Origin of the sequence: Pseudothauera nasutitermitis, from assembly GCF_004801295.1 — a bacterium.
Classification (GTDB): Bacteria; Pseudomonadota; Gammaproteobacteria; order Burkholderiales; family Rhodocyclaceae; genus Pseudothauera; species Pseudothauera nasutitermitis.
In genome coordinates, this window is record NZ_SSOC01000003.1 from 228225 (window position 1) to 284485 (window position 56261).

General features: G+C 64.3%; 55 protein-coding genes and 2 tRNA genes (2 of these 57 cut by a window edge). 27 read left to right on the forward strand and 30 right to left on the reverse strand.

Annotation, left to right across the window (positions count from 1 at the left end; translation table 11 throughout):
• From E6C76_RS08355 to E6C76_RS08365, 3 genes are all read left to right on the forward strand, one after another.
• On the forward strand, positions 1-63 hold the final stretch of the coding sequence (locus E6C76_RS08355) for a nitric oxide reductase activation protein NorD (RefSeq protein ID WP_136347786.1). 1800 nt of this gene lie to the left of the window's left edge; 63 of the gene's 1863 nt are visible here — the last part of the coding sequence; its start codon lies off the left edge, out of view; its stop codon occupies positions 61-63.
• Between the two features lie 4 nt (positions 64-67).
• The gene (locus tag E6C76_RS08360; RefSeq protein ID WP_136347787.1) at positions 68-850 is read left to right on the forward strand and encodes a Crp/Fnr family transcriptional regulator; all 783 of its coding nucleotides are present in this window, start codon (positions 68-70) and stop codon (positions 848-850) included.
• A gap of 67 nt (positions 851-917) precedes the next feature.
• Positions 918-1118 (forward strand): hypothetical protein, encoded by a 201-nt coding sequence (locus E6C76_RS08365; RefSeq protein ID WP_136347788.1) that lies wholly within the window; start codon positions 918-920, stop codon positions 1116-1118.
• 47 nt (positions 1119-1165) lie between these two features.
• Here the strand turns inward: E6C76_RS08365 and E6C76_RS08370 are convergent, their stop codons facing one another.
• The 3 genes from E6C76_RS08370 to E6C76_RS08380 form a co-directional block, all read right to left on the reverse strand.
• Positions 1166-1462, reverse strand: a complete 297-nt coding sequence (locus E6C76_RS08370; RefSeq protein ID WP_136347789.1) for a BrnA antitoxin family protein — start codon at positions 1460-1462, stop codon at positions 1166-1168.
• Positions 1422-1712: a BrnT family toxin gene (locus E6C76_RS08375; RefSeq protein ID WP_211090164.1), complete on the reverse strand. Its 291-nt coding sequence runs from the start codon at positions 1710-1712 to the stop codon at positions 1422-1424. The genes E6C76_RS08370 and E6C76_RS08375 overlap by 41 nt, the downstream gene beginning before the upstream one ends.
• A 125-nt stretch (positions 1713-1837) precedes the next feature.
• Positions 1838-2905 carry an AraC family transcriptional regulator gene (locus E6C76_RS08380; RefSeq protein WP_230976227.1) on the reverse strand — a complete coding sequence of 356 codons (1068 nt, stop codon included), beginning with the start codon at positions 2903-2905 and terminating at the stop codon, positions 1838-1840.
• Here E6C76_RS08380 and E6C76_RS08385 point away from each other — a divergent pair.
• The 9 genes from E6C76_RS08385 (at position 2889) to E6C76_RS08425 (ending at position 13628) form a co-directional block, all read left to right on the forward strand.
• Positions 2889-3821 carry an alpha/beta hydrolase gene (locus tag E6C76_RS08385; RefSeq protein WP_136347791.1) on the forward strand — a complete coding sequence of 311 codons (933 nt, stop codon included), beginning with the start codon at positions 2889-2891 and terminating at the stop codon, positions 3819-3821. The two genes, E6C76_RS08380 and E6C76_RS08385, sit on opposite strands and share 17 nt — an antisense overlap.
• A gap of 71 nt (positions 3822-3892) precedes the next feature.
• Positions 3893-5047 carry an MBL fold metallo-hydrolase gene (locus E6C76_RS08390; protein WP_230976200.1) on the forward strand — a complete coding sequence of 385 codons (1155 nt, stop codon included), beginning with the start codon at positions 3893-3895 and terminating at the stop codon, positions 5045-5047.
• Positions 5020-5886 (forward strand): oxidoreductase, encoded by an 867-nt coding sequence (locus E6C76_RS08395; RefSeq protein ID WP_136347792.1) that lies wholly within the window; start codon positions 5020-5022, stop codon positions 5884-5886. Before E6C76_RS08390 ends, E6C76_RS08395 begins: the two co-directional genes overlap by 28 nt.
• 190 nt (positions 5887-6076) lie before the next feature.
• The gene (locus E6C76_RS08400; protein WP_136347793.1) at positions 6077-7132 is read left to right on the forward strand and encodes an NAD(P)-dependent alcohol dehydrogenase; all 1056 of its coding nucleotides are present in this window, start codon (positions 6077-6079) and stop codon (positions 7130-7132) included.
• 314 nt (positions 7133-7446) lie between these two features.
• A complete protein-coding gene (locus tag E6C76_RS08405) occupies positions 7447-7965 on the forward strand; it encodes a sigma-70 family RNA polymerase sigma factor (RefSeq protein ID WP_136347794.1) in 519 nt (172 codons plus the stop codon).
• A 14-nt stretch (positions 7966-7979) separates the two neighbouring features.
• Positions 7980-9005: a FecR family protein gene (locus E6C76_RS08410; RefSeq protein ID WP_136347795.1), complete on the forward strand. Its 1026-nt coding sequence runs from the start codon at positions 7980-7982 to the stop codon at positions 9003-9005.
• A gap of 188 nt (positions 9006-9193) precedes the next feature.
• Positions 9194-11632: a TonB-dependent siderophore receptor gene (locus E6C76_RS08415; RefSeq protein ID WP_136347796.1), complete on the forward strand. Its 2439-nt coding sequence runs from the start codon at positions 9194-9196 to the stop codon at positions 11630-11632.
• Between the two features lie 251 nt (positions 11633-11883).
• Positions 11884-13095 carry a RidA family protein gene (locus E6C76_RS08420; RefSeq protein WP_136347797.1) on the forward strand — a complete coding sequence of 404 codons (1212 nt, stop codon included), beginning with the start codon at positions 11884-11886 and terminating at the stop codon, positions 13093-13095.
• A 50-nt stretch (positions 13096-13145) separates the two neighbouring features.
• The gene (locus E6C76_RS08425; RefSeq protein WP_136347798.1) at positions 13146-13628 is read left to right on the forward strand and encodes a CoA biosynthesis protein CoaBC; all 483 of its coding nucleotides are present in this window, start codon (positions 13146-13148) and stop codon (positions 13626-13628) included.
• A 21-nt stretch (positions 13629-13649) separates the two neighbouring features.
• Here E6C76_RS08425 and E6C76_RS08430 read toward each other — a convergent pair whose 3' ends face one another.
• From E6C76_RS08430 to E6C76_RS08500, 16 genes are all read right to left on the reverse strand, one after another.
• Complete coding sequence (locus E6C76_RS08430; protein WP_136348164.1) at positions 13650-15155, reverse strand: cytochrome D1 domain-containing protein; 1506 nt, start codon at positions 15153-15155, stop codon at positions 13650-13652.
• A 203-nt stretch (positions 15156-15358) separates the two neighbouring features.
• Positions 15359-16585, reverse strand: a complete 1227-nt coding sequence (gene nirJ / locus E6C76_RS08435; RefSeq protein ID WP_136347799.1) for a heme d1 biosynthesis radical SAM protein NirJ — start codon at positions 16583-16585, stop codon at positions 15359-15361.
• 70 nt (positions 16586-16655) lie between these two features.
• Positions 16656-17186, reverse strand: coding sequence for a siroheme decarboxylase subunit beta (gene ahbB / locus E6C76_RS08440; protein ID WP_136347800.1), 531 nt, complete (start codon positions 17184-17186; stop codon positions 16656-16658).
• A complete protein-coding gene (locus E6C76_RS08445; protein WP_136347801.1) occupies positions 17183-17665 on the reverse strand; it encodes an Lrp/AsnC family transcriptional regulator in 483 nt (160 codons plus the stop codon). Before E6C76_RS08445 ends, ahbB (E6C76_RS08440) begins: the two co-directional genes overlap by 4 nt.
• Positions 17658-18659 (reverse strand): siroheme decarboxylase subunit beta, encoded by a 1002-nt coding sequence (ahbB, locus tag E6C76_RS08450; RefSeq protein WP_136347802.1) that lies wholly within the window; start codon positions 18657-18659, stop codon positions 17658-17660. The genes E6C76_RS08445 and ahbB (E6C76_RS08450) overlap by 8 nt, the downstream gene beginning before the upstream one ends.
• Before the next feature lie 5 nt (positions 18660-18664).
• The gene (locus E6C76_RS08455; protein ID WP_136347803.1) at positions 18665-19843 is read right to left on the reverse strand and encodes a cytochrome D1 domain-containing protein; all 1179 of its coding nucleotides are present in this window, start codon (positions 19841-19843) and stop codon (positions 18665-18667) included.
• Entirely contained in the window at positions 19840-20193 is a 354-nt protein-coding gene (locus tag E6C76_RS08460; RefSeq protein ID WP_136347804.1) for a c-type cytochrome, read from the reverse strand. The genes E6C76_RS08455 and E6C76_RS08460 overlap by 4 nt, the downstream gene beginning before the upstream one ends.
• Positions 20194-20335: 142 nt before the next feature.
• Positions 20336-21196, reverse strand: a complete 861-nt coding sequence (locus tag E6C76_RS08465) for a transporter (protein ID WP_230976201.1) — start codon at positions 21194-21196, stop codon at positions 20336-20338.
• 257 nt (positions 21197-21453) lie between these two features.
• Positions 21454-22287, reverse strand: coding sequence for a cupin domain-containing protein (locus E6C76_RS08470; protein WP_136347805.1), 834 nt, complete (start codon positions 22285-22287; stop codon positions 21454-21456).
• A gap of 144 nt (positions 22288-22431) precedes the next feature.
• Positions 22432-22752 carry a c-type cytochrome gene (locus E6C76_RS08475; protein WP_211090166.1) on the reverse strand — a complete coding sequence of 107 codons (321 nt, stop codon included), beginning with the start codon at positions 22750-22752 and terminating at the stop codon, positions 22432-22434.
• A gap of 377 nt (positions 22753-23129) precedes the next feature.
• Positions 23130-24659 (reverse strand): MocR-like pyridoxine biosynthesis transcription factor PdxR, encoded by a 1530-nt coding sequence (gene pdxR, locus E6C76_RS08480; protein WP_168734288.1) that lies wholly within the window; start codon positions 24657-24659, stop codon positions 23130-23132.
• A 103-nt stretch (positions 24660-24762) separates the two neighbouring features.
• The gene (gene cobA, locus E6C76_RS22370; protein WP_230976202.1) at positions 24763-25569 is read right to left on the reverse strand and encodes a uroporphyrinogen-III C-methyltransferase; all 807 of its coding nucleotides are present in this window, start codon (positions 25567-25569) and stop codon (positions 24763-24765) included.
• Positions 25566-25892, reverse strand: coding sequence for a c-type cytochrome (locus E6C76_RS22375; protein WP_230976203.1), 327 nt, complete (start codon positions 25890-25892; stop codon positions 25566-25568). The genes cobA (E6C76_RS22370) and E6C76_RS22375 overlap by 4 nt, the downstream gene beginning before the upstream one ends.
• A gap of 65 nt (positions 25893-25957) precedes the next feature.
• Positions 25958-27571: a nitrite reductase gene (locus E6C76_RS08490; RefSeq protein ID WP_168734289.1), complete on the reverse strand. Its 1614-nt coding sequence runs from the start codon at positions 27569-27571 to the stop codon at positions 25958-25960.
• A 259-nt stretch (positions 27572-27830) separates the two neighbouring features.
• Positions 27831-28151 carry a c-type cytochrome gene (locus E6C76_RS08495; protein WP_136347809.1) on the reverse strand — a complete coding sequence of 107 codons (321 nt, stop codon included), beginning with the start codon at positions 28149-28151 and terminating at the stop codon, positions 27831-27833.
• 13 nt (positions 28152-28164) lie between these two features.
• Positions 28165-29733, reverse strand: a complete 1569-nt coding sequence (locus tag E6C76_RS08500; protein ID WP_136347810.1) for a cytochrome D1 domain-containing protein — start codon at positions 29731-29733, stop codon at positions 28165-28167.
• Between the two features lie 187 nt (positions 29734-29920).
• Here E6C76_RS08500 and pdxR (E6C76_RS08505) point away from each other — a divergent pair, with 187 nt between their 5' ends.
• Positions 29921-31390, forward strand: a complete 1470-nt coding sequence (gene pdxR / locus E6C76_RS08505) for a MocR-like pyridoxine biosynthesis transcription factor PdxR (RefSeq protein WP_136347811.1) — start codon at positions 29921-29923, stop codon at positions 31388-31390.
• Positions 31391-31427: 37 nt separating this feature from the next.
• On the opposite strand, the gene E6C76_RS08510 is transcribed toward pdxR (E6C76_RS08505), so the two are convergent.
• From E6C76_RS08510 to E6C76_RS08525, 4 genes are all read right to left on the reverse strand, one after another.
• Positions 31428-31784, reverse strand: a complete 357-nt coding sequence (locus E6C76_RS08510) for a plastocyanin/azurin family copper-binding protein (protein ID WP_136347812.1) — start codon at positions 31782-31784, stop codon at positions 31428-31430.
• 8 nt (positions 31785-31792) lie between these two features.
• Positions 31793-32656, reverse strand: a complete 864-nt coding sequence (locus E6C76_RS08515; protein ID WP_136347813.1) for an ethylbenzene dehydrogenase-related protein — start codon at positions 32654-32656, stop codon at positions 31793-31795.
• 56 nt (positions 32657-32712) lie between these two features.
• Complete coding sequence (locus tag E6C76_RS08520; RefSeq protein WP_136347814.1) at positions 32713-33324, reverse strand: NapC/NirT family cytochrome c; 612 nt, start codon at positions 33322-33324, stop codon at positions 32713-32715.
• Between the two features lie 90 nt (positions 33325-33414).
• Complete coding sequence (locus E6C76_RS08525; RefSeq protein WP_168734290.1) at positions 33415-35091, reverse strand: cytochrome D1 domain-containing protein; 1677 nt, start codon at positions 35089-35091, stop codon at positions 33415-33417.
• A 201-nt stretch (positions 35092-35292) separates the two neighbouring features.
• Between E6C76_RS08525 and cobA (E6C76_RS08530) the strand changes: the two genes are divergently transcribed.
• The 7 genes from cobA (E6C76_RS08530) to E6C76_RS08560 all read left to right on the forward strand — a co-directional run bounded on the left by cobA (E6C76_RS08530) (position 35293) and on the right by E6C76_RS08560 (position 41350).
• The gene (gene cobA / locus E6C76_RS08530) at positions 35293-36243 is read left to right on the forward strand and encodes a uroporphyrinogen-III C-methyltransferase (RefSeq protein ID WP_230976204.1); all 951 of its coding nucleotides are present in this window, start codon (positions 35293-35295) and stop codon (positions 36241-36243) included.
• A 27-nt stretch (positions 36244-36270) separates the two neighbouring features.
• Positions 36271-36346 (forward strand) — tRNA-Thr (locus E6C76_RS08535).
• Positions 36347-36408: 62 nt separating this feature from the next.
• Positions 36409-36485 (forward strand) — tRNA-Met (locus E6C76_RS08540).
• Positions 36486-36725: 240 nt separating this feature from the next.
• Positions 36726-37757, forward strand: a complete 1032-nt coding sequence (locus E6C76_RS08545) for a tyrosine-type recombinase/integrase (RefSeq protein ID WP_136347816.1) — start codon at positions 36726-36728, stop codon at positions 37755-37757.
• 256 nt (positions 37758-38013) lie between these two features.
• Complete coding sequence (locus tag E6C76_RS08550; protein WP_136347817.1) at positions 38014-39045, forward strand: tyrosine-type recombinase/integrase; 1032 nt, start codon at positions 38014-38016, stop codon at positions 39043-39045.
• Between the two features lie 320 nt (positions 39046-39365).
• Entirely contained in the window at positions 39366-40445 is a 1080-nt protein-coding gene (locus tag E6C76_RS08555; protein ID WP_136347818.1) for a type IV toxin-antitoxin system AbiEi family antitoxin, read from the forward strand.
• On the forward strand, positions 40445-41350 hold the full coding sequence (locus E6C76_RS08560; protein ID WP_136347819.1) for an antitoxin: 906 nt from the start codon (positions 40445-40447) through the stop codon (positions 41348-41350). Before E6C76_RS08555 ends, E6C76_RS08560 begins: the two co-directional genes overlap by 1 nt.
• A gap of 370 nt (positions 41351-41720) precedes the next feature.
• On the opposite strand, the gene E6C76_RS08570 is transcribed toward E6C76_RS08560, so the two are convergent.
• The 3 genes from E6C76_RS08570 to E6C76_RS08580 are packed head-to-tail and all read right to left on the reverse strand — an operon-like array spanning position 41721 to position 44364.
• Positions 41721-42581, reverse strand: a complete 861-nt coding sequence (locus E6C76_RS08570; protein WP_136347820.1) for a DNA adenine methylase — start codon at positions 42579-42581, stop codon at positions 41721-41723.
• A 38-nt stretch (positions 42582-42619) separates the two neighbouring features.
• On the reverse strand, positions 42620-43984 hold the full coding sequence (locus tag E6C76_RS08575; protein WP_136347821.1) for a hypothetical protein: 1365 nt from the start codon (positions 43982-43984) through the stop codon (positions 42620-42622).
• A 26-nt stretch (positions 43985-44010) separates the two neighbouring features.
• Positions 44011-44364, reverse strand: a complete 354-nt coding sequence (locus tag E6C76_RS08580; RefSeq protein WP_136347822.1) for a helix-turn-helix domain-containing protein — start codon at positions 44362-44364, stop codon at positions 44011-44013.
• 467 nt (positions 44365-44831) lie between these two features.
• Here E6C76_RS08580 and E6C76_RS08585 point away from each other — a divergent pair, with 467 nt between their 5' ends.
• Positions 44832-45929, forward strand: coding sequence for a DUF928 domain-containing protein (locus E6C76_RS08585; protein WP_136347823.1), 1098 nt, complete (start codon positions 44832-44834; stop codon positions 45927-45929).
• A 2-nt stretch (positions 45930-45931) separates the two neighbouring features.
• Complete coding sequence (locus E6C76_RS08590) at positions 45932-47314, forward strand: caspase family protein (RefSeq protein ID WP_230976228.1); 1383 nt, start codon at positions 45932-45934, stop codon at positions 47312-47314.
• Positions 47315-47334: 20 nt separating this feature from the next.
• Here the strand turns inward: E6C76_RS08590 and E6C76_RS08595 are convergent, their stop codons facing one another.
• Positions 47335-47760, reverse strand: a complete 426-nt coding sequence (locus E6C76_RS08595) for an ATP-binding protein (RefSeq protein ID WP_136347825.1) — start codon at positions 47758-47760, stop codon at positions 47335-47337.
• A 268-nt stretch (positions 47761-48028) separates the two neighbouring features.
• Between E6C76_RS08595 and E6C76_RS08600 the strand changes: the two genes are divergently transcribed.
• Genes E6C76_RS08600 through E6C76_RS08615 form a run of 4 tightly spaced genes read left to right on the forward strand, consistent with a single transcriptional unit; the run spans position 48029 to position 52324 of the window.
• Positions 48029-48223: a hypothetical protein gene (locus E6C76_RS08600; protein ID WP_136347826.1), complete on the forward strand. Its 195-nt coding sequence runs from the start codon at positions 48029-48031 to the stop codon at positions 48221-48223.
• Positions 48224-48276: 53 nt separating this feature from the next.
• A complete protein-coding gene (locus E6C76_RS08605) occupies positions 48277-49692 on the forward strand; it encodes a serine/threonine protein kinase (protein ID WP_136347827.1) in 1416 nt (471 codons plus the stop codon).
• 17 nt (positions 49693-49709) lie between these two features.
• The gene (locus tag E6C76_RS08610) at positions 49710-50870 is read left to right on the forward strand and encodes a UvrD-helicase domain-containing protein (RefSeq protein WP_136347828.1); all 1161 of its coding nucleotides are present in this window, start codon (positions 49710-49712) and stop codon (positions 50868-50870) included.
• Positions 50867-52324 (forward strand): hypothetical protein, encoded by a 1458-nt coding sequence (locus tag E6C76_RS08615; RefSeq protein ID WP_136347829.1) that lies wholly within the window; start codon positions 50867-50869, stop codon positions 52322-52324. The genes E6C76_RS08610 and E6C76_RS08615 overlap by 4 nt, the downstream gene beginning before the upstream one ends.
• 301 nt (positions 52325-52625) lie before the next feature.
• Here E6C76_RS08615 and E6C76_RS08620 read toward each other — a convergent pair whose 3' ends face one another.
• Positions 52626-54290 carry an ATP-binding protein gene (locus tag E6C76_RS08620; protein WP_136347830.1) on the reverse strand — a complete coding sequence of 555 codons (1665 nt, stop codon included), beginning with the start codon at positions 54288-54290 and terminating at the stop codon, positions 52626-52628.
• 28 nt (positions 54291-54318) lie between these two features.
• Between E6C76_RS08620 and E6C76_RS08625 the strand changes: the two genes are divergently transcribed.
• Positions 54319-54942, forward strand: a complete 624-nt coding sequence (locus tag E6C76_RS08625) for a response regulator transcription factor (RefSeq protein WP_168734291.1) — start codon at positions 54319-54321, stop codon at positions 54940-54942.
• On the opposite strand, the gene E6C76_RS22620 is transcribed toward E6C76_RS08625, so the two are convergent.
• The gene (locus tag E6C76_RS22620; RefSeq protein ID WP_136347832.1) at positions 54870-55181 is read right to left on the reverse strand and encodes a type II toxin-antitoxin system RelE/ParE family toxin; all 312 of its coding nucleotides are present in this window, start codon (positions 55179-55181) and stop codon (positions 54870-54872) included. The two genes, E6C76_RS08625 and E6C76_RS22620, sit on opposite strands and share 73 nt — an antisense overlap.
• Positions 55182-55361: 180 nt before the next feature.
• Positions 55362-56261: the 3' end of a reverse transcriptase domain-containing protein gene (locus tag E6C76_RS08635; RefSeq protein WP_136347833.1), read on the reverse strand. The gene runs 3072 nt beyond the window's last position; the window shows 900 of its 3972 coding nt (coding positions 3073-3972); its start codon lies beyond the right edge, outside the window — the gene reads right to left on this strand; the stop codon is at positions 55362-55364.

Below are 56261 nucleotides of genomic sequence, written 5' to 3' on the forward strand. Positions count from 1 at the left end.
ATCCGCAAGCCCGAGGAACTGCCCGCCCGCCTGCCCCTGTTCTACGCCCAACTGACGAGGTGAAGCGATGATCCGGCCCGCCCATCCCCCCTGTGCCCCGCTGTTCGTCCCCGAACGCCCCAACTGCTGTACGGACGAACGCCCGCCCCAGCCCCAGTCGGAGGCCGAGCGCATCGCCGCCCTGCTCGGCCAGGCCCCCCTGTTCAACGGCCTGGCCCCCGGCGAAGTGGCGCGCTTCGCGCGCGGCGTGCGCGAACAGCGCGCGGAAAAAGGCAGCGTGCTGTTCCACAAGGGCGACCCCTGTCATGGCTTCCATCTGGTGCTCAGCGGCCAGATCAAGCTCGCCTTCATCTCCGCCGACGGCCACGAGAAGGTCATCGAAATCATCCGCGCCGGGCAGACCTTCGGCGAAGCGGTGATGTTCATGGACAAGCCCTACGTGGTCATGGCCCAGGCACTCACCGACTGCACGCTGCTGCACATCGCCAAGCAGGTGGTATTCGACGAAATGGCCCGCGACCCCTGCTTCTGCCGCAAGATCATCGCCGGCCTGTCGCAGCGCCTGCACCACCTGATCGCCGACGTGGAAACCTACTCGCTGCGCTCCGGGCGCGAGCGCATCATCGGCTACCTGCTGCGCGAGGACGAAATGGACGGCGAAGGCCACGCCGCCGGCGCCGTGTCGGTGCGCCTGCCCACCAGCAAAGGCACCATCGCCTCGCGCCTCAACCTCACCCAGGAACACTTCTCGCGCATCCTGCACGAACTCACCGACGCCGGCCTGATCGCCGTGGAAGGCCGCACCATCCACATCCCCGACATCGGCCGGCTGCGCAAGAGCCTGAACTGAGCGTCGGCGGGCGCATCCGGCGTGTATCATCGCCCCCAACCCCAAGGATGCCCGCCCCACCGACGCCGTGAGCGCCCAGCCCCCCGAGCGCAAGCCCAACTGCAACGCCTGCGCGCACTTCTACATCACCCACGACCCGGCCTTTCCCTACGCCTGCCGGCGGCTGGGCTTCAGGAGCAAGCGGCTGCCTGCGCGGGATGTGGAGGAGTCTTCAGGAATGGCTTGCCTGGTGTTCGAGGCGAAGGAGAAGGGGCGCAGCGCGGGGTAGGCAGCCCGAAGAACGACCGGCTTCACCGGCACGCAACGCCCCTTCAATCAAGTATGCGCATCGCCGCGCTTTTCCTGCGTGGAGGGGTGCCTTTCAAGCCAGTCCTTCAAGGCCGCGTTCATGCGGGTCTGCCAGCCTTTGCCGGTAGCCTTGAAGGCTTCCACCACATCGGCGTCGTAGCGCACCGTCAGGGCGACTTTCGGCCTGACGGCCCTCGGACGCCCACGCCGCACCAGCTTGTCGCCAAGGTATTCATCCGCCCGTTCGAAGAACTCATCGGTCAACTCCGGTGCGTCATCGGTGTCAATCCACTCGGTGGGCGTAGCGTGCCTGTTCGCGTTCATTTGCTTTCCTCATGCTGATGATCCGGCGTGCCTTGCTGCGCGGGGTCCAGACCATGACCACCATCCGGCCGTCGAGTTTGCCGACGGTGATGTAGCGCGGCTCGCTGTATTCCTCGCGCAGATCCTTCGCAGTGAAATGTCGGCCCGCAAAGACTTCATTGGCACGGGCGAAATCCAACCCCCGCTCGACGAGAGTCTTGTCGCGCTTGTCAGGATCGAACTCTGCGAGCATGGAACCGAGTGTAGTCACAACAATTCCAGCATCCAAGATTTTTTTGTAACTACGCAATGGTCCAGGTGCAAACCAACTCGTTGCGGATCACCGGTCAATGCACAGGAGGTACGCAGCGGGAAAACTCACAACGGCGTGCCGGATCAATGGCCCTGCACGCCAAGCTGCTGGCGGCGGTATTGCGTGGGCGAGCGGCCCATCGTCCGCTTGAACGCGGCGCTGAACGCGCTTTCGGACTCGTACCCCAGCGAGAACGCGATCGCCGCCACGCCGTCCTTGCCGTCGCGCAGGCGATCGGCGGCGATCAGCATGCGCCAGCGGGCGAGATAGTCCATCGCGGTGGTGCCGACCAGGGCCTTGAAGCGTTGCGCGAACACGGTGCGCGAAACCCCGGCGATGCGCGCTAGCGATTCCAGCGTCCAGGCGCGGGCCGGCTCCGCATGCATGGCGCCGATCGCGGCACCGATCCGCTTGTCGGTCAGGGCGAGGAACCATCCTTTCGGCAGTTCGCTGGAGGACGCCAGGAACAGCCGCAATACCTGGACCAGCATCAGGTGAACGAGGTGGGTGGACAGCAATGCGCTGCCCGGTTGCGGATGGTGCAGTTCGCTGGTCAATTGATCGAGCGACCAGCGCAGGATCTCGGCCTGGCTCGATGCCTTGGGGATGTTGATGATGGGCGGCAGCGCATCGAACAGAACGGCGGCATGGTTGCCGGAAAAGTCGAAGCGCCCGCTGATGAGGAACACCTCCCCGCCGCCGTTATGGACGGCGATCCCGTCGCGGCCGGCAGCGTCCAGGATGTGTCCGGCGTCTTCCGGGGGCAGCGCCGGATCGGATGACAGCACGAAGCGGCGCCTGCTGTTGAGCAGGAAACAGTCCCCCTCGTCGAAGCGGACCGGGTGTTCGAGGTCATCCGTCCTGCCCCAGCAGGCGCCGCGCATCACCGCCGTGAACTTGATGCCTTCATGGGGCGGAAAGTCGAACGACCAGGCCCCGGCGGCATCGAAGCCCGCATAGAACTGGCTGCGGGGCTTGAGCAAGGAGAGCACATCGGAAAGCGGGTCCATGAAGATCCGTACGATTGCGATGGAAATACGTACTTTACTGCATGGTTCATTCGAATCATGCCCATTAAAGTCGCTGCTCAAGGCATTCGACCGCTGCCGCCCAGCCCTTATGGAGTCTCCCCAAATGAACTCATCCGTCACCTTCAAGCACGGCGCCTGGGACGTGGCCGCCACGCTGCGCCTGCCCGCAGGCTTCGATGCCGGCAAGAAATACGCCGCCATCGTCTGCGCCCACCCCATCAGCAGCTGCAAGGAGCAGACCTCCGGTGCCATCTATGGCGAGGCGCTGACCAGGGCCGGCTTCATCACCCTGGCCTTCGACGCCTCCACCCAGGGCGCCAGCGGCGGCGAACCGCGCTTCAGCGAAGACCCGGGCACGCGCGTCGAGGATTTCCGCTGCGCCGTGGACTACCTGGTCACCCTGCCCTACGTGGATGAAGAAAGGGTCGGCGTGCTGGGCGTATGCGGCGGCGGCGGGTATGCCGTCAGCGCCGCAATGACCGAGCGCCGCTTCAAGGCCGTGGCCACCGTCGTTGGCGCCAACTACGGCCGTCTGATGCGCGAGGGCGACATGACGCCCGATGCCGCGCTCAAGACGCTGGACGCCATCGCCAGGCAGCGCACCGCCGAGGCGCGCGGCGCCGAGCCACTGATCGTGGGCTATATCCCGAACGCCGAAGAGGCGCGTGCGAAGGCGGGTCTGGACGACATCGACATCGTCGAAGCCGTGCAGTACTACACCACGCCCCGCGGCCGGCAGCCGGGCTCACCCAACAAGCTGCGCTTCACCAGCACTGCCGCGGCCGTGGGCTGGGACGCCTTCCACCTCGCCGAAGTGCTGCTGACCCAGCCGCTGCACATCGTCATCGGCGGCGTGCCGGGTGGCTTCGGCTCCTACCGCGACGGACTGGAACTCTACGGCCGCGCGCGTTCGAGCCAGAAGAGCATCCAGATCGTCGAAGGTGCGAGCCACTACGATCTGTACGACAAGCCCGAGGCCACCGGCAAGGCGCTGGAGCAACTGGTGCCCTTCTACAAGAAACACCTGGGCGCTTGAAGCCACCAGCCCCGCTGGCGCTGTGCATATCGGCGCAACCGCATATTTCCTGGTTCCGCCCCCTTTCCCCCATGACCCTCTTTCGTTGCCGTGCGGGCACCGCCGCCTTCATTGCACTCACCACCTGGAGCGCCTGCGCCATGTTGCAGCCCGAGATTGGCGACTACTCATCGTCGCCCCAGTCGCGCGACGGACGCTTTCACAACCCGCGCCCGCCTGGCCCCGGCGACCTGCCCGAATCCACGCTGCGCGTGTGGTGGAACTTTCTCTTCAACAAGCCTGCAGGCACGGTGCCCGCGTCGCCCGTGCCCATCCACCGCCTGACCCGTGCCGAACTGGACGCCGCACCCGAGCGCAGCCTGTACCGCCTGGGCCACTCCACGGTGCTGGTGAAACTGCGCGGCCAATGGTGGCTGACCGACCCGGTGTTCTCCGAGCGCGCCGCGCCCGTGCAGTTCTTTGGCCCCAGGCGCTTCCACGCGCCGCCCATCGCCATTGAGGACTTGCCGCCCATCCGCGCCGTGATCCTGTCGCACGACCACTACGACCACCTCGACCATGCCGCCATCCGGGCGCTGAACGGCAAGGCGCAACTGTTTCTCACCCCGCTGGGCGTCGGCGACCGGCTGGTCGACTGGGGCATCGCACAGGACAAGATCCGCCAGTTCGACTGGTGGCAGGGCACCGAAGTGGACGGCCTGCACCTGACGGCCACGCCCGCACAGCATTTCTCGGGGCGCGGCTTCACCGACGGCAACCGCACGCTGTGGGCCTCGTGGGTGATCGAGGACAAAGGCGACGAGGGCGGCGGCCTGCGCGTCTTCTTCAGCGGAGACAGCGGCTACTTCGACGGTTTCGCCGAAATCGGCGAGCGCTTCGGCCCCTTCGACCTGACGCTGATGGAAACCGGTGCCTACGACGCGCAGTGGCCCTATGTGCACATGCACCCGCCGCATACCGTGCAGGCCCACCAGGACTTGCGCGGACGCTGGCTGCTGCCCATCCACAACAGCACCTTCGATCTGGGCATGCACGCCTGGGAAGACCCCTTCGACCAAGTGCTGCGTTTCGCCGCCGAGCGTGGCGTACCCGTGGCTACGCCGATGATGGGCGAGCGCATCGACATCAACGCGCCCCATGAAGGCAGCCGCTGGTGGCGCGCATTGCAAACACAACCGGAAGACAAGGAAAGACCGCTATGGGCAACGCAAAGAAAGTCTGGCTGATCACCGGCGCATCCTCGGGCTTCGGCAAGGCTCTGGCCGAGGCCGCCATCGCCAACGGCGATTGCGCGGCCCTCACCGCCCGCCGCCTGGACCGCCTGCAGGCCATCGCGCAAGGCCATGAAGACCGCGTGCTGCCGCTGGCCGTGGACGTGACCGACGCCGCCGCGCGCGACAAGGCCGTGGCCGACACCCTGGCACGCTTCGGCCGCATCGACGTGCTGGCCAACGTGGCCGGGCGCGGCGTGGCCGGCGCCTGCGAGGAATTCAGTCTCGACCAACTGCGCGAGCAGATGGAGCTGAACTTCTTCGCCGCCGCCGAAATGACCCGCGCCGTGCTGCCGCAAATGCGTAGGCAGGGCTCGGGCCACATCCTCACCGTAAGCAGCATCGCCGGGCTGGTGGCGATGAATGCCGCCGGTCCCTACTGCGCCGCCAAGTTCGCCATCGAAGGCTGGACCGAATCCCTGGCCATCGAAGCCAGGCCGCTGGGCATCCACGTCACGCTGGTCGAACCTGGCGCGTTCCGCACCGAGTTCGCCGGCGACGTCAACATGCGCCCGGCGCGGTGCATCGACGCCTACCGGCCGATGGTCGAGCCGTTCGAGACCTACCTGGCAACCTCCGCCGGCAAGCAAATGGGCGACCCGGCCAGGGCCGCCCGGCGCATGCTGGAAGTGGTGGCCAGCAACGCGCCGCCGGTACGCCTGATGCTGGGCCGCGATGCGTACTCGATCTGGGACGCCACCATCGCCAGGCGGATCGAAGACATCAACGCTTGGCGCCCACACGGCGAGGACACGGCCTTCGACGGTGCCGAGGTGGTGGAAATCAAGCTGTGATGCGTACGGGCGCCGGGGCCATGAAGCCGGCCCGCCCTGCTCACGAGGAAACCATCATGCAAGACCAAGACCCACAGACTCCCCTGCGCCTCGGTGCGCGCAGCACGGCCACCGGCGCGCGGGCCGGCATCACGGGCGTCCAAATCGCCCGGACCGTTCCGGCATCCACCTCTTTATGGAGAGTTCAACCATGAAAACGTCCAGCTACGCCGCACAGTCGGCAACTTCACCCCTGGCCCCCCACACCATCGAGCGCCGCGAACTGCGCCCCGACGACGTGGGCATCGAAATCCTCTACTGCGGCGTGTGCCACTCCGATCTGCACATGGCGCGCAACGACTGGGGCCGCGCCATGTATCCGGTGGTGCCCGGCCACGAGATCATCGGCCGCGTCACCGCCGTCGGCCCCGAGGTGATCAGGCACAAGGTGGGCGACCACGTCGCCGTGGGCTGCTTCGTCGATAGCTGTCAGCACTGCGACCAGTGCCACCAGGGCAACGAACACATGTGCCGGGAAATCCTCACCGAGACCTACAACGGCAGGGACCGCCTCACCGGCGAGACCACCTACGGCGGCTACTCCAAGCACATCGTGGTCAAGGACGATTTCGTCCTGCGCGTGCCCGAGGGGCTGGATCTGGCACGCGCCGCGCCGCTGCTGTGCGCGGGCATCACCACCTACTCGCCGCTGCGCACCTGGAACGCCGGCCCCGGCAGCCGCGTCGGCGTGGTCGGGCTGGGCGGCCTGGGCCACATGGCGGTGAAGCTGGCCGTGGGCATGGGCGCGCACGTCACCGTGCTGAGCCGTTCCAAGGCCAAGGAGGCCGACGCACTGGCGCTGGGCGCCGATCGCCTGCTGGATACCTCCGATGCCGGGGCGCTGGCCGGGGCGGCGTCCGGCTTCGACCTGATCATCGACACCGTGCCGGTCAAGCACGACATCAACCCCTACGTGCCGCTGCTGGACATCGACGCCACGCTGGTGCTGGTCGGCCAGCTCGGCCCGCTGGACGAATTGTTCACCGTCCCGGCCATCATGGGCCGCCGGCGCATCGCCGGTTCGATGATCGGCGGCATCCCGGAAACCCAGGAGATGCTGGATTTCTGCGCGCGGCAGAACATCCTGCCCGACTGCGAAATGATCCGCATGGACCAGATCAACGAAGCCTTCGAGCGCATGGAGCGTTCCGACGTGCGCTACCGCTTCGTCATCGACATGGCCAGCCTGCCGGCCCGGGCCGGCTGAGGGGCCATAACACGGGCGGCCTCGCGGTTCGGCCTCGACCACGATCCGGCCTTTCCTTACGCCTGCCCGCGGCTAGACTTCAAGCGCAAGCGGCCGTCTTCGCGGGATGTGGAGGAGTCTTCGGGGACGGATGTCTTGCGTTCAAACCCAGGCATCACGGCCCGCGCGAACCAGGCCACTGCCCCCCGGCGAGTCCATACGCTTCGAATATTTGACGCTGCCACACAATTATATAGAATGAGAACAATTCCTAAATAAGAATAGCCAGCCACCCCTCCCGGGCCAGCCAGCGCTCTTGTCTTCCGGAGGTTCTCTTGAGCACCGCTGCGCCGCCCGACGGGTTCTCCGCCCTGTACCGCGACCACCATCGCTGGCTGCACGGCTGGCTTCGCCGCAGGCTCAATTGCACCGAGCAGGCCGCCGATCTGGCGCAGGACACCTTCCTGCGCCTGCACATCGCCCGGCAGCAGCGCCAGGACGCCCTGTCGCTGCGCGAACCGCGCGCCTATCTCACCGCCATCGCCAAAAACCTGCTGGCCAGCCACTGGCGTCGCCAGGAAATCGAACGCGCCTACCTCGCGGCGCTGGCCGCCCGGCCCGAACCGACCGCAGCGTCCGAAGAAGCCCGGCTGGAAATCCTGCAGGTGCTGGAACGCATCGACGCCATGCTCGACCGTCTCAAACCCCAGGTGCGCGAGGCCTTTCTGCTCGCCCATCTCGAAGGGATGACCTGCCAGCAGGTGGCCGTGCGCATGGGCCTCTCGCGCGCCACCATCGAACGGCACATCGCCACCGCGCTGCGCCACTGCTACATCCAGACCATGCAGGGCTGAAAAAAGGCCAGGCCATGTCCCGCCCCGCACCACCGCTCGAAACCGTAGACCAGGCCATCCAGTGGATGATCGCCCTGCACTACCAGCCCGCCGATGACGACACCCGGACACGCTTCGAAACCTGGCGTGCCGCCGACCCGCAGCACGCCCTCGCCTGGCAGCAACTGCAGGACATCGGCAACGGCCTGCGGCAACTGCCCGCCGGCCTCTCCCCCCAGCTTGCCAGCAGCGCCCTCGCTCACGCCGCACCACGCACCGCCGCCCGCCGCCGCGCACTGAAAACCCTGGGGGGCGGCAGTGCCGCCGTGGCCGCCCTGGGCGTGGCCCTGTGGATCACACGCGACACCCCCGCCTGGCGCCCGCTGCTGGCCGAACACCGCACCCGGCGGGGCGAACGACGCACCCTCACCCTGGCCGACGGTTCCACCCTGCACCTGGGCACCGACAGCGCCGTCGACATCGACTACAGCCCGCAGCAGCGGCGCATCGTGCTGCGCCAGGGGGAAATCCTGCTCGACAGCGCCCCGGACAGCCACAGCGTTCCCCGCCCCCTGCTCGTCGCCACCCGCCACGGCCTGCTGCACGCGCTGGGCACCCGCTTCACCGTGCGCCTGCAAGCGGACGCCACCCTGCTCCACGTCCTGCAGGACCGCGTCGCCCTGCATCCCGCCGGGCAGCCCGCCGCCGCCCCGGTCATCGCCACCGCCGGGCAAGCCTTCCGCCTCACCCGCGAGCAGGCCGTCCCGGCCGACATCCCGCCCCACGACCCCGCCGCCTGGGCCGACGGCGTCCTCTCCGTGCGCGACATGCCGCTCCCGCGCCTGCTCGACGAACTCGCGCGCCATTACCCCGGCCGCCTGCAGTACGCCGACGGCCTCGCGCCGTTCACGGTCTCCGGCACCTTCCAGCTCGACGACATCCCGCGCACCCTGGCCCTGCTCGCCGAATCCCTGCCGCTGCACATCGAAGCACGCAGTGTCTGGTGGCGCGACAGCCTCCACGTCAGCCGCCGCCCGCCCCCCGCAGCGCCGGTGCGCTGAAGCACGGCGGCTGCGTCCCAGTTCGCTCCCGCCCTTGCGGGGCAGCCCCCTCTCCCCCGGCGCCCCACAACACATTCATGCCCATATACCCAAACGGCAACGAAAAAATTTGAGGGCTTTTTCGCACTCACCCGTCAGACAGATTGAATCAACGCCCATCAACCTGACTGACGATCACGAGGTTTTCCATGCGAACCGGCCGCCGCCGTCCCCTCCACCCCCTGCCCGCGCCACGCCACACCCGGCTTGCCGCCGCCCTGTGCCACGCCCTGCTTTGCACCACGCTCGGCGCCGTTTCACTGCCGCTCGCCGCCCAGCAAAACGCTCCCGCCGATGCTTCGGCCACCTTCGACATCGCCGCCGGGCCGCTCGACACGGCCCTGGACACGCTCGCCCGCCAGGCCGGCATCTCCATCCTGTACGACAGCCAGGCCCTGCACGGCCACTCGGCCCCCGCGCTCAGCGGCGCCCATCCCATCGAAGCCGCGCTGACCCGCCTGCTGGCGGGGAGTGGTTTCATGGCGGTACAGACCGAACGCGGCGACTACCGGCTCGTCCCCGCACCTGCATCCCCTGCCACGCAGTTGCCGGAAGTCGCGGTGACCGCAGCGGCCGAACGCGCTGGCGTGACGGAGGGAACCGGGCGCTATACCACCGGCAGCACCCGCAGCGCCACCGGCCTGAACCTCTCGCTGCGCGAGACACCGCAATCGGTCAGCGTGGTGACGCGCCAGCAAATCGAAGACCAGGGTTACATCACGGCCAAAGAGGCCTTGGACAACGTTACCGGGGTCCATGGACTGGCCTGGGACACCAAGCGAACCTATTACTGGGTGCGGGGCTTTTCCGTAGACCGGGTTTCCTACGATGGCGTCGTCAGCAATGACGTCAGCGGTGGCAGCTATGGCGATAACGCGCAGGACCTTGCGTTCTACGACCGTGTCGAAGTGGTGCGGGGCGCTACGGGTTTGCTGACCGGCGCGGGAGAACCGTCCGCCACCATCAACTACGTGCGCAAGCGCGCGAACAGCAAGACGTTCCAGGGCGAGGCCAGTGTGGATGCCGGCTCCTGGGACAACCTGCGCGGCAGCGTGGACTTGTCCACCCCGCTGACCGGCGATGGGCGGGTGCGTGCCCGCGTGGTGGCCGTGGCGCAGGAAAAGGAATCCTTCCGCGACTATTACGAAGGCAGCAAGCGGGCGCTCTACGGCACCGTCGAGGCGGACATCACCTCGCAGACGCGGCTGTCGCTTGGTGTGGAATACCAGCGCGACAAGCCCACCGGGGCGACCTGGGGCGGCCTGCCGCTGCTCTACAGCGACGGCACGCGCACCAACTGGTCCCGGTCCATGAACGCAGGCACGCGCTGGACCCGCTGGGACAGCACCACCCAGTCGGTATTCGCCGATCTGGAGCATCATTTCAACAATGGCTGGAGTCTCAAAGGCAACCTGAATTACCGGGAAATGGACTACCAGACCAAGCTGTTCTACCAGTATGGCAACCTGGACCGCGATACCGGGATCGTGCCTTCAGCACCATACCCCTGGAAAGGCGATGCCACCTATCGGCAGAGCACCGGTTCCTTGCAGGCCAGCGGGCCTTTTTCCCTGCTGGGGCGCGAGCATGAACTGATGGTGGGGTTCAACAGTACCCGGCGGCGTGCGCAGGACGAAAGTTGGAATGCCATCAATGCTGCGGCAATCGGCGACTACCATCAATGGGATGGTTCCTACCCTGAACCCGACTGGGGCAACTACACCCGCAGCGACGTGACGCGCACCCGCGAAAACGCGCTCTACGTGGCCACGCGCCTGTCGGTGGCCGACCCGCTCAAGGTGATTCTGGGCGGGCGCCACACGAGCTGGCGCAGCACGGTCGCCACCACCCGGCGCGCTCACAAGGAGTTCGCGCCCTATGTCGGCGTGGTTTACGACCTGGGGCAGGCCCATTCCCTGTATGCCAGCTACACCGAGATATTCAGTCCGCAGAATTACCGCGATGTCCATGGCCGCTACCTCGATCCCGCCACCGGCTCCAACTACGAGATCGGCCTGAAGGGCGAATACCTGGAGGGCAGGCTCAACGCCTCGGTAGCCCTTTTCAGGACGCTCAAGGACGATGTCGCCACACAGGACGGCACGAACCTGGTGCCGGGCACGACCAGTTATGCCTATGTGGGAGCCGATGGCGTGAAAAGCCGCGGCATCGAGGCCGAGATTTCCGGCGAGTTGCTGCCGGGGTGGAACCTGACTGCGGGCATTGCGCGCACGCTGACGAAAAATCCGGATGGCTCCGCCTTCAATCCCTATCTGCCCAGAACCCTGTTCAATGCAGGCACGTCCTGGAGGCTGCCCGGCGCATGGAACCGCCTGACGGTGGGCGGCAACGTCCGGTGGCAGAACGCGACCTATACCAATCTCACCGTCACGTCCGGCACCTACCGCTACGAACAGCCTTCGTTCGCCGTCGTCGGCCTCATGGCGCGCTACGAATTCGCGCCGCAGTTGTCATTGCAGGTCAACGTCAACAATCTGTTCGACAAGAAATACTGGGCTCACTACTCAGGCCAGGGGACCTACGGAGATCCGCGCAATTTCTACGCCACGCTGAAGTACAAGTTCTGAGCAGACGGCGCATTCCCTTGAGGCCGCTGCTGCGGCCTCAATTCCGGAGAAAAGGAATTCAGAATAATATCGACTTCAATGAATTTCAAAATACAGCAATATTGATCCATCTCAATAAATCACAGCCCAACTAATCCACTCCCACTCGTTCGTCTGAGTTTAATACCCGATCGTCCAAACCGTCCCCTGCCGCCTTTTTTCACCTTTCTCCCAGGAATACACTGGCCGAACGAAAGAGGCAGGAGGACAGAATGCCATATCGAGAAGCCAGCAATCCTTCAACAGGTGAAGATTCCGTACGGCATCTCTATGCTGTTGCATCCCCCCTTCAGGGCAATTCCAGCGAAGAGCAACTGGCGGAAGCGGTTGCCCGCATCAGCAATGAATTCTCCGCAAAGGGCGGATTCATCACAAACCAGACGGTATTCCTCCGAGATCCCGATCAAATCGAAAGCATAGAACGGCGGCTGGCCACACTCCATGGAGAGGGGAAAATACCGGCCACCAGTTACATCAACCAAGCCCCCTGCGAACCCCGCAGCCTGCTTGCGATCGAGGCGGTAGGCATTACGGGCGCAAAGGTTGAATACCATGGGCCGCATGCCACACTGGTACACCACGACGGCATTACCTGGATTCAGACCGCTCACCGTGCGCCGGTACCCGGGAAAACCGGTGGCGCATACGATCATACCTTGCACACCCTGACGCATACCCGCAGGATGCTGGAAGGCATCGGAGCCGATATCGGGCAGGTGGTGCGCACCTGGTTCTATGTGGGGGGCATCACATCGGATGACCTCCACAGCGTTCCAGTCACCCAGCGCTACAAGGAACTCAATCGGGCACGCAGCGACTTTTTCCGGAACATCGATTTCCTGGCCAACCGCGTCCCCAAAACCGTCGGGCACACGGTATATCCGGCCTCCACCGGAATCGGAATGGCCGGAGAGGAAATCCGCCTTTCCACACTTGCCCTGCTCACCCAGCGCAGCGATGTGGTGACCGTGCCCCTGGAAAATCCCCGCCAGACAGCCGCCTTCGATTACGCCCGGCATTACAGCCCTCAATCGCCCAAGTTTTCCAGGGCCATGGCCGTGGTAAACGGAAACCAGGCAATCACCTACGTTTCCGGAACGGCCTCGATCACCGCATCGGAAACCCGCCATGCGGGCGATGCCGCGAGGCAGACCGAGGAAACGCTGGAGAATATCCGCGCCCTGATCGGCGAGGATAATCTGGCCAAACACGGCCTGCCCGGATTCGGCACCGATCTGGACGGATTGGGCCTTGTGCGCGCGTATGTGAAAAATGTCGAGGACTATCCCGCGATACGTGCTGTTTGCGAGAAGCGGCTTGGTACGCGGCCCATCCTCTATGCCATCGGCGATGTGTGCCGCGATGATTTACTGGTGGAACTGGAAGGCATCGCACATTCGACCAGGGCAAGCACGGCCGGTTGATGAACACGGCCGCCTGTTTTCGATTCAATCACCCAGCCGGAGAGACAAGGATGTCGAAAGCCATTTACCAGGTCAGCGAAGAAACCACCCTGGACGATCTGTACGATTTACTGGAAAAGGCGATCGCACTGGTGGAGAGCCATAGCGGAATCGTGCACCGCCGCGCCCGGCCCTCCGTCGAGGCCGCCATCAAGGATTTCCGCAGATTCCGGGAGGGCGAACTGGATACCGATCTCGGCTCGAAGCGCTGGTTCAAGGCGCTTGCCAAGCTGGCCGAGGAAGTGGGCGACATGAGTCCCGAGCAATCGGCCTATGTGCTGGCGGTTGCCGAGGTTGCGCATGCCGCCGCGCACCTGGGTCACCTCAATACCGCGATGAGCCGGGGCGACCGCACCGAGGCCGACCGCAGGTATGTCGTGCTCCAGAGGGCGTATGTGAATTTCGGCCTCCAAGGCGTCAAGGAGTTCATCGGTCTCGTGGCCCCCGATGGACTCGCCGGACACCCGGCTGGGGCGGGGAAAGGCCTGGCCTGACGATCCCCCGAAGCCGAGGGCTCAGTGGCTCGTCCCCTCCTCCCGCATGACCTTGTTCCACACGTTGTACTTGCCCACCGGCTTCTTCATCGGCAGCCGCTTCACTTCTTCCAGCGTGGCGGCGTCGTACACCACGATGGCGCCGTCGTCTTCCCACAGGCTGGCGAGCGCGTAGCGGCCGTCGCGGGTGAATTCGACGTGCGCCAGGGTACGGCCCGGTTCACCCGCGATCTCGCGGACGACTTCCAGGGTTTCCTTGTCGATGGCCTGCAGGATGTGCTTGTTTTCCGGGCTCATCATGGAGTCAACAAAGGCGTAGCGACTGTTTTCGTGGCTGCGCAGGAAGAAGCCGGGGCCGCGGATGGGGATGCGGCGCAGGACTTCCCAGGTCTTCAGGTCGATCACCGTGACTTCGGCGGTCTTCAGGTTGGTGCTGGCCATGACGCGGCGGCCCTGCCAGTCCCAGGTGATGCCGGAGCCCAGGTGCGGCATGCCGGCCAGCGGCAGGTCGGCCACCTTCTTGCGCACGTCCAGATTGACCACCTGCCCGGCGCCCTCGCGCGAGGCGCCCATGAGTTCCGAGTAGTCCTGGGTGAAGAAGAAGTCGTCCAGCACATCGGCGAGCTGGGTGCGGCGCGGGTTGAGGTAGCCGGGGATGAAGGCGCCTTCGCGCTGCTTGTAGTCGTGGATGAAGCCCACCGGGATGTCTTCCACGGCGCGGGTGTAGCTGATCTCCCAGACCTCCGGCACGTCCTTGAGCGCGGCGATGAAGGACTGGCGCGGGGTGGCTTCATAGACGGCGGAGACGCGCGAGCTCTGCTTGCCGTCGCGGTCGGTGGCATCGAGCACCTTGAGCAGGTTCAGGTCGCCGTCGAGCAGCACCAGGGTGTGCGGCAGGTAGTTGGCCACGGCGACGTGGCTGCCGTCCGGCGATACGGCGACGTTGCGCGTGTTGATGCCGGCGCGCACTTCGGCCACCACCTGCAGGTTCCACAGGTCGTACTTGGTGACCCAGCCGTCGCGCGAGCCGAAGAACACGTAGCGTCCGCCCTGGGCGAACTTGGGGCCGCCGTGCAGGGCGTGGCGGCTGGGGAAGCGGTGGATGGGCTCCAGGCGGTCGCCGTCGAGCACGGAGACGTGGTGGTCGCCGGCTTCCACCACCAGGAACAGGTTGAGCGGGTCGGCACTGAACACCGGGCGCTCGCCGAGCTGGGCGGGGTCGGCATGCTGGATGCGCGAGGCGCGGATGTCGTCCGCGCTCCAGCGCGGCGCGGGGACCACCGGGGTATACACCCAGTCGAGCAGCTTGGTGAGCGCCTCGCCTTCGATCACCTCGGCGAAGGGCGGCATCTGCGTGGCGGCGCGGCCTTCGCGGACGATCTTGAGCGCTTCGGCCTTGCGCAGGCGCGAGAGGTTTTCCGGCAGCAGCGCCGGGCCCATACCGCCCAGGCGGTCCACGCCGTGGCAGGCGGCGCAGTGCAGCAGGTAGTCGGCGGCGGGATCGGCGGCCCGCGCATGCGCCGGCATGAAGGCGATGGTGAGCAGGAAGGCGAGCCAGGCCAGCGCCAGCAGGATCAGGCGGCGCGCGCCCTTGGGCAGCTTGGTGGCGGACGGCGGCAGCGGCCCGGTGCTGGGCGGCTTGGCATCTTCTTCCACCCAGGGCTCCAACGGGCGCGGCATGTAGTCGCGCAGGGCTTTGTATTCGGGGTCCTTCTGCGGAGCTTGCTGGCTCATGGGGTCACCGTGCGGGCGGCGGAACGCCGGATGGGGATGAAGGGGGTGGTGAGCACGCGCTCACCCGCATCGTCGTCGGCCACGCCGATTTCGTCGTTGGAGAGGTAGCAGGCCGGGTCTTCGGCCCACACGTCGCCGGTGATCTGCCCGGCGCGCACGCGCGAGCTGCCGTTGCACACCTCCAGCCAGGCGCATTGCCCGCAGCGCCCGCCGACGCGGCGCGGGTGCTGGCGCAGGCCGGCCATCAGCGGGTTGGAGAGGTCGCTCCAGATCGCCGAGAACGGCCGCTGGCGCACGCTGCCGAGCGCTTCGTGCCACCACATGGTGTCCGGGTGCACCACGCCCAGGTTGTCGATGTTGGCCACGTTGACGCCGCTGGCGTTGCCGCCCCACTGGCGCAGGCGGGCTTCGATGTGGGCGGCGCGCTCGGGGAAGCGCTGGCGCACCCAGTGCAGCAGGTAGATGCCGTCGGCGTCGTTGTTGCCGGTGACGAATTCGTGCTTCACGCCGGCGCGCTCCAGGCGCAGACAGGTGTCGAACAGCAGGTCCATGGCCTGCCGGGTAGTGTGGTGGCGGGCGTCGTCGGCACGGTACTTGTTGCCGCGCCCGGCGTAGTTGAGGTGGGAGAAGTAGAACTTGTGGATGCCTTCGTCCTCCACCAGGCGCAGCAGGGCCGGCAGGTCGTGGGCGTTGTCCTCGGTCATGGTGTAGCGCACGCCCACCTTCAGGCCGCGCTCGCGGCACAGGCGGATGCCGGCCAGCGAGGCGTCGAAGGCACCCTGCAGGCGGCGGAAGCGGTCGTGCGTGGCACCAATGCCGTCCAGGCTGACGCCCACGTAGTCGAAGCCCACGTCGGCGATGGCGCCGATGTTGTGTGCGCCGATCAGCGTGCCGTTGGTGGACAGGCCCACGTAGAAGCCCATTTCCTTGGCGCGCCGGCCGATGTCGAAGATGTCCGGGCGCAGCAGCGGCTCGCCGCCGGAGAGGATCAGCACCGGCACACGGAAGTCCTTCAGGTCGTCCATGACCCGGTACACCTCGGCGGTGCTCAATTCCCCGGCGAAGTCGGTGTCGGCGGAAATCGAGTAGCAGTGCTTGCAGGTGAGGTTGCAGCGCCGGATCAGGTTCCAGATGACCACCGGGCCGGGCGGGTTGCGCCGCGGGCCGGGCGCGACCGCACAGGCCGGGTCGAGTTCGCGGATGAACTGGGAGATGCGGAACATGGCGGTTCTCGTGTGGATGGCCGATGGGGCCGATTACAGCCGGACGCGCCGCCGGGCGGAATGATGCGTATCAATCCCGCAGCCGCAGCCCGGTCTTTTTGAGGATGGCGGTGGAAAACAGCACGTCGTGGGCACGCACGGCGCCGGGGCAGGCATGCGCGAGCAGCGCGCGGATTTCATCCACACGGGCCAGCACTTCCTCGCGGCTGCCGCCATGCACCATGGCGAACAGGTTGTAGGGCCAGTCCGGCGGGCAGCGAGGACGGCGGTAGCAGTGGGTGACGAAGTCCAGCGCGCCGACGCGCTCGCCGGCCGCGTCGACGGCGGCATCGTGCACGTCCCACACGCTCATGCCGTTGGCGGTGTAGCCCAGCGCATAGTGGTTGGGCACGGCGCCGATGCGGCGGATCACGCCGTTGTCGAGCATGGCGGAGAGGCGGCGGATGACTTCCGCCTCGGCGATGCCCAGGCGCGCGGCCACCGCCTCGTAGGGCTTGGGCAGCAGCGGCAGGCCGCCCTGGGTGGCGCGGATCAGGCAGCGGTCGATGTCGTCGAGTGCGACCGCCTGCGGGGCGGCATCGTCCTGGCCGGGGGCGTTCATCGGACCTCCAGTTGCATGCCCACGAAGTACTCGCGTTCCTTGGGGAAGAGATGCACGGCCAGCCCGGTGCGGCGTTCGATTTCACGCGCGCTGGCGTGCACGTCATCGGGCGTTTCGGTGGCGAGCACGAACCACATGTTCAAGCGGTGCTCACGGCGGTAGTTGTGCGCGACCTCGGGAATCTCGTTGACCTGGACGACCACCTCGCCCCAGCGCGCCTCGGGCACTTCCATGGCGGCCAGGCAGAAGGCGCCGCCGGCGCGCTCGATCTGGAACATCGGGCCGAAACGGGACAGCACGCGATTGGCGAGCAGGCGGCGCAGGCGGCGGATGACTTCTTCCTCGCCGATGCCCAGGCGCTCGGCGACCACGCCGTAGGGCCGGTGGGTGAGCGGAAAGCCGCCCTGCAGGCTGTTGATGAGCCGGCGGTCGATGTCGTCCAGCGGGTCGCGCGGCGCTGGTGGCGGCGTTTCAGGCATGCGGCGCCTCCGTGGGGGCCAGGTAGCGCGCGCCGCACTGCTTGAAGCGGCGGCGGCTGAACAGCACGGCGTGCGACCAGCCGTCCAGCCCCAGTTGCGCGGCGAGGGCAGCACGGCTGGCGAGCACTTCCTCGCGCGCCTTGCCGTGGATCATGCAGAACAGGTTGTAGCGCCAGTGCGGCGCGGCGCGCCGGCGGCGGTAGCACAGGGTGACGCCGGGCTGCGCACCGAGCAGGCGGCCGAGTTCGCCGACCCGTTCGTCGGGCACGTCCCACACGCACATGGCGTTGGCGGTGTAGCCCAGTTCGTGGTGGCGCACCACCACGCCGAAGCGTTGCAGCAGGCCGGCGTCCAGCCATTCGTCGATCAGCGCGCACACCAGCGCACCGGAAAGGTCGGCACGTTCACCCAGTTCGTCATAGGGCCGGACGCACAGCGGCAGGCCGTCCTGCAGGGCGGCGAGCAGCACGCTTTCGATTTCCGGCAACGCGCACGGCGTGCTGCTCGGCAGCGGCGCGCGCGCAGTGGGGGCAGCGGCGCCCGCCATGCCGCCGCACAGATCGAAGCCCAGATCGATGTGATAGGCCTCTTCCATCGGCAGTACGATGGGCTGCAGGCCGGTGTCGGCGGCGATGCCGGCGGTCACCGCCGTCAGGCGTTCCTGCGTGGCCGCGGTGAGCACGAACCACAGGTTGTAGTGGTGTTCGCGCTCGTAGTTGTGATTGACCTCGGCGAGCGCACTGACCCGGGCGGCCACGGCGTCCAGTTCGCCTTCCGGCACGGCCAGCGCGGCCAGCGCGCTGGCGCCCAGGCGGCGCGCGGCGACCACCGGGCCGATGCGGCTGACCACGCCTTGCGCCTGCCAGGCACGGAAGGCCTCCAGCACGGCCTGTTCGTCCAGGCCGACCGCCTCCCCCAGTTGCGCGAACGGACGTTCGACGCGCGGAAAATCGTGCTGCCAGTCGTTAAGCAGGCGCAGGCGGGCGGCTTCCATGGCGCTCAGAATCCGATGCGCACGGCGCGGCTGGTGAAGAAGATGCCGCTGGGGTGGGCGGCGGGCAGTTCGGCGACCGGCTTGCGGGTTTCGGTGTCGTACACCACCACCTTGTTGTCGTCGCGCGAGGACACCCACACCGCTTCGCCGCGCGGGGTGAATTCCATGTGCAGCACGGCGCGGCCCGGTTCCAGGGTGTCGATGACGCGGCGTTCCTGGGTGTCGATGACCTGCACCTTGGCGTTGTCCGGGAAGGCGAAGTTCACCCACACCTGGCGGCCGTCCGGGCGCGCCATGACGAACACCGGCTGGCTATGCACGGGAATGCGCGCCACCTCCTGCCAGGTGCGCGTATCGACCACCAGCACCTCGTGGCGGCCGATGGCCGGCAGGTAGGCATGGCCGCCGGCCACCGCCCAGCCGCGCAGGTGGGGCATCTTGTACACCGGCAGGGCTTCCTCGCCCTTGCCGTAGCCGGCGAGGATCTTCTGCACGCCGCGCTCCTTGTGCCAGATGTCCAGCATGGCCAGGCCGTCCTCGCCGAACAGGCCGGCGATGAAGTGGCGGCCGTCCGGGGTCACCAGCGCGTCGTAGGGCTGGCGGCCGGCGGTGAAGCGCTGGGTGCGCGGCTTGCGCGGATCGGAGAGGTCGGTGACCCAGATCTCGCCGGCCTCGAACAGCGCGTAGGCGAAACGCTGGCCGGGCAGATCCGCCAGGCCGACCACCTTGGCGCGCTGGCCGGGAGCGTATTCGGCGGGCACTTCGGAGAGTTGTTCCAGGGTATCGGCATCGAACACCTTGATGCCGCCCGGATCGTAGTTCTGCGCCACGACGAGGCGGCCATCCTGCGAGATCGATCCGCCGATGGAATTGCCCGCCTGGATGATGCGGCGGTCGATGCGCGCGCGCAGCAGGTCCACCTTGGTGAGCCCGCCATCGCGCCCGAACACGTAGCCGTAGCGCCCGTCGCGCGAGTAGGTGACGTGGGCATGCGACAGATCGCCCAGGCCGGGCACGGTGGCCAGCCGCTCGCGCGTGGTGTGCGAAACCACGGCGACCTGACCGTTGGCGCGCTCGATGATCAGACCGAGATCGCCGGTGCCACGCGGGGCCGGGTTGCTGGCGCAGCCGGCCAGCAGCAGAGCCGCGCAGGGCACGGCGAACAGAAGACGGGCGAGTTTCATCGGGCTTCTCCAGCGGCGGGGAAGCCGCGCATCAGTTCTCGCACCACCCATTCGGCCTCCGGTTCGCTCATGAAGCGCGACCAGCCGGGCATGGCGGTGCCGGGGCGCCCGTTCATCACCGTGGCGACCATGGAATCGACCGGTTTCTCGGCCAGTGCGTGCGGCAGCAAGGCTGGCCCCAGCCCGCCGGCCAGGGTCAGCCCGTGACAGGAGCCACAGTCCTGCCGCACCATGCTCACCAGTTCACGCTGGCGCGTCGGTTGCGGATCGGCGGCCGCCGCGGCGTAGGCGGCGGCGAAGGCCGCGCCGAGCAGTACCGCGACATGGACGAGGAGAGGGGGAGGTTTCATCGCCGTATTTCCGCTACTCTGAACATGGGCATTACGATGGGCCGACGGGGCGCGAAAAACCTTGACTCGCATCAACCCACACCGGCCGGCCTTCGCCTTGTCGCCCCGCAGCCAGGGCTGCCAATATGAAACATGCATCCACTCAGAAGACCTGCATCAGCCGCAGATTGACCCGGCTGTTTTCCTTGAAGCCGTTCTCCACCTTGAGATCGCGGCCGAGCGCCAGCAGCAGTTGCGTCTTCGGGCCGATGAAGTAGCCGCCGCCGATGCTGGCCTTGCGCTGCCGGGCTTCGTCGTCCTGGCGGACACCGTCGACGCGGGTTTCTCCGCCCCAGGTTTGCGACAGGCTGACGAAGGCGTTGGCCTTGGGCGTGAACTGGTAGCGCAGGTAGGCCTGCCCCTGGTAGAGCCGGTCCTGCTTGAGCGTGGCCTTGGCCGCGCCGTAGTCATCGTTCTCGCCGTGGAACATGACGTCTCCGGTCAGCTCGACGAACCAGTTCTTCGCCAGTCCCTTGACGAAGCCCACTTGCAGGTTGAACTTCCAGCGGTTCTCGCCCAGGTTGAGCGGGCGGTCGTGGTCGTAGCGGCCCGTGGGCAGATACAGGTAGGGAGAGATGCCCAGCCAGGTCCGGGAGGCGGTGTCATTGATCAGCCAGACCGGGGCGGCCAGGATGATGTCGCCCACGCCGCTCGTATCGCCCAGCGCGCGCGTGTCCCGTCCGGCCTCCATCTGGCCGAACGGCACCAGGATCTGCGGCCCGACGATCAGCCCGCCGACCTTCGTGTAGTGCACCAGCCTGGCGATGCCCACGTCCGACACCAGCCGGTGGTCGCCCGCGACCTGCCGCCCTTGCGCGTAAAGCTTGTTGCGCTCGGCATGCTGGTAGTAGATCAGCCCCGCCGTCGTGCCCTCCGGCGCCGGGACGAAGTCGCCCGTGTCGACGTCGATGGCATGCGCGGCCAGCGGCGCCAGTGCGGCCATCAACAGTCCGATCCAGGCCATGACCTTGGGCGCACGGCCGCCGGGCCGCCCCCCTGCCCTATTGGCTTGAGACGGAACACAGCCGTGCATCGGACACGGCGCACAGGGCATGGCGGGCCGGCCATGCTTGTTGGCGAACAGCAGATACATCATGGAATCCTTTCGAGGCGGCGCCTCGGACCTGGCTCAATGGATGAAGCAGCGCGGCCGCAAGCCCGGGACGCCCCCGCCGCCGCGCAACGGACGCCTGTCCACGGCGAGGGCAACCGGCCCGGGAGTCAGCGGGGAAGGTTCGCGTTGGTGATGATCCAGAACTTCTTGACGAAGGGCCCTTTCGAGGTCCACTTCACCGGCAGGCCCGACGGCAGCGCGATGACGTCGCCGGCCTTGAAGTCGTATTCCTCGCCGGTTTCCTCATTGACCAGATGGGCCTGGCCTTCGAGCAGGAACATGGTTTCGTCGCCCAGCGGCGCGGTATACGGAATGGTGGAGGAGCCATCCGCATTGCAGCCCGCGATGCCCACGCCGGTGCGCCACAGGCCGCACATCAGCGTGCCCGTCGAGCCAGTGGCGCGCAGCATGAACAGCTCGCCGCAGACCTGCGGGCCGTGGGCCGGCTCGACCCATTCATAGGCCGCCCATTCGGCGGGGTTGTCGCTGATGCTGCCGACGAAGACGTCGTCGCTCTTGGTCGCCGGCGTCGGGCTGTCCCACATCACCCAGAATTTCTTGAGGAAGGGCGCATCGATGTCCCAGGTGATCTCCAGGCCCTTGGGGTGGCTCATGATGGAACCGGCTTCCAGGCGGTATTGCTTGCCGGTGGCCTTGACGGTGACGGTCGTCGAACCCTCCAGGATCACCACGGTTTCGTCGCCCAGCGGCGCCGAATAGTCCACGTGGCAGGAACCGTCGGGATTACACCCGGCGATACCCCTGCCGGTGCGCCACAGGCCGGCCTGCAGCGTCCCGGAGGTACACAGGCTGCGGATCACCGCGACCTCGCCCTTGACCTGCTTGCCCAGCCTGGGCTCTTCCCACGCGAAGGGGGTCCATTCCGCGGGATTGAAACTGCGGTTGCCTACTTCGATCTTGCGAGCGGTCGTGTTCGACATTTCGCTTCTCCTTTCAGACGTCAAATTCCGGCAGGGCGTGAATGCATCCATTGCGCCGGGAAGAATGGACACGGGAGTCATCGACGAGCCTCACCGACGGGGCGGAGGGCTGCTCCGCCATCCGGCACGGGACCCGGGCGACGCTCAAGGCAGCTTCTGCGACGCGTAGTAGTCGGCCAGCGCCTTGATGACCGGCGCATCGAGCGCGGTGACCATGTTCATCATGATGTCGTCCTGGCGCGTGCCGTCCCGGAAGGCATTCATCTGCTTTTCCAGGTAGGCCGCTTTCTGCCCGGCGAGGCTCGGGTAGTGGTCGACCACGCTGACACCGTTGCTGCCATGACAGGTGACGCAGAACGTATCGGCGATGGAGCGGGCCTGCGCCATCGCCGTGTCCTGGCCAGCCGATGCGATACCGCAGCAGGACATGGCCGTCATTGCCAGGAGGCGGATCGGGAATCTCATTTCATTACTCCGAAGGCTATGGAAAACAATTCATTGCCGGGGCTGGGCGCCCCCGCGTCCCGCTTGTCCGGACGCGCATTGCGCTGAAGGGCTGGAAGGCAGTCTAAGAAAGGCGCAACGGGGGAATGGGTATGCTTTACCGCACACCCGTGGTGCAGGCTCTTCGGGGTTGACCCATCTCAAATGCCGCGTCGTGGGCCGGCGAAAAGCCGCCGTGCGGCAGCCTTGCCGGATCGGCGGGAGGGAGAAATAGGGTCGGTCAGCCGCCGTGGCGGGGCGGCTGCGCGCAGCCCGAACGGGCCATGGGTCGTGGATCGCCGCGTCGGACGAGGCCGGCCGCCGGCTGCGCGCGCCGGCGGCCGGCAGGGGCGTCGCCCTTACCGCAAGGCGCTGTCCGTCGTGGACGCCGGCATTTCCTGCGTGCTGGCCGGCGTGCCGAAGATGCGCCGCAGCGCGGCGTGGAGGTGGGCAATGTCGCCGAGGGAAACCCGCGCATAGCCGAGGAACAGGCTGCGGGCCGAGCGTTCCGGACAGCGGTGGATGGCCACCTCGTCCATGGTGTACACCCGGATGCCGGCGCGCATCAGCCGGTCGCGCAGTTCCACCGCCGCGGGCGCGCAGGGCGGCAGCGTCCAGCACAGATGCATCGCGCCCTGCGCGCCCTCGATCCTGCCGCCGAACCCGGCGAGCACCTTGAGCAGGGCGTCGCGCCGCGCCATGTAGAAGCTGCGCATGCGGCGCAGATGGGCGCCGAAGGCGCGGGTGTTCATCATCTCGGCGACGATGGTCTGCTCGAACCAGGAGGAGCCGGTGTTCAGCAGGGACTTGGCTGCGGAAACCTCATCGACGAGCGCCGGCGGGCAGATCATGTAGCCGAGCCTGAAGCCGGGGCCCAGGGCCTTGGAGAACGAGCCCAGATGCACCACGTTGCCGGGCGCCAGCGACGCCAGCGCGGTCTGCGCCTCGCCGCGTTCGTATTCGTAGCAGAAGTCGCCGTCGTAGTCGTTCTCGATGATCAGGCTGCCGGAGGCCTGTGCCCACGCCACCAGTGCCGCGCGGCGCGCCGGTGTCATCACCACGCCCAGCGGGTACTGATGGGCCGGCGTGACGTGCGCGATGCCCTTGCCGGCGGCGGGCATGCCGTCGAGGATCATGCCCTCGCCATCCACGTCCTGCAGGTGGATGCGGGCGCCGTAGGCACTGAAGATGTTGTAGGTGCCGTGGTAGCCCGGGTGTTCCATCCAGACGTCGGCGTGCTCGTGGAGGAACAGATGGGCAAGCAGGCTCAGCCCCTCCTGCGCGCCATTCACGATGACGATCTGCCGCTCGCCGGCCTGGATGCCCTTGTTGATCGCCACATACTGCGCGATCGCCGAGCGCAGTTGCGGCATGCCCTCCGCCGACTGGTAGGCGCACAGGCGCTCGGCGCCGCGGGCCAGGGCATCGGTATAGCGGCTCAACAGCTTGCGCGACAGCATTTCCGGCGCGGTGACGCCGACCTGGAAGTCCACCGCCGCCGTACAGGAAGTCTCGGCGCGCGGGAGCGGGAACAGGCCGGACTTTCTGACCGGCCGGATGAGCTCGGCGTGGACCTGCCGCGCGCCCGGCACGGCAGACGGCGCGGGCCGCCGGCGATGCGTCACCGGGATGTGGCGCGCCACGCGGGCCAGCGTGCCCGGGCGGGTTTCGATGTAGCCTTCGTCGGCCAGCCGCTGGTAGGCCAGCACCACGGTGTTGCGGGACACGCCGTAGGTTTCGGAGAACTCCCTGATCGAAACCAGCGACTCCCCCGGCGGCAGGATGCCCGCTTCGATCAAACGCCGGAACTCGCTGGCGATCTGCTCCTGCAGGGAACTCGAGGCGTCTCGCCGCAATGCGAGCGGCAGATGCAATATCCGGGTCTTCACGCACGCATTCCCCATCCAGAGTGCTCCAATTTATCACCAAGGGGGCACAGTTTCCGACCCTTGTGCCTTCGTCTACCCAACAACCCGCAGCGGTGGCGGCACGTCATGCCGATGCCGCGACACACACGACCGATGCCGCGGACTGCGGGGCTGGCGCGGCATCCCCGACTGCGATCGGAATGCCGCGCGGCACCGCATGGCGCAGGGAGACCACATTGCCGACGATCAAAAGAGCCGGGGGCTTGAACAGCGCAGCCGCCTGCGGCACCCGCGAGATCGGCATGGCCCGGGACGCCTGCTTCGCGGTGGTGCCGGCACGGACGAACATCGCTGGCGTGCTCGGTGGCATGCCGTGCGCGACCAGCGCCGCGGCGATGGCGGCGGCGTTCGCCACCGCCATATAGAACACCAGGGTACAGTCCGGGTCAGCCAGCGACCGCCAGTCGAGATCGAGGTCCGCGTCGTCGCGCAGGTGGCCGGTGACGAAACGCAGGCTGGTGGCCACGCCCCGGTGCGTCAAGGGCAACCCCAGCGCGGCCGCGCACCCCGTGGCGGCGGTGATGCCGGGCACCACTTCCACCACGATGCCGTGTTCGGCCAGATAGAGCATTTCCTCGCCGCCGCGGCCGAACACGAACGGGTCGCCGCCCTTGAGCCGCACCACCGTCTTGCCCTCGCGCGCCAGGCGCAGCAGCAGCGCGTTGATCTCGCGTTGCTGCAGGTGGCTGCAGCCGGCCTGCTTGCCCATGCGGTGCCATTGCGCGTGCGGGTTGGCATACGCGGCCACGCCGTCGCCGACCAGGCGGTCGCAGACGATCGCGTCCGCGCCGGCCAGCAGGCGGGCCGCCTTCAGCGTCAGCAACTCCGGGTCGCCGGGGCCCGCGCCGACCAGATAGACCGTCCCGTTCAAGGCCGCGCCCCCCTGGAAAAGTGCTCGGCCAGCGCGCGGATGAGCGCGTCGTCGAGCGGGGCCGCCATGTTGTTCATGACCGGATCCTTGCGCCTGCCGTCGCGGAAGTCCTTCAGCTGTTTTTCCAGGTAGATCGCCTTCTGTTGCCGGAGGTTGGGATACAGGTCGACCGGGCTGGTGCCGTCGGCGCCGTGGCAGGTGCTGCACAAGGTGGCGGCGAGTTCCCTGGCCTTGGCGGTGGCGTTGTCTTGCGCGGCCGCGCCGGCACAGGAAAAGAGCGCCGCCAGGGCGAGCGCGCAGGCGAATGTCGATGAGGAACGCATCGGGAGTGCTCCGATTGATGGGGATGAGGGATGGGCCGGCGGCCTGCGCCACCGGCCCCGCCGCCTTACTTCCTGGTTTGCGGCAGCTTGTCGAATGCCGTGCCGAGCGGCCGTTCAGGCGCGCCCTTGACGCCGCCCCATAGCACCCGGGCATGGGCAAACGTGCCGCCAGGCGCGATGACGCGATCCTCGGCGACCATTTCGAATGTCCTGGCGTCGTAAATGCGCAGGTGGTCGCCCATGTAGCCCGCGGCCACGTACACGTAGCGCCCGTCGCGGGTGTATTCCGGATAGCCCGTCGTGCCGCCGACCTTGACCGTCTTCACCACCTCCAGGGTTTCCTTGTCGATGAACTTGAGCTCTCCGCCGTCCTTCTGGCGGGCGTCTACGACAAGGTATGGGGCATTGGGGTTGGAGGCCATCTGCATCGTCGTGGTGCCGCCGATCGGGATGTCCTTGACGAACTCGCCCTTCTCGTTCCAGACGGTGATCCCGGAGCCGCCGCTGCAATCCTTGGGGGAGCCCTGATGGGGCGAGAAGTACAGCGTTCCGCGCTTGGTCTCCAGCACGCTGCCGGAGCCGACATGGGGAATACAGCCGGACGGAATGGACCCCAGGTATTTCTTCTCGACAAGATCGATGACCTTGATCTTGTTGTTGGGCAGCATGTCGGTGAGGTACATGTACCGCTGATTCTGCGACGTATAGGAATCGTACAGATACCAGGAGGTCTCGCCCGGATCCTTGACGCTGATCTGGGTCACCGGCGTACCGGGCTTGTTGGGCTCGACCACCCACACTTCGCCAAGCGTTCTCGCCGCGACGGCAAACACATTACCGCCTACGGAGGAGGCCCTGACGGTGGACGCGAATCCTTCGACGTCCTTTCCTTCGGCATCCTTGGAGGCCACCTTGATCTGCTTGACCGGCTCGAGGGTGTCCGCATCGAGGATCATGATCTTGCCGGGGACGATGGAACCCGCCGCAATCCACTTACCATCCCAGGATAGATCGAAGAAGGGACCGGACAGGGCGGTTTCTATACTCCTGACCGCCTGCATGGAGTACAGGTCGATCTTGTAGATCTCCGCCGTATCGGTCTTGACATAGGCCCACCGGGGGTTCGTGGGGTGATAGCGGAGGATGTGCGGCGCGCGCCGCACCGGAATCTCGCCGACACGGGTATTGGTGGCGCCATCGTAGAACACGACGCGCGACTCCGGCTCCTGGGCGTGCCGTCCGCGCTGCATGACCGCCATCAAATCCATGACGTCGGCTTTGTCTTTATAGGTGGGGGCTGCCGGCAGCGACTTCTCGTCGACCAGGACCTTGAGGGAGTTTTTCGCTTGTTCCAGCGTCCAGTCCAGCTGATCCGCACTATTGGTCCGGATCAGGGTCGCCAGTGCGGTGATTTCGTCTGCCGACAACTTCCCCACCCACGGCGGCATCAGCGTACCGGGGATGCCGGTCATGATCATTGCGCTGACGGAGTTGTTGGACAGCGCCCCCAGACGTTCTTTCGTCAGAGGCGGGAAGAGCAGCGCGCCGACGCGCCCCCCCTGGTGACAGCCCGCACAGTTGTCCGCATAGAGCTGGCGCGCGTCGATCGCCTCCTGCGCAAGAACCGGCGAGAGGCTGACTGCCGCCACGCCCGCCAAAACAAATCCTGGAAATCGCATCTTGTTTCTCCTTTTACCGTGTAACACCCGTCGAAGCTCGACTCCGTGGTGAAAGTTACGGGAGGGAGAAAGGGGCGATGGGTACAGTTGGAGCGGTGCGAATGGGGCTGGCAGGAAGGGGTTGACGCATGTCAACCGCCCACCGTGGCGCGCGCCGGGGCGGCCGGAACCGGCCAGCCGCACCCGCCCTCCCGGCGGGCTTGCCTCATTCATCCGTTCCATGGTTTTCCATCTCCTCGGCAAGACTGCGGCTGGCGGATCAGCGCCCGGGTTCGAGGGCGGAGAAATACGCCGCCAGTTCGCGGATCAGCGCGTCGTCCAGGGGCTCGGCCATCGCGCTCATGACCGCATCGTCGCGTTCGCGGTGCTTGAAGGCGTTGAGTTGCTTGACCAGGTATTCGGCCTTCTGCCCGGCCAGGTTCGGATACAGGCCGACGCTGCTGATGCCGTCGACACCGTGGCAGGAGGCGCACAGCGGCAGCGTGGCGGCGGCCTGGCCGGACAGGCGCGGGCTTTCGGCGGCAGCCTGGGCGCACAGCACGCCGAACAGGAGGGGGATCAGGTTTGCTGCGTGTTTCATCGTCGGCTCCGCTTCAGAACGGGCGGGTTTCGGGCAGGCCGACCGTCACCCAGCGGGTGCGGGCGCGCGAAAAGATGCCGGCGGGGCTTTCCATGCGATGCTCGGCGAGCAGTTCCAGCGTGGTGCTGTCGTAGATGCGTACGCGGTCGCCCCAGTAGCCGGCGCTGACGTACATGGCGTCGCCGGCGCGGTTGTATTCGGGGAAGAAGGCGTGGCCGCCGACCTCCAGCGTCCTGGCGACTTCCAGGGTGTGCTTGTCGATGAGTTGGATCAGCGAGGCGCGCTTGTCCTTGTCGACGATGTCGACCGCCACGTAGGGCGCGTTGGGGTGCGCCGCCGGTGACTCGGTCGCGCCGGCCACCGGCACCTGCTTGACCAGCGAGAAGTCCTTGGTGTCCCACACGGTGACCACCGAGCCCTTGTCGCAGGTGCCGATGTTGGTGCCGAAGGCCAGGAAGCGGCCGTTGACCTCGGTGACCGCGCCGGAGCCGACGTGCGGCTGGCAGCCAGCCGGAATGTCGCGCGCCACCTTGTCCTCCTTGAGGTCGATGGCGACGATCTTGTTGTCGCCATAGGAGGCCACCATCGAGTAGCGCCCGTCCGGGGTGAGGAAGGTGTCGTGCAGCATGCGCCCGACGCCGGCGAGCTTGGTCACCGGCATGCCGGGCTTGTCCGGGTCGATGATCCAGATTTGCCCGGCCTGGCGCAGCGTCAGCGCGAACTTGTTGTTGATGCGGCTGCCGATTACCGGCCCGCCTGCCGACTGGATGAAGTTGCCGTCCGGGTCCTTGCCTTCGAGCGTCAGGTACTTGACCGGCTCCAGCGTGTCGGCATCGAGGATGGCCACGCTGTTGGGCACGAAGGAACTCACCGCCAGCCACTTGCCGTCGTTGGACAATGCGATGCCCGGCCCGGTCAGCCCCGCCTTGGCGCGGCGCACCACCTGCAGGGTGTACAGGTCGACCTTGTGCACCACGCCGTCATCGCTCTTGAGCCAGGCCCAGCGCTCCGCGACCGGGCTGAAGTCCATGATGTGCGGGGCATCGGTTTTCAGCTCGCCGACCACGCGGTGATTCTTGCCGTCGAGGAACACCACCTTGGCGTTGCCTTCCTTGCCGCCCTTGCCGTAGCGCCCGCGCGCCATCACCACCATCAGGTCGTACACCGAGTCGATGCGGTAGGCAGGGCTGTCCGGCAGTGTCTTTTCGTCCACCAGCACTTCGACGCTGGCGCGGATCTTCTCCAGCCCCCATTCCGGGGCGCTGGCGGGCCGGGTCTTGATCAGGCTGGCGAGCAGGCGGATGTCCTCGTCCGGCAGACGGCCGACGAAGGGCGGCATCAAGGTGTCGGGAATGCCGGTCATGATCGTGCCGCGCAGCGCGCCCTCGCTCTGCACCAGCCGGTCGCGGGTCAGCGCCGGGGCGATGTAGCCGCCCCGGTTGGCGGCATGGCAGACCGCGCAGTTGTCCTGGAACAGGGCCTCAGCCCTGGACTGTTCTTCCGGCTGCAGGCTCCAGGCCGCGCCACAGGCTAGCGACAGCAGAGCGCCCGTCAGCAATCGCGCGTATCGTGGTGTGTGCATGATGTCCTCCCTGGACATGGCTGTGGTTTGTCGTGCGATGACCACTATGTCGAAGTGGATTTCGCCTGTAAGGACACAGCCGCACCCAATCGGCGGATACAGCGCAGGGCGGCGGATGCGGCACAATCGCGGCAAGCACGCTCATGTTTCCGGCATGGCGTGCCCCTCCCCCGCACGGACCGACGCCATGCGCAACCGACTGCTTTCCCTGCCCATCCAGCTCGCGCACGACGGCGGCGAGCCCTACAAACAGCAGATCGCCCGCGCCATCGAACAGCTGATCGTCGCCGGGCGGCTGCAGGCCGGCGACCAGTTGCCCTCCATCAGCGAACTGATGGCGATGCTGAAGGTGTCGAAGAACACGGTGCTGGCCGCATATGAATTGCTGCACAGCGCGGGATTGATCCACAGCCGGCCGCGCGGCGGCTTCTTCGTCGAAGCCGGCGGCGCCTGTCTGGCCAAGCCGGCCGAACTGGCCTTCATGCCCCCGCTGCCGCCGCCGGTGTATGCGGGCGCGGCGCGTCCGGCACGTGCGCCGGGCGTCCATGCACTGCCGCCGGCGGCACCGGTGCGCTTCGATTTCAAGGTCGGGCGCCCCTCGCCCCACGCTTTTCCGTGGCAGCGCTGGGCCACGCTGTCCAGCCAGTTGCTGCGCCACGCCGGATGCGCGATCGGCGAATACCCGCCGGCCGAGGGCCTGTGGGGACTACGCATGCAGTTGGCCGACTATCTGGCCTCGGCCAAGGCGCTCGCGGTCGAGCCGGAGCAGATCGTCATCGTCGCCGGCAGCCAGGAGGCGCTGAGCCTGCTGGTGGCGAACTGCCTCGACGACGGTGCCGAGGCGGTCATGGAAACCCCCGGCTACACCGGCTTCAGCCACCTGCTCGCCCAGCACCGCGCCCGCAGCGTGCCGATCCCGGTGGATGCCGAAGGGCTGCGCACCGAACTGCTGCCGGAGCGGGCGCTGCCGCTTGCCTACGTGACGCCCTCGCACCAGTATCCGCTCGGCCACACCCTGTCGCTGGCGCGCCGCCGGCAATTGCTGGAATGGGCGGCGCGCAACGGCACGCTGATCGTCGAGGACGATTACGACGGCGATTTCCGCTACGAATCCGTGCCGCTGCCGCCGCTGATGGCCATGGACCCCTCACGCGTGGTGTACCTGGGCACCTTTTCCAAGGCGCTCGGCCCGGGGCTGCGGCTGGGCTACATGGTCTGCCCGCCCGCACTGGTCGATGACATCGCCCGGCGCAAGGCGCTGCTCAACAATGCCTGTCCGTGGCTGGAGCAGGCGGTGATGGCGCGCTACCTGGAAAGCGGCGAATACTCCCGCCACCTTCACGGCCTGCGCAAGCGCTACCGCAGCCAGCGCGACGCGCTGCTCGATGGCCTGCACGGCATCTGGCAAAGTGCTGGGCGGGTCGGAGGAGACAAGGCCGGCATGCACATCGCCTTTCATCTGCCGGGTAACGGCCCTTGCGCGGCCGAAGTGGCGCAGCGCGCGCTGGCCTGCGGCGTGCGCCTGTATACACTGTCCGAAGCCGCCAGCGGCGATGGCAGCGCGGGGCACGACCACACGCTGCTGTTCGGCTACGCGGCGCTCGGCACGGACGAGATCGGTCAAGCCATGCAGCGCCTGTCGGCGGCGCTAAACTGAGGCGCCGCCGCACCGCGGCAGCGCCATGCCCCAGGGACTATTCCTCCACCACGATGCGGCCGCGCATCTCGGGATGGGGGCCGCAGCGGTAGGCGTGTTCGCCGGCCTCGGTGAAGGTGTGCGACCAGCGCTCGTCGGGAAAGAAGCGCTCGGACTCCTGCCCGGTGGCGTCGAACACCACCGAGTGGCTGGTGCGCTTCTCCCGGTTCACCCAGGTGACGGTATCGCCGGGACGGATGCGCAGTTCGGCCGGGTTGAAGCGATAGTCGACGACTTCCACTTCATGCTCGGCCGCCCACGCGCCCGGCGATGCCGCCAGGCACAGGGCGGAAAAAAGCGCGGCGGCCGGCAGGCGGTGCCATGCACCGCCTTTCGCCTCCCGTGGCCGCCGCATACCCGCCTTCACTGCTTGGTGGCCTGGATGTCGCCCTTGGCGTCGATGCCCAGCTTGTAGCCAAGAGAGACGTGGTGGAAGCGGCCTGTGGCATGGTCGTCGTGGATGGCGAAGCCGAAGTTGTAGGTCTGGCCGGCGGCCAGCGCCACGTCCCCTTCCCCGCCGGCGAACTTGCGCGCGAACACCACGGACCAGGTGTCGCCGTCGAGCTTGCCCTCAGCGGAAACCAGCGCCTTGCCGCCTTCCATGACGCGCGTGTCGGCGACGTAGCCGTCGAAGCCCTTCTTCTCGCCGCTGCGCCATTGCAGCAGGTCGTAGAACACGCCTCCGGCGAGGTCGGCATTCTTCACGTATTTCTTCTTGGTGTCGGCCGCGCCCGGCATGGTGCGCGAGTCGGCGTGGCAGCTCGCCCAGCAGCCGCTCTGGTCGGCGCCTTCGACCTTGCCGGCATCCAGCATGAAGGCGATCTTGACCGGGTTGGCCTCGTCCATCTTGGCCCCGCCGGCGGCTGCGGGCTGCTTCCAGGAGAAGCGCACATACAGCGTGTCGCCGTCATGCGCGGCCTGTACCTTGACCGGGATGAAGCCGACCTTGCCGGCGATCGGCGAGGGTTCGATCTTCTGCCCGCTGGCGATCAGCTGGCCCATCTTCATGGTTTCGTCGCTGTGGCAATCGGCACAGGTGTCGCCCTTGCGCAGCGCGCGCGCGCCGCCGTGCTCGGTGCCCTTGGTGATCCATTCCATGGGCGAAACGCCCGGATGGAACAGGGTGATGTCCTTGGCGGCCACCTTGCTCCAGTCGGCCGGGGGGGCGGCGTGGGCGGTACCCAGGGCCAGGGCGCAGAGCGCGCCGGCGATCATCGTCCTTTTCATGTTCGCTTCTCCAATCTCGAAAAAAGACCCGTGGCCGGCGGAGGCCACGGGTCCGGTTACTCTTCGTCTTCCTCGGTCATGCCCTCGGGCTTGTGGTGCGCAATGCCCTTGTGGCAGTCGATGCAGGTCATGCCGTCCTCGCGTGCCATGTCGTGCTGGCGGCGCGCGCGTTGCTGCTGGGCTTCGGTGTTCATGCTCTCGAAGCTGTGGCAGTTGCGGCATTCGCGCGAGTCGTTGGCCTTCATGCGCGCCCATTCGCGCCGCGCCAGGGTCAGGCGCTTGGCCTCGAACTTCTCCCGCGTGTCGATGGTGCCGGTGATCTTGCCCCAGACTTCGCGCGAAGCCTGGATCTTGCGGATCATCTTGTGCGTCCAGTCCTTGGGCACGTGGCAATCCGAGCACACCGCACGCACGCCGGTGCGGTTGGAGTAATGGATGGTTTCCTTGTACTCCTGATAGACGTTGTCATACATCTCGTGGCAGGAGATGCAGAACTTCTCCGTGTTGGTGGCTTCCATCGCCGTGTTGAAGCCGCCCCAGAAGCCGACCCCGACGATGAAACCGATGCCCAGCAAGGCCCCCAGCGAATACCGCGCACTGGGCCGCCGCAGGCGGGAGAACCACCCGCCGGACTTGCCGGGGTGCTCGTTGTTGTTTTGTTCGCTCATGTCTTCTCTTCCCGCAATGTGATGATCCGAACGGCTGACGCGATTGCCGCCGCGTGCTGCTGCGACGGCAATCGCGGGCCGTAGGAGAGATCAATACACGTCGTGCATGGTATTGAAGACGTTGAACTTGCCGGTGGGGGTGACGATGGCCGGATCGGTGATCACCCGCTTGACCTTCAGCGTCTTGTCGTCATAGATGACGATGGCGGACTGGTCGGTCTTGCCGCCCCACAGGGAGATCCACACTTCGTCGCCGGCGATGTTGTATTCCGGCTGCACAGCGCGACGGATCGCGGTGGTTTCCGGCAGGCCGGAGTCCTTGGCGACGTTGAGCTGCTTGGGCTCCTTGTTGAGGTCGTTCATGTCGAACACGTACACCGACTCGGCAATCTCACGCTCCGGGTTCATCGGCGCATCGGCCCAGAAGTTCTTGGACTTCGGATGCGTCTTGACGAACAGGTTGCCGGCGCCCGGCATCTTCAGCTCCTGCACCACCTTCCAGTTGTGTTCCTTGTACTTGGCGTACTTGGCTTCCTCGGAAGGCGTGGAGATCAGCGACACCACGGCGTCGCCCAGGTGGCCGGTGGACCACACCGGACCGAACTGCGGGTGGACGAAGTTGGCGCCACGGCCCGGGTGCGGGATCTTCGCGGTGTCGACCAGCGCTGCCAGCTTGCCGGTCTTGGTATCCACCGCCGCAACCTTGTTGGAGGCGTTGGCCGCGACCAGGAAGTAGCGGCCCGAGGCATCCCAGCCGCCATCATGCAGGAACTTGGCGGATTCGATGGCGGTGCTCTTCAGGTTCTTGATGTCCGAGTAGTCCACCAGCAGGATCTGGCCGGTTTCCTTCACGTTCACCACCCATTCGGGCTTGATCGTGGAGGCCACGATGGACGCCACGCGCGGTTCCGGGTGGTAATCGCCATCGACGGTCTGGCCGCGGGTGGAGACGATCTTGATCGGCTCCAGCGTCTCGCCGTCCATGATCGAGTACTGGGGCGGCCAGTAGGTGCCACCGATCAGGTACTTGTCCTCGAAGCCCTTGAACTTGGACACGTCCACCGAGCGGGCGTCCGAACCCAGGCGCACCGAAGCCACGGTGGTCGGCTCTTCGAACCACATGTCGATGATGGTGGTCAGGCCGTCGCGGCCCACGGTATAGACGTAGCGGCCCGAGGCGGACAGGCGGGAGATGTGCACCGCGTAGCCGGTATCCAGCACCTTCCAGATCTTGTGCGTGTCGCCGTCGATCAGCGCCAACTTGCCCGCGTCACGCAGGGTCACCGCGAAGACGTTCTGCAGATTGACCTTGTTCAACTGCTTCTTCGGGCGCTGATCCACCGGCACGATCAGCTTCCAGCTGTCCTTCATGTCCTTCAGGGAGAACTCCGGCGGCACATCCGGCTCGAGCTGGATGTAGCGCGCCATCAGGTTGATTTCCTCCTTGGTCAGGATGTCATCGTAGTTCACCATGCCGCCTTCGGTACCGTAGGCGATGATGCGTTCCAGGCGATCGGTGCCCAGTTGCAGCGTGCCGCCCTCCATCTTGGTGCCATCGTCCAGCGTCTTCGTCCAGTGCGGCTCCAGATTCTTGCCGGTGGCGCCCTTGCGCAGCACCCCGTGGCAGCCCGCACAGCGCTCGAAGTAGATCTGCTTGGCCTGCGCACGCTCGTCGGCCGTCATTTCCGGCGCGGCGGCAAACGCGCCGCTGGTCGCCAGCGGCAGCGTCGCCAGTGCCATGGCACTCATCAACCCTTTGAGTTTCATAGATTTATCTCCCTGGTTAATCACTTGAATCGGCTCACGTGAAGCTCCCGACAGAGGGCCTGTCGAAAACCACGCTGGACCCGTGGTCAGCCAGGGCGGACTTTGTTCCCCTACGAAAAGTGCGTCTTTAATATGTGTCAATTTCAGCCATTCCCCCCCGCTGCTAGAGTCCGCCACACGCTTTCGGCGAGAGGAATGACCATGAATGCCCGCCATCCCAGTATGCTCCGCTACCCTTACGGCATCGTTCGTAAGCAACCTGGCAGGCAATCCGCCAGCCCCGCCCCGCACGGCTTCGCGGCACGCGCCTACACGCCGGCCAGCGAACCGCCTCCTCCCGCGCACGGCGGCGAGCACAGCGAGATCAGCGGCATCGAGCACAGCACCACCCTGCCCGGCCGGGTCAGCCTGGTCGGCGCCGGCCCGGGCGACGCGGAACTGCTCACCGTGCGCGCCGCGCGGCGCATCGCCGAAGCCGATGCGCTGGTCTACGACCATCTGGTGAGCGACGACATCCTCGAACTCGTGCGCCCCGAGGCGCAGCGCATCTACGTCGGCAAGGAAGCCGGCAACCATGCGCTGCCGCAGGAGCAGATCAACCGCCTGCTCGTGCAACTGGCCCGCCAGGGCCTGCGCGTGGTGCGCCTGAAGGGCGGCGACCCGTTCATCTTCGGGCGCGGCGGCGAGGAAATGCAGGAACTGGTGGAAGCCGGCATCCACTGCGAAGTCGTCCCCGGCGTCACCGCCGCGGCCGGCATGGCGGCCTGTACGGGTATCCCGCTCACCCACCGCGAGCACGCCCAGACGCTGGTGCTGACCACCGGTCATCTGAAGGACGGCACGGTCAACCTGGACTGGCCCGCGCTGGCCCGCCCGCATCAGACCGTGGTGATCTACATGGGCCTGGGCGCGCTGGAAATCATCTGCGCCGAACTGACCGCACACGGCCTGCCCGCCGACACGCCGGCCGCCGTGGTGCACGCGGCCACCACTCCGCGCCAGCAGATCGTCACCGCGCCGCTGCACGCCCTGCCCGCCAGCGTGCGCGCCGCAGGCCTGCGCACGCCCTCGCTGATCGTCATCGGTCCGGTGGTGGACCTGCACCATGTACTCTGTACCGCCGTGCCGGCGGCAATGGCGTTCTCCGCGTAAACCGCGCTGCGCTATAATCCGCCCCGCGCCGGCATAGCTCAGTTGGTAGAGCAGCTGATTTGTAATCAGAAGGTCGTGGGTTCGATTCCTATTGCCGGCACCAAACTTTTTCGGACTGGATTCTTGACCCGGATCACCGGTTAAGCTATAGTCTTTCTTCTCCGACGCGGGGTGGAGCAGTCTGGCAGCTCGTCGGGCTCATAACCCGAAGGTCGCAGGTTCAAATCCTGCCCCCGCAACCAAATAAAATCAAAGGCTTACGCACTGCGTAAGCCTTTGTTATTTGTGGGTCTGGCGTAAATTGGCGTAAATCGCCTTCGGCCACCTCCCTCTGCGGGGGTGCCCGAAGGGCCTCCGGGAACCCCGGACACGCCTCCTGCCGGACCTCACTTCCGCACCTTGGCTTTCGCACACCGGGCAGAGACGCGCACCCGCCCCTTGCCGTTCGTCAGCGCTTTTTCCACTTTCCGGAGACAAGCGTCATGGCAAGCATCAAGCAACGTGGCAAGGGATGGCGGGCCGAAGTGTGCGTCGAGGGCGCCCGCCGCTCGAAGACCTTCGCGACCAAGGATGAAGCGAAACGGTGGGCGCGGCGGCTCGAAGCGGCCGCCGACGATGGCGTGCTGATCGCCAGGTCCGCCGATCAAGACTGCACCCTGGCCGAACTGATCGAACGCTTCATCGAGGAGCGCGTCATCGGCTGGCGGCGCACGCCGACCACCGAACATCGCGAAATTTCCCGCCTGGGCGTACTGGCCCGAACCGATCTGGCCCAGAAGAAGATTTTCCGCCTCACCGCCCAGGACTTCGCCGATTACCGTACGCGGCGGATGCGCCTGGCGAAGCCCTCGACGATCTGCAAGGAACTCAATACCTTCAGCCTCGTCCTCAAGACTGCGATGACCGAGTGGGGATACCGCCTGCCGGCCAACCCGTGCGACGCCAATGTCGTCCGCCGCCCGCGCTTCAACAACCAGCGCGACCGGATTCTCACCCCGGAGGAAACCGAACGGCTGTGGGCCGAACTGGGACGCTGCGACAGCCCCTACGTGCTGCCCTCGGCTCAGTTCGCAGCCGAAACGGCGTTGCGCCGCGGCGAACTGCTCGGGCTCAAATGGGCGGATTTCAACTTGGCGGCACGCACGATCTGCGTGCGCCGGGTGCTCGATCAGTTCAGCGGGGCGTTGCAGCCTTTCACGAAGAACTCGGGCATGCGCCACGTTCCGCTCACGTCCACGGCGGTTGGGGTTCTACAGAAGCTGCCGCGCCAGGGCGAGCGCATCTTCGCAACCACGCACGAAGTGCTCGACGGGGCGTTCGTGCGTGCCCTCAAGCGCGCGGAGATCGAGGATTTCCGCTGGCACGACCTGCGGCACTGCGCCGTGACCGCACTGGCGGTCCATATCCCGATTCCGATGGACCTGATGTCAGTCACCGGGCACAAGACCTTGCAGCAGGTGGTGCGCTACTACACCGCCAGGCAGGCGGCGGAACTGGCTTTGCGCTTGCCTTGATCGACCGGGGCCGCCGCAGCGGTCGTCCCCGCCCAAGCCCCTTTCCGTGGTGCTTCAGCACGCGATTCCGGGGACGCATGACCATTCCCGGGGCTCGAGAACATTCCCTGCAAGAATGATCGACGATGACGAAAGGATTTTTTCGTGCAAAAGCTTTACATGACCGATCCGGCGACCTGACAATCTTTTCGCTGGTATCGCATGACTTCCCTGCATCTGCGCCATTCAGTTTTTTCAATGGCATGGAGGTGCAGGGATGTCGCATATCAGACGGCGTGGACAGAAATGGCGTATCGAGGTGTGTATCCACGGAATCCGGCAGAGCCGTTCCTTCGACACCGAGTACGAAGCGATTCGCTGGGCGCAGCACCAGGAGGATTTCGCGTACGAAGGCGGCCCCGTCAGCACGGTGCGGACGGACGAGCGCACGCTCGCCGAGATCATCCAGTGGTTCATCGATGAACGGGTGAAGCAATGGCGCCGCACCCCAACGGCGCAACAGCGGGAGATCGCCCGACTCAATCGGCTGCGGCGGGACAAGGTCGCGACGAAACCTGTCACAGAACTGGACCCGATGGATTTCGCGGACTTCAGATCTCGGCGCATGAAGACCGCCGCGCCCTCGACAGTCAGCAAGGAACTGATCGCTTTCCGGCAGGTGATCGACGCCGCGACCAAGGAGCTTGGGTGTCAGTTGGCCGTCAATCCTTGCCACCCCGACCTCATCAAGCGGCCAGTCTTCCAGAACGTGCGCGACCGTGTACTGAGCGACGACGAACGTACCCGGTTGCACGCCGCTTTGCGCGAATGCCGCAACCTCAACGTGCTGCCAGCCGTCAGGCTGTCCGAACAGACAGGGCTGCGGCTGAGCGAGCTGCTTGGCCTGACATGGCGGGATGTGGATTTCGACGCCCGTCTGCTGCATGTCCGGCGCGTCTTCGATCAGCTTACGCACCAACTGATCGCAGGCACCAAAAATGGTGATCAGCGTGTAATCCCCCTCACGACCGAGGCGGCGCAGGCTCTGCAGTCAATGCCACGCGCAGATATGCGGATCTTCCCTGTGACCCATGACGTCTTGCAGTCGGGACTGAAGCGGGCGCTCAAGCAGGCGGGGATTGCAGATTTCCGGTGGCATGATCTACGTCACTGCGCAATCACCATGCTCGCGGGCTTCATCCCGGTGCCGATGGACCTCATGCAGGTCGCGGGCTTCCGGACCTTGCAGCAAGTTCTGCGGTACTACAAACGGCGGGATGCTGCGGATCTTGTACGGCTGTTGCCGTAGCCCCAAAAAAGGGCCGGCGTCAAGCCCCTATTTTGCTGTACTCGATCCCAAGGGCTTCGAACGGGCATTTCGCGCGTGGGTGGCGGGCGTCATGCCGGTACTTAAGCTGGAGCATCCTTCGTCGGCATAGCACTGACCAACTGCAGGCACATGCTGTCACGCAGGTACCGAAGAGCCCGCGAGCCCGACGGCGGAACACCGGGACGACCGTCACATTCAGCCCCCCCCCCGGAAGGGAATTCGCTGCGCAGCGAATATGGTTCTTATGCCAAATATTCGGTATAGTGCAGTTATTCGCTGAACAGGAAATAACGGCCGTCATGACCGAATCGACCTTCGTGGAACACGCTCTGATCCAACAGCTCTTGGATTCACTCCGGGAGTTGCCGGACGTGCATGCCGAGTTGACTCAGTTGGAGCCTGCTATTCAAGCCGCTGGTCGCGCCGACGCGAAGATTGATCTGCACGTCGCCGGTAAATCGATTGTCTTGCTGGTTGAGGCAAAGAAGTCCATCTATCCCCGAGATGTGCGCCAGGCGTTGTGGCAGTTGAAGTCGCTGCAGCACGGTCACTACGCCGATGTGCAGCATCTGCTGATCGCCGAGTCGCTTTCACCGGGGGCGAAAGAATTGCTCAGAGCCGAGCGCATCGGCTACTTCGATAGTGGCGGAAGCTTGTTCCTGGCGGCCGCTGGCGCCTACATCTACATCGACAAGCCGGCTCCGAAGACTTTGGAAAAGTCGGTGCGATCACTCTTCTCCGGGCGGCGCACCCAGGTTTTGTACGCGCTCCTGGTCAATCACGAGGAGTGGTTTGGTGTTACCGAAGTGGCCGAACGGGCACAGGTGGCCCCGTCCACGGCCTCGGACGTACTAAGCGAGCTGGAGCGGTTCGACTGGTTGGTGTCGCGAGGACAGGGGCCGAGCAAGGAGCGGCATCTGCGCGATCCAAATGCGTTGCTCGATGCTTGGGCGAAACAGCTCGCCACACAGCGCGCGCCAGTGCTGCGCCGGTATTTCGTGCCCGGATTGAAATCTGATGCACTGATCGAACGCCTCGGCCAGACACTCGATACGCATCAGGTCGCCTACGCGGTGAGCTACGAAGCCGCTGCGCAGCGCTATGCCCCCTTCTTGTCTGGCATCTCGCAGGTGCGAGCTCGACTGCTACCCAGCACCAGTGCCGAGACGGCAATGGCTGAATTGGGTGCGCGCGTCGTCAATGAAGGGGCGAACCTCGCGATCATTGAGACAAAGTCGGCGGGAGAACTGCTATTTCGGCAAAACGTCGGTGGTGTTTGGCTGGCCAGCCCGGTCCAGGTCTATCTCGACCTCTTGCGCGGCGAAGGCCGCGCCAAGGAAATGGCCGAGCACTTGCGCAAGGAAAGGATCGGATTCTGATGGCAAAACCCGCAACGCTCGATGGCTACAGCGACCAGTACACGGTGGACTGCGAACGCGTCCTCGTGACGCTGCTGCGCGGACTCGGACCGTGGAAAGAATCGATCTACCTGATCGGTGGACTCGCGCCGCGATATCTCGTTGCCGCGCGGCCTCCGGTAGTGCCGGCGCACGCAGGCACTCTCGACGTGGACATCGTGATCGACCTGCAAATCCTGGCGGATACCGAGGCGTATCACACACTCGAAGACAACCTCAAGAAGATGGGGTTCGAGCGGGCCGAGAACAGTGCCGGTACAAAGCTTTCCTGGCGTTGGCAGACCCGCACTGAACATGGCGCTTTGATGGTTCTGGAACTGCTGGCGGATGCACCGGACATCGCTGGTGGCAAGGTACAGCCATTGCCGACTGAAGGCACGATCTCTGCACTGAATATCCCGTATTCGTCCATCGTTTTTGACCTTTACCAAATCACAGAGATTCAGGCTGAACTCCTCGGCGACAACGGAAGCGCGACGGAACAGATCAAGCATGCCAACCTGGTCAGCTTTACCTGCCTGAAGTCGTTTGCGTTCGATCAGCGCTTCGAACGCAAGGACGCGCACGATCTGATCTATTGCATTGAACACGCATCCGAAGGACTGGACGCCGTGGCTGCGGCTTTCCACAAGGAGCGCAACGGCAAGCACGGTGCCGTCGTCGCGGCCTCGCTGGCGATTCTGCGCAGCCGCTTCGCAAGCGACAAGAAAGCCGAGGGCTATCGCAAGGACGGTCCGGTGTCGGTCGCAAAGTTCGAGCTGGGCGAAGGCGATGAACCAGAGCAACGTGAGGCGAGGATGTTGCGGCAGCGGCAGGCGTGCGACGTGATCGAACAACTCCTTGCTCGAATCGGAAAAGAACTTTAGGGGAGCGTAGATCGTAGCGCATTTCAATGACTGGTGTCTCTCGGTAGACTCGCCGGTAGGGAACCAGCGTATCCCGGAGTTCGACGGCCTGCGCCTGGGGTTGTGCCGCATCGACAGCGGACTTGGTGAGTTTGATTTTTGCCATGATGACTCCTCGGAAAGACCCGGTTTCCAGGAGCCTTCTAGGGGCCAGCAGAGTGGAAGTCGGGTCAAGTTTCAGAAAGCACCGGCATATAATGAACTCGCCTAAGTTATTGATAAAACTGAATCATCTAATCTTGGCGTAGTCCAGCGAAGTACCGGACTGGAGTCATGGTGAAACTAAAAAAACCGCCTCAAGGCGGGTTTGTTCGTTGTGGGCGGCTACCTATCAAGCAGCTTTCGCCTGCGCCTCCAGGAGCGCCGGTGGAGCAATCAGACCATCGGAAAGAATCAACAGCTCAGACGCCGACCTCTTCACCTGGGCATAGTACGTAAGCGTTTTGTGGTACTGCCTCAAACCGTCGTACATCGCGCTGATCTCTGGAGCATCGTCATACGTCATCATCCAGCGGTGCGGCATTTTCCGCACTTCCGCTGCCAGTGACAGATGGTCATCGTGATTGTAGGCGTTGGTGTAAAGATCAGGTCCGGCCCTGTAATACGGCGGGTCGACGTTCACAAGTGCGTGTTCAGGCAACTTCTTGAGCTCGCTGGCGATGTACTCGCGTGCGTCAATGCACGTGAGGTAAATCTGCTCTTTGTACAGCGCAATCCGCCTGATCTTCCGAATCAACTCAGCACGGCCGAAGCGGCAATCAATCAGATACTTGCCCGTCTGATTAACCCCACCGATAACCCCTCCTTTCAAAATCCCGGATCGGTTGGTGCGATTCAAAAAGAGGGTTGCGAAGCCAAGATCAAGGGTGTCAGCCGTTTTGTCTGCATACACTTCGCGCTGCCGGTGCCATTCAGCAATGTCCACCAGAGTGCCAGAAATGCGCTGACACAGCGCATCTGTCGAGTTCAGAACGCTGTGCCAGAAGGCATGGATAGCGGGGTCTATATCGTTGATCCACGCCTCCGCAATCGTGCCATTCAGTAGCAACCTGCAGGCGATACCGGCCCCACCCGCAAACGGCTCGCAGTAAACGCTCTGAAGCAGGTTGTTGGAGCGGAGCAACTCAACCACAAACGGGGTGAGTTGGGTCTTGCCACCAGGGTAGCGCAGAGGGGTATCGGTGATCGGCATGCTGGTACCTTAGCGAAAACAACCGTGGCTGGCCAGCACTATTTCAACTTCGACAGAAGGTACTCCAGAACCGGCTGGAGGTTCTCCCAGTTGCTCTTGTTGTCAGCCCCTGAGGGGATAGAGCCACCATGCACCGGGTTGCTCATCTGCTCGTACGAATAGGAGGTTTTCTTGTCTGCTGTCTTGGTCAGCACGTTCGCAATACCCTTGGATGGCGGCTGGGCAGACGCCTTTGCATGGTCAATTACACGCTGCACCACTTGCCCGAAATCCCCATCCCGCCCTATCCCGTGCTTGGTTGCGTACAGATGTACCACACGCTCCAGAATCACGCGGTTGAGGTAGTTGCAACTGAACCGCGCCTCATCAGGGTTAAGTTCCTTTCCTTCAGCCACCAAACGCAAAAGCACCGGGTCCTTAACCGGGACGACAAACGAACTTAGAACGAGCTGTTTTCGCTTACCCGGATGGACTGGATTCCTGGGTGCAGCTTTGCCTTTGCCTTCAGGCTTGGGCGGCGGCACAGCCGACGGGTCGTAGGCGTCCTGGTCCCGGTTTCTAGGCGAAAATCCTTCCCCTCGGAGCTTCTCCGCGTAATCTTTGCGCTCATCGGAGTTCGAACGCGAATGCACTGGGGCCACACCGTTTGGCTCAGACGGCTGTTTCGCATCCTTCAAAAACCGTTGAAGCGCTGCGTTGAACTCTTCGCGCCGGGCATTGGTCGTGCAGTCTTCCTTGTTCAACAGAGCAAGCGCCGTGCGCACATTCGGCAGATAACGGGTAACAGTAGTAAGTGAAATCAGTCTGCGCTCTTCCGCTGAGATCAGCTCCTCGTTAACTGCATAAGTCAGCAACGCCTCTGCTTGCCTGTTAGGGTTTTTGGGGCGCGTCTTACCTGTTTCCCCTTCTCGGTTGAATCGGGTTTTCTCTGTTGCCCCCCATGAGAGAGTCCCTAAACCATTTTGGGGCCCCTCATGCTTGACCGACATCCAGACACGCTCTTTACCTTTCGCATAAAACAAGACTGCTTGTACGTTGCTGGGAATCTGACGCCCGGATTCGGCCAAGCGTCGATAGGCCTTGCGTAACTCTTCACTAGGAGCCCGCTCAGGATCTCGGAGCAACTGCATCGCGCAGAGCCGCCGGTTTCCCTCGCGGACCAAATAGTGGCCTGGCAGCTGGGAGTGCTCAATTATTGCGAGACGATCCAACGGGTTTTGGCCATGCTCTGCCATATGAGTGGCAAGGATCAGGGTTTCAGACTGGGATCCGAACAACTCCCTCACCTTACCCTCATCCGCTTCAGGCTCACCGCGCGGATTGACTGGATCAAAGTGCAGCTTGCTAAAAGAAACCTCAACGTCCTCATGTACAAGATCAGCTTCTTTTTTCTTGTTTGCCACCCTCAAACCCTCCTTAAGACATCAATCTACCTGTGGCTCTGCCGTGCCTTCTTCACCGCCTCATCGCGTTGCGCGAACGAAGCCCCAACTTCCCTCAAGGCACTCTGCTTCTCTGGTGGCGAGTGCCGGTAGTTATCCAGCAGCGCAGCCTCATCCGGTGCCAGCTCTCCTACCGAACGCTGGCCGGTGAGGATGTAGAGCACGTCTCCACCGATCTCTGCGACTTTCGCCAAGTATTCGGCGTCAGGGGAGCGCTTGCCGGCTTCGTAGTTGTGGACGGAACTGGAGGACGCCCCAATTTCAGCAGCGAAGTCCGCTTGGCTACTGAAACCAAGACGCCTCCTCTCCTCCCGAAGCCGGGATGAAATTTGCTCTCTCATATAATCTCATGTTGATTATTTGCACGATCGAACAAATAATGTGCTTGTCTTTATCTCTGTTCATGACTTTACACCATGACCCCAGCATCAATTCCCTTCCGCGAAGGCGCACAGCGAAGCCGCTCCCCCAACGGCGTTGATCAACTGCGCCGCGTCAACATCGCCTTTCTGCCAGACGAGCGCGACCTGCTGGCCGAAATGCCCGGCTGGAAAACTGCACGGCCAGCGCCGCAGCACGCCATTTGATGGTGCTGGGCGCCAGCGCGGGCTACCCCGAGCTGACAGAACAGTTCATCCAGCCCAGCCCGAAAACCGGCAAGAAAGGCTGAAGGCGCAAGGCAAACGCATGCAGAGCTTGGCCGCAGCGCGCACGGAGTACCAACGCACGCTGGCATCATACCGCCTCACTGAGCATCTCCCATCGCATCGCCTTCCCATCTGGCAGACATCGCCACAGCCCCCGCCACATGAAGCACCTCAGCACCTACCGAGCCCTCTTCATCGCGCTGCTCACCACTACGGCGTTTACCCTCGCATCGCCAGCCCACGCCACATCCCAACCACTGCCTGAAACCACCTACGCCCCACCCTCAGGCGCAGCCAGCACCGCCCCCCTCGACCGCCACGGCCTCGACCGCGCCCTCGGCACCCGGGTCTCGCTGATCCTCGCCGACCACCCCAGCCGCTGCCTGTCCGATCAGCCGACGCTGTTCTGGTACGCCTCCGGCGGCATCGAGCGAATTGAGCACGTGGTATCCGAAGCAGACACCGGCAAGCCGCTCCTCCGCCACGTCCTCCAAGCCACGCCGGACGAGGGCGGTTTTTTCGCCTTGCCGCTGGCCGACTTCGATGTGCGGTTGCGTCCGGGCATCTCCTACCGCTGGACCGCCACCCTGGCCCCGGAAGGCACCGGCCAGACAGCAACCGTGCTGGGCGGCGAGTTCTATTTCGCGGAAGCCGATGCAGTGCTTCGTGCCCGTCTTGCCGGGGCACCCAAGGAAGCACTGCCGGCCCTGTACGGTACGGCAGGCGCCTGGTGCGACATGCTGGCGTCCCTCACGGTGCTTGCGCAGACCGATACCGACCGCGCCGAAGAATGGTTCGCCCTGCGCGCACGCAGCCTGCGCCAGGTGGGGCTGGTCGATGCTGCGCGCGCCGACGAGGCGCGGTTGCCGCTGCGCGCCTTCCTGCAATCGCCCCGCGACCGCTACCGCGCGGGGGAGCGCATCCAGCTCACCTTCGGCGCCAACCGGCGCTTTCACGCACGGCTGATCTACGAGGACGCCGCAGGCCAGCGTATCCAGGTGCTGCCCAACGCCCACCGGATCGACAACGGTTTCGACGGTCACACGCGCTACCACTTCCCCACCGAATTCGACCAGGCACTGACCGTTGCCGCACCGTTCGGGCGCGAGCGCATCACCCTGCAGACAGCCGTCGATACGCTGCCACCTCTGCCGGGTCAGGTGCTGCCCAACGGTTTCGTGCTGCTCGATGAGATTGCGAACCCGGCCGATGGGCCGCCACTGGTCGAGCAGGTTCTGCATCTGGAGACCACGCCTTGACGATGAAACACTGGATCGGCCTGTGTGCCGCGCTGCTCCTTGCCCCGTTGCCTGTTCTGCCTTCGGACCGGGGGCTGGATACGAGCCGCCCGCCGGCCGCGCTGGACATTCCCGCCGAGCGGCGCGTGGCGCTGGTCATCGGCAATGCGGACTACGATCTGTGGGCGCCGCTGGCAAACCCGGTCAACGATGCGCGCGCGATGGCCGATACGCTGGGGCGCTTCGGCTTCGAGGTGATCCGCCTGGAGAACGCCACCCGCCTGCAGATGGTGCAGGCCCTGCGCGAGTTCGGCGGCGGACTGGCGGATGGCGGGGTCGGGCTGTTCTACTACGCCGGCCACGGCACCCAGGCCCATGGCGAGAACTTCATGATTCCGGTGGATGCGGACATCGAAGACGAGGACGACATCCGTCCGGCCGGAATCAGCGTGCAGGACGTGTTCAGCCGTTTCCAGCGCTCGGACAACCGCCTCAACCTGATGATTCTGGATGCCTGCCGCAGCTTTCCCGTACGCCGGGGCACGCGCAGCCCGTTGCAGGGGCTGGCACGCATGAGCAGCCCCAGCGGCACGCTGATCGCCTATGCCACGGCCCCCAACGACGTAGCCAAGGACGGCGGCGGCAAGCACAGCCCCTACACCCAGGCGCTGCTCGACACCATCAACCGCCATCCCGGCCTGAAGGTGGAAGACGTCTTCAAGGCCGTTGGCGCGCAGGTGCGCAGTGCAACCGAGGGCCGCCAGCAGCCGTGGATCGAATCCTCCATCGAAGGGGATTTCTTCTTCGATCCCCGCAAAGCGGCACCGGCCACCGTGGTCGTCAAGCTGCCGCCGCGCAGCGAGCGGCCGGCCGCACCCCCACCCGATCCGCGCAGGGAACTGGTCAAGCTTGGCATTTCATGGAGCAACCAGGGATTCGGTGACGCGTTGATGAACAGCGACCTGCAGGCGCTCGAACTTTTCTTCGCCGCCGGCTGGAATCCGCTCAGCCTCTACGGCGAGGAAGGCAATGCCCTGGCCCATTACCTCTGGCTGGCCGGCCCGATGGATGCACAACAGGCCAAACGGGTGCTGCGCCTGTTCGTCGATGCGGGGGTGGATCCCAAGGCGCCGGTGGTGCGCTTTCGCCGCCTGGATCCGATGGATTTTGCCAGCGCGGCGGCGGTGGCCTGCAATGCCGGCGCGCTGGAGGCAGCACTGCAGTCCGGAGCCGACAAGCAGGCGGCGATCGCCACCGTCCGCGCCCAGCGTGGCATCTCCCCTCCGCCGGACGGTGTGGTGGACTGCCCAGCGCAAATCGGGCGGATCGGCGAACTGCTGGGGCTGAACTTCAACTGCCGCGGCACAGCCTGGGACCGCACGGCGGTCTGGTGCGACGTCCTGTAGCGGATGGCAGATCAGCCCGCCTACGGCAAGCGGGTGACGAACTCCGCCCCGCCCTCGGACCGGTTGCCGCTGAGGACCACCCCGCCCATGTGGTGAATGACACGGCGCGAGCTGGGCAGGCCGAGCCCTGTGCCAAATGGCCTGGTGGTGGAGAAGGAAAGGGACAACTGCCCCAGGACACGGTCGACCAACCCCGGCTCGTTATCCGACACCGGGATTCTGGCATGCAACCTATCGTCCACCAGCCGCGAGCCGACTCGGACGCACCCGGCGCGCCGGCCGATCCTGAGGCCGGGGAAGATTTGTTCGGTACCGATGGGCGGCGGGTTGTCGGCCAAAGCAGTCGTACGGCGTTTGGCTTCCGAATTACCGCTATCGACCCATTGCGGTCCTTCACGTGTCAGCAGCCAACGCCTGCTGCGCAGCGGTTGCAGTTGGTCGCCCATGGGAGATCGACGGCTGCAATGGGGTCAAGAGCGGAAGTTCGTGCAAGCCCCCAGTTTGCGGAAATCGGCAAACTACCTAGCAAAGGCTTTTGACAACGCGGCCGCCAAGTAGTCAGTCGTCACTACTTCCGACGACTTCAGCGGCTACCGCGTGCAACTCGTGGGTCGCAGGCCCGGCACAAGCTATCGGCGATGGTACAGGTGCGCGTGCAGCAGGCACAACGTCGGCAAAGAGCAGCACATGCGAGCCCCAAGGCACGGAATGGCGATGGATTCGCAGGGGCTGCTGCGCGCCGATGACTGCTTCAGTGCCCTCATGTCAGCTCAAGCCAAGCACGGCTACGAAGGACTTGTGCAGAGAATCCCTGATGGTTCATCTGTTGACATGCTAGTATGTTTAGGGTACATCGAAAAACCCCAGTTTTTGCAGAAAAACCCTGCGCAATTTATTGTTTTTACATAGGCCGATTTTTGAAAATGAGGTTTTTCGAGGTACCTTTAGTGTAGGAGTGAGATATGCCGGCACTTGAACAAGAGCTTGTTAAGAATCTCAAAGAACGTCTAGTCAAGCATCTGGAATCTACGGGCGGCTATGAGTCCATTGATTTCGTTGATGCAGGAGGTTCTGCGGCAATATTCAAGGTTCAAAGAAATGACGGACTCAGGGCTGTTAAGGTTTTCAATCCTAACCTATTTTTTGGAGCACCCGCCGCAGCGAGTAAACGACGCCTTGACGTCCAGCGGCGGCTAATTGACCACAAGTGCCCCAGCCTCATCCAGACCTATTTTGCCGATGAGTCACAAGGTACGGCGATTATTGAAATGGAATTCAATGATTGGCCGCAGCTTTCGAAGCAACTTGGCAAAGTCCCAGATGATGCCATCGGTCGACTTATGGGCCAACTTGTGGATGCGGTCAAATATCTTGAAGGCATGAATATTGTTCATCGGGACATCAAACCAGAGAACATTCATATATCCACCGATTTCCAAGAGTTGAAGCTACTTGATTTAGGCGTTGCTAGAGAATTCGACAATTCTGACGAGAACGACGCCGCAATAACTGACGCGGGCGTTGGTCGACCGTTTCTTGCAACAGCACAATACAGCTCGCCGGAATATCTATTCCGACTTGATGAGCCTACCGATAAATTATGGAAGGGCTTGAACTTCTATCAGGTTGGCGCAGTTCTGCATGACCTCATTAAGAAGGAGGCGTTGTTTCAATATGAAATTCTCCTCGAAAATCGATGGCTAGTTGCTCGCGCGGTCCTCACAAAGCAACCCAGCTTCTCCGATACTGATGCGAAACGCCTTTCGGCAGAAAAGGCGCTTGCGCTTCGTTGCTTGACCAAAGATCTCGATACTCGTTTGTCTTTGGTTGGCTGGGACGAATTCCAATTCAATAAGATCGATGATCCATTAACTACTTTGAAGACCAAATTATCGAAAGGATTGGGGCATTTAGGGGAGGTCTCAAAATCAACTTCCACTGCGCGACTCGCTTACGAGCGACAGGAGTACTGCACTCGAATATTTGAGAGAGTCCGCACCGAGCTAATCGCAGCCTGCGGCACGGAATTGCCGGTAACTATGATTACCGACTACGCGAGCAATCCTGCGAATATTGCGTTCACCGTCAGTCCGGAGAAATCAATTCTTGTCCGTATCGACTGCGACGTATCCTGGAAATCTGGAGTCTATGAAAAGTCTGCCCTAATGGAGGCCGGAGCGATGTTTCAGTCGAATTCATCCGCAGCCAGGCACCCAGAAACTCCAATGAAGGCTTGCTTAGAGATGGGCATTGGAGCCGCTGAGGACGAAACAGTAACGGCTATCGCGAATAAGGTTGCCGAACTTGTAGGGCTTGCACTTTCGCGCATTGAGGCAACAGGTGGAGACGCGAGCACGCTTCAAGGTACTTCAGTCTAAATAAAGGGAGGGAATAGGTGAGATCGAGTTGGTGGCGCAAGAAGAGCGAACTGGTCCCGGAGCAAATTGATTTTATTAATTTACCACCCCAAGGGCGCTATTCGCTGGTAGGCCCGCCGGGCTCTGGCAAGACCAACCTATTGCTATTACGGGCCCAGTTCTTAGCTGGTAACGGCGATAAGAATGCTCTAATCATTACATTTACTAATTCCCTTTGCGATTTCATCCGCTCGGGGATTGGGAAATCAGGACACATCTCCGCGGGTCAAGTGATGACGTTCCACTCGTGGGCGGGAAATTACATCATTGACCAACTAGGCGTCAGCAAGAAGCCCAAGGGGAGTGCCTTTGACGAAGCAACTCGAGCCGAAATTCTTGAAAAGCTGAAGGAAGCAAACTCAAAGCGGCCATCAGAAAAGATGTACAGCGCGATATTTGTCGACGAGGCTCAGGACCTGTCGGCGGATGAACTGGAGCAGTTACTCTGTCTGAGCGACAAAATATGCATATGCGGTGATGATAAGCAGGGCATCTACTATCAAAACGGGCTGTCTATTGCGGAGAAATTGAAGCTCGAAAAGCATGAGCTGACGAGCCACTTCCGCATCGGCCAGCGAATTGCTCAGGTAGCAGATAGATTGGTTCCGCCCCCCGAAGGAGCGGCGGGGCTTGCAGCTCGAGCGAACTACAACGAAAAGCTGCAAGGTAAGTCCACCGCTGAGCTACATCCAAAGGATAGCCGCGACGAGCAGTTCGCCAAGATGGCAGAACTAATTCGTGTGCAATTGGTGGCTTTCAACGATGACAATATTGGCGTATTCGCTGGAACCAATGAGGCTATCGCGGAACTGAAGGAACGATTCGACAAAACCGAACTTGCCGGCTTGGTGGCCTACCACGGCCAGGAAGGGGGTGGTTCATTTTCGTCGGATGCACGAATTCATGTGATGACCCTCCATGGCTCGAAAGGCACAGAGTTCCGGGCCGTACACATCTTCGCAGCAGAAGAGCTTTATGGGTATCCCCTTCGCCGAACAAAGTTGGCCTATACAGGTATCACCCGAGCGCGCACGGCGTTGAACGTGTTCCGGACAGGTCCCACTAGTACAGCGATCGAAAACGCCTTTGCGAAACCTGCGCTCATGGATATGGATGCCCTCTTTGAGGAGGACGCATGACCGAAGTGATTCGATGGTTCGCCGTCGGTAGGGAAGATTTACTGGATGTGCTTCTCGGCGAAGCCTCGCCGAGCGGGCAGTCCTCTAGCAGTCCGCCTCTACCGGACCTTCGGGTAGGGAAACTAGCGCTTGGGTACTTGGACAACGACGGGGCGGAGATGTCCTCAATGTCTGGACCCTCGCTGGTGATTGTTGAGGACGAGTCCGCCACCGAAACGATGTCGTGGCTCCGAGCGTTCGCCGACGAAGCGTTTCCCATAAGCCAGTTCGCGCGAGTAGTGAAGCTCAGTGACTGGGTCACGTTCTCGTCGAAGAGGAAGAACTCGAGCCACGTTGGGAGCTTCTACCCGGAGAGGTGGGCTTCGGTCTCGATTGGTGAGGTGCTGGCCCAGGCCGAGTCGGACGTCGATTTGCGGAACATGCCGCTGTCCCGCCTCGCAAGTTCACTGACATTGCCGGTTGGACGGGCCTTCCACCTGTTTGGCAGCGGCGACGCGACGCAGCAATGCGTGGACAGACTTCGGACCATATCGAGCGATTCGAGGTTCGCCCGTAAACCAGTAACCGTTTCTCAGTTCACCCCTATATGGGCTCTATGCAACGCCAGGATTGAGGGCCATTTCGAGGTGCATGAGTCAGTTCTCATAGTAGCTGAGGCGGCGAGCGGATTTCTTCGTGACCAAGTGGACCCAGTGTCCGTAGAAGGCGGCCTCTTTCTAGAGCGGTATACGGGTCTCCGAAGCGATTCCGCGGAGGAACGCGTCATGGCATTCAACGAGTTCTCCGACGATGTTCTCAGGCTCCCTGCCTCGCAGTTGGCGTCGTCGGGTGCGTTCATGCTCGCTGCTGCCGCCTTCATGGTGGGTCGCAGCACGTCTCATGCGTTCCTATTGAATCGATTTCGGAGGGCAGCACCCGCGGCGTTTGCTTGGTTTGGCCTGATAGCCGCACTTGCCGGGTCACGCTGCTGGGATGGCGCATGGCTGCGCGCTGTCAAGGGTGCGGAGCGCCTTCTCAAGCCTCGGTTCGAATGGACCGACACCTCATCAGCAGACATTGGATGGGCTGAGTTCGCATGGCTCGCTGGCTCGCTCGACGACTTGGACCAGTTGGTAGGATTGCCCAAGATGCTACCGCGCACACTTGGGGTCGAGGTTGTACCAGGTGTTGTGCTGCAGGTTCGCCTGGGCCAGGGAAGCGGAGGCGATGAGATGCGCGCTATTCCTGAGATCTCTGCGAGGGAGCGTGCATTGACGGATGCGATCAACCAAATCCTCGAAGTTGCCCTACAGGTCCGAGGACACGAAGTGCGAAGGGAGTCCCCTGAGCGTGGTCGCTATGCTGTGCGGGGCCAGCAATCTCAACAATCACTCGACCTTGAAAACCGCTCAAGCGTCACCACAGGTAAAACGTCTCGCAGCAAAAAGGGCAAGCGTGACGCAGAGAGCACCTAAATTTGATTTCCATGCAGTCCTAACCCGAGACCTTACTGGGTCACTTCTGGATGGAAATCAACAGCGCTTGCCTTCCGTTCTTCGTCAAGCAGTGGTCGTTTACCGAGGAATGTGTGACCGGCAGTTCTCAGCCTGAAGCAGCCAGCCATGTGAATCTGCTGACCGGCTGCTAATGGCCGGCAGCGGCAGTCGCCAGCATGGCAACCCACCGACCGCTCCGGCCGAGATGCCGCCCTTGTGAGAGCGCATAGGCTGTCTGCTTCCCTCAGACACATCCCATTGACCGTGGGCAAGTGCCGATTCAATTCGCCCGCGGTAGCCGAATAACGAACTCCGCGCCGCCCCCCGGCCGATTACCCCCGTCGATGGTGCCGCCCATGCGGTGAATCGCCCGGCGTGAACTCGGCAGGCCGAGCCCGGTACCGAAGGGTTTGGTGGTAGTGAAGGAACGGAACAACTGCCCGAGCACCTGTTCGTCCAGCCCCGGCCCATTGTCCGACACCACGATCTCGGCGTGCAGCTCGTCGTCCGCCGGACGCGCGCCGACCCGGATGCGTCCGTCGTGCCGGCCGGCCAGTTCGATGGCTTCGCTGGCGTTGCGCACCAGATTGCTCAGCACACCCACCAGCGCAATGCGGTTGCCCAGCACCGCCATAGGTACCTCCGGCGCGCGCACTGCCAGTTCGCAGCCGGGGCGGCGGCCGTCGAGCAGGCTCACTGCTTCCACCTCGCGCAGGATGTCACCGACGTCCATGCGGGCCGGCGCTGGATCGACGCGATCGGCGTGCATCTGCCGGCGGATTTCCTCCAGCCGGCCCATCGCCTGGCCGACCGCCGCGTCCATCTGCGTGAGCAGCGCGGCCAGCCTTTCCGGAGGCAGGGTGTGCTCGCGGGCGCGTAGTTGGATGGTTTCGATGCCGCTCACCACGCCCTGCAGCGGCGAATGCACTTCGTGCGCGATGGCTGCGGCCAGTTCGCCCATCAGCAGCACGTGGGCGTACTGTTCGATCTGACGCTCGTTCTCGCGCAGGCGGTGCTCGTAGCGGCGGCGGATCTGGCTGGCCAGCAAGGCGCTCAGCAGCACGCCGAGCAAGGTCACCGTGGCACCGACCAGGAAAGGCTGGGCGCGCAGCCAGCGGTCCGGCGTGGCCAGCACGGAGAGTTCGAAGTGGTGGTCGGCGAAGGCGATGCGCTTGCTGCCCAGCAACCAGCCTGGTTCGCCGCCGCGGCTGTCGAAGATGGTCGTGTGCAGGATGGCCTCATCCGCCTTGCCAGGCTGGTCGATGCTCACCCGTAGCGCCACGTCGCGGGTTGCGCTGTCGGCCAGCGCTTCCTCGAACATGCGCCCGATGTCCAGCCATGCGCCCACCCAGCCGAGGTAGTCGCGCGCCGCCGCCTCGCTGCCGGCACGAAAGGCGGCCGGACGGTAGACCGGCAGCTTGTAGCCCAGCCCGACCCGTTCGCCGGCCAGCCCGTCGGAGACCACGCCGACCCGCCCGAACCCGGCCACCGTGGCCGGGTCGTCCGCGCTCAACGCCAGCGCGCTCGATTCCAGGCGGATGCCGCCGAGCGCGGACTCCATGCCCACCGCTTCCTGCACCGGCACGTACAGGGTGGCCGGGACCGCTTCGGTGTCCGGTGCGCTCACCTCGGGAATGCTGGCCACGTATTCCACCCGCACCAGGCCGGGGTAGCGCGCGTCCAGGCCGAGGTTGTCGATATACTGCTGAAATTTCTCGCTCGGCAGGTTGCCGAAGGTGTCGAACAGGCTACGCAGCCCGAGCAGCATCGAGCGGTATTCGCCCACCCAGCGTTCCGTGCGGTTGAGCAGGGTGTCGGCCTGGAAGCGCAGTTGCCGCTCCAGCATCTGCTGCGCCAGGTAGGTGCCACCGGCGCCCAGCAGCACCGCCAGCCCGATGCCGATGGCGAGCGTCCAGCCCGACAGCGAATGCTTGCCCGTGTTCAACCCGTTTCCATCCCGCTCCGATCACGCCATGAACGCCCTGCGCATCGCCATCATCGACGACGACCCGCACGTCCGCACCGGCCTGGGCAACACGCTTGATGCCCTGGGGCACCGGGCCGACGGCTTCGATTCGGCCACCACCTTCCGCGATGGCGCCAACCCGTGCGATTATGACGCGATTCTGCTGGACTTTTTCATGCCGGGGCTGAACGGGCTGGATCTGCTCCGCCATTTTGCCGATACCGGCGTGGATACCCCGGTGATCATGATCAATGCCGGCGCCGACGGCGAGGTCGGCCACCAGGCCCACGAACTGGGTTCGGTGCAGTGGCTGCCCAAGCCGGTACGCCAGATTCCGCTCATCGAGGCGCTCAACCGCTCGCAGGAAATCCGCGCCGCGCGGCGCAGTGCCGGCATGGCCAGCGACGACATCGGCGCGGCTGAAATCTCCCGCCTGGAACAGATCACCACTGCCGAATGGAAGGTGCTGCGCCTGCTGGTCAAGGATCTCTCCAGCAAGGCCATCGCCCGCGAACTCGGCATCTCCGACCGTACCGTGCACAGCCATCGGGAGAGCATCTACCACAAGCTCGACACCCGCTCCACGGTGCGCATGTACCGCCTGCTGTGCGCAGCGGGGCGGTGTGCCTGAGCCGCCAGAACGGGCAAGGGCCATGGATCGTTGATGCGGATGCTCCACTGCCCGGTACGGTCGCCCACCAGCTTTTCAAGGCGATTGCTGGGCGGAATACGCAAGTCCTCCATCCGTTCGGCCCGATTCGACCCCCCAAAAATGGCCTGCGTCAAACCCTTCGTGCAAATCAAGTGAGGCTTGAAACCATATATCGGGCAATAGGTTAGCTCTGTTTCGTGCCGCTTGCAGGGGGGCATGGTTGTGGCCTAGGAGCCACATGAGAGCCTGGGGAAACCAAGCCGAAGCGCGCTGTGGCGGGGCGAATATCAAAGTGCCAACGGACTTGTTGCTCTACCTGGCCTATCTTTTCGCAAGCCGATCGGGCGTATCGCTCATGGGGTCCTTGCTGCTTCTGAATTGCACTCTTCGGGTTCCATTCACCGGGGCCGCCCCTTGTATCCAGCCGGCGGCGCCTTTAAAGCTTTCGGAGCCTTGGCTATGGATGTGGATTTGAATAGAGAAGGGTCAACTTCGAACACGCTGACAGCGACTTGCTGATTTCCATGCACATGTGCAATGAGGCGCTCGTGCTTGGGTAGAGGCACCTGCGCGGTCGACCCGCCAAACTCGCCTGAGTTGGCAAGGACAACTGGTTGATACATGTGGAAATGCAACGCAGCCACCATATTGTCGAACGTCTGCACGTCTTGGTTCAGCGCTGCGACCAAAAACATATCCGACCTGTCGCGAAGGTCGGCCACAAGGTCCAAGTCCGTCGCGTCGTAGCAAATGGCCGCTGCAATGCGTGTGCGGGTCTTGGCGCCAATCGGCAACTCGACCAGCGTCACATGTGGCCGGTGGCCCTTCACCCCCATCCTCACCTCGTCCTTCATCGGATGCTGCTTGCCTTGCCAAGCGTACTGGAATGCCCGCCCGTGGCCTGCAGACTCAGTTCGAATCAGCCACAGGCCTTGATTGACGATGCCGCCAGCCTTGCGCGAATGAAGGAATGTCAAGCCGGTAAAAATGTTGGCTCGGATCTTGTCTGAAAGTCGTCTCAGCAAAAAGACGTGCTCCGGATGCACGGCCAACTCTGGGAACAGAATGACATCGACTACCGGATCATCGCTCTTGTTGGATGTGGTCGCAGAGCTTGCCGATGACCAGGTCTTGAGCTTCTGATGAGTCAGCCTGCAAACCTCAGCCAGATGGCGGCGATGTTCTGCCAAAGTTCCCGGCGTCCAATGCGTCGGGTCTTTGTCATCAAACTCTTCTCGCCGCGGGCGCATCGGCTGAACGATGGCCACGCGCAGTGGCCTATCCTGCAAGGGCTCATG

Bases quoted from the DNA above. Each gene is read 5' to 3' on its own strand.
- E6C76_RS08410 (WP_136347795.1), top strand. From the start codon at position 7,980: ATGTCCCGCCCCGCACCACCGCTCGAAACCGTAGACCAGGCCATCCAG.
- pdxR (WP_136347811.1), top strand. From the start codon at position 29,921: ATGCGCAACCGACTGCTTTCCCTGCCCATCCAGCTCGCGCACGACGGC.
- E6C76_RS08490 (WP_168734289.1), bottom strand. From the start codon at position 27,571: ATGCGATTTCCAGGATTTGTTTTGGCGGGCGTGGCGGCAGTCAGCCTC.
- E6C76_RS08520 (WP_136347814.1), bottom strand. From the start codon at position 33,324: ATGAGCGAACAAAACAACAACGAGCACCCCGGCAAGTCCGGCGGGTGG.
- E6C76_RS08615 (WP_136347829.1), top strand. From the start codon at position 50,867: ATGACCGAAGTGATTCGATGGTTCGCCGTCGGTAGGGAAGATTTACTG.
- E6C76_RS08515 (WP_136347813.1), bottom strand. From the start codon at position 32,656: ATGAAAAGGACGATGATCGCCGGCGCGCTCTGCGCCCTGGCCCTGGGT.
- E6C76_RS08475 (WP_211090166.1), bottom strand. From the start codon at position 22,752: ATGAGATTCCCGATCCGCCTCCTGGCAATGACGGCCATGTCCTGCTGC.
- ahbB (WP_136347802.1), bottom strand. From the start codon at position 18,659: ATGGAAGCCGCCCGCCTGCGCCTGCTTAACGACTGGCAGCACGATTTT.
- E6C76_RS08455 (WP_136347803.1), bottom strand. From the start codon at position 19,843: ATGAAACTCGCCCGTCTTCTGTTCGCCGTGCCCTGCGCGGCTCTGCTG.
- E6C76_RS08360 (WP_136347787.1), top strand. From the start codon at position 68: ATGATCCGGCCCGCCCATCCCCCCTGTGCCCCGCTGTTCGTCCCCGAA.
- E6C76_RS08545 (WP_136347816.1), top strand. From the start codon at position 36,726: ATGGCAAGCATCAAGCAACGTGGCAAGGGATGGCGGGCCGAAGTGTGC.
- E6C76_RS08525 (WP_168734290.1), bottom strand. From the start codon at position 35,091: ATGAAACTCAAAGGGTTGATGAGTGCCATGGCACTGGCGACGCTGCCG.
- E6C76_RS08465 (WP_230976201.1), bottom strand. From the start codon at position 21,196: ATGGCCTGGATCGGACTGTTGATGGCCGCACTGGCGCCGCTGGCCGCG.
- E6C76_RS08430 (WP_136348164.1), bottom strand. From the start codon at position 15,155: ATGCCGGCGCATGCGCGGGCCGCCGATCCCGCCGCCGACTACCTGCTG.
- E6C76_RS08425 (WP_136347798.1), top strand. From the start codon at position 13,146: ATGTCGAAAGCCATTTACCAGGTCAGCGAAGAAACCACCCTGGACGAT.
- E6C76_RS08625 (WP_168734291.1), top strand. From the start codon at position 54,319: ATGAACGCCCTGCGCATCGCCATCATCGACGACGACCCGCACGTCCGC.
- ahbB (WP_136347800.1), bottom strand. From the start codon at position 17,186: ATGAACGCCCCCGGCCAGGACGATGCCGCCCCGCAGGCGGTCGCACTC.
- cobA (WP_230976204.1), top strand. From the start codon at position 35,293: ATGAATGCCCGCCATCCCAGTATGCTCCGCTACCCTTACGGCATCGTT.
- E6C76_RS08395 (WP_136347792.1), top strand. From the start codon at position 5,020: ATGGGCAACGCAAAGAAAGTCTGGCTGATCACCGGCGCATCCTCGGGC.
- E6C76_RS22375 (WP_230976203.1), bottom strand. From the start codon at position 25,892: ATGCGTTCCTCATCGACATTCGCCTGCGCGCTCGCCCTGGCGGCGCTC.
- E6C76_RS08560 (WP_136347819.1), top strand. From the start codon at position 40,445: ATGGCAAAACCCGCAACGCTCGATGGCTACAGCGACCAGTACACGGTG.
- E6C76_RS08550 (WP_136347817.1), top strand. From the start codon at position 38,014: ATGTCGCATATCAGACGGCGTGGACAGAAATGGCGTATCGAGGTGTGT.
- E6C76_RS08570 (WP_136347820.1), bottom strand. From the start codon at position 42,581: ATGCCGATCACCGATACCCCTCTGCGCTACCCTGGTGGCAAGACCCAA.
- E6C76_RS08600 (WP_136347826.1), top strand. From the start codon at position 48,029: ATGGATTCGCAGGGGCTGCTGCGCGCCGATGACTGCTTCAGTGCCCTC.
- E6C76_RS08385 (WP_136347791.1), top strand. From the start codon at position 2,889: ATGAACTCATCCGTCACCTTCAAGCACGGCGCCTGGGACGTGGCCGCC.
- E6C76_RS08370 (WP_136347789.1), bottom strand. From the start codon at position 1,462: ATGAACGCGAACAGGCACGCTACGCCCACCGAGTGGATTGACACCGAT.
- E6C76_RS08595 (WP_136347825.1), bottom strand. From the start codon at position 47,760: ATGGGCGACCAACTGCAACCGCTGCGCAGCAGGCGTTGGCTGCTGACA.
- E6C76_RS08500 (WP_136347810.1), bottom strand. From the start codon at position 29,733: ATGCACACACCACGATACGCGCGATTGCTGACGGGCGCTCTGCTGTCG.
- E6C76_RS08445 (WP_136347801.1), bottom strand. From the start codon at position 17,665: ATGCCTGAAACGCCGCCACCAGCGCCGCGCGACCCGCTGGACGACATC.
- E6C76_RS08420 (WP_136347797.1), top strand. From the start codon at position 11,884: ATGCCATATCGAGAAGCCAGCAATCCTTCAACAGGTGAAGATTCCGTA.
- nirJ (WP_136347799.1), bottom strand. From the start codon at position 16,585: ATGTTCCGCATCTCCCAGTTCATCCGCGAACTCGACCCGGCCTGTGCG.
- E6C76_RS08400 (WP_136347793.1), top strand. From the start codon at position 6,077: ATGAAAACGTCCAGCTACGCCGCACAGTCGGCAACTTCACCCCTGGCC.
- E6C76_RS08495 (WP_136347809.1), bottom strand. From the start codon at position 28,151: ATGAAACACGCAGCAAACCTGATCCCCCTCCTGTTCGGCGTGCTGTGC.
- E6C76_RS08580 (WP_136347822.1), bottom strand. From the start codon at position 44,364: ATGAGAGAGCAAATTTCATCCCGGCTTCGGGAGGAGAGGAGGCGTCTT.
- E6C76_RS08605 (WP_136347827.1), top strand. From the start codon at position 48,277: ATGCCGGCACTTGAACAAGAGCTTGTTAAGAATCTCAAAGAACGTCTA.
- E6C76_RS08585 (WP_136347823.1), top strand. From the start codon at position 44,832: ATGAAGCACCTCAGCACCTACCGAGCCCTCTTCATCGCGCTGCTCACC.
- E6C76_RS08460 (WP_136347804.1), bottom strand. From the start codon at position 20,193: ATGAAACCTCCCCCTCTCCTCGTCCATGTCGCGGTACTGCTCGGCGCG.
- E6C76_RS08555 (WP_136347818.1), top strand. From the start codon at position 39,366: ATGACCGAATCGACCTTCGTGGAACACGCTCTGATCCAACAGCTCTTG.
- E6C76_RS08510 (WP_136347812.1), bottom strand. From the start codon at position 31,784: ATGCGGCGGCCACGGGAGGCGAAAGGCGGTGCATGGCACCGCCTGCCG.
- E6C76_RS08390 (WP_230976200.1), top strand. From the start codon at position 3,893: ATGACCCTCTTTCGTTGCCGTGCGGGCACCGCCGCCTTCATTGCACTC.
- E6C76_RS08470 (WP_136347805.1), bottom strand. From the start codon at position 22,287: ATGTCGAACACGACCGCTCGCAAGATCGAAGTAGGCAACCGCAGTTTC.
- E6C76_RS08415 (WP_136347796.1), top strand. From the start codon at position 9,194: ATGCGAACCGGCCGCCGCCGTCCCCTCCACCCCCTGCCCGCGCCACGC.
- E6C76_RS08590 (WP_230976228.1), top strand. From the start codon at position 45,932: ATGAAACACTGGATCGGCCTGTGTGCCGCGCTGCTCCTTGCCCCGTTG.
- E6C76_RS22620 (WP_136347832.1), bottom strand. From the start codon at position 55,181: ATGCCCCCCTGCAAGCGGCACGAAACAGAGCTAACCTATTGCCCGATA.